This window comes from Burkholderia sp. F1, from assembly GCF_050813845.1.
Classification (GTDB): domain Bacteria; phylum Pseudomonadota; class Gammaproteobacteria; order Burkholderiales; family Burkholderiaceae; genus Burkholderia; species Burkholderia ubonensis.
Map to the genome: position 1 here is coordinate 1,702,687 of NZ_CP172422.1, position 55,729 is coordinate 1,758,415.

The 55,729-nt window shown below is 67.2% G+C and carries 56 protein-coding genes and 1 pseudogene (1 of these 57 cut by a window edge); 45 read left to right on the forward strand and 12 right to left on the reverse strand.

Features of this window, described 5'->3' with window-relative positions; genetic code table 11:
• Positions 1-67: 67 nt before the first annotated feature.
• Positions 68-346, reverse strand: a complete 279-nt coding sequence (locus ACFIMZ_RS26560; RefSeq protein WP_431825246.1) for a hypothetical protein — start codon at positions 344-346, stop codon at positions 68-70.
• 168 nt (positions 347-514) lie between these two features.
• On the opposite strand from ACFIMZ_RS26560, the gene tssJ reads away from it, so the two are divergent.
• The 21 genes and pseudogenes from tssJ (at position 515) to metX (ending at position 31,886) form a co-directional block, all read left to right on the forward strand.
• Entirely contained in the window at positions 515-1,033 is a 519-nt protein-coding gene (tssJ, locus tag ACFIMZ_RS26565) for a type VI secretion system lipoprotein TssJ (protein WP_431825247.1), read from the forward strand.
• Positions 1,030-2,400, forward strand: a complete 1,371-nt coding sequence (gene tssK / locus ACFIMZ_RS26570; RefSeq protein WP_431825248.1) for a type VI secretion system baseplate subunit TssK — start codon at positions 1,030-1,032, stop codon at positions 2,398-2,400. The genes tssJ and tssK overlap by 4 nt, the downstream gene beginning before the upstream one ends.
• 15 nt (positions 2,401-2,415) lie before the next feature.
• Positions 2,416-3,738, forward strand: coding sequence for a DotU family type VI secretion system protein (locus ACFIMZ_RS26575; protein ID WP_431825249.1), 1,323 nt, complete (start codon positions 2,416-2,418; stop codon positions 3,736-3,738).
• 2 nt (positions 3,739-3,740) lie between these two features.
• A complete protein-coding gene (tssM, locus tag ACFIMZ_RS26580) occupies positions 3,741-7,370 on the forward strand; it encodes a type VI secretion system membrane subunit TssM (RefSeq protein ID WP_431825250.1) in 3,630 nt (1,209 codons plus the stop codon).
• Positions 7,367-8,059 (forward strand): type VI secretion system-associated protein TagF, encoded by a 693-nt coding sequence (gene tagF, locus ACFIMZ_RS26585; protein WP_431825370.1) that lies wholly within the window; start codon positions 7,367-7,369, stop codon positions 8,057-8,059. The genes tssM and tagF overlap by 4 nt, the downstream gene beginning before the upstream one ends.
• 18 nt (positions 8,060-8,077) lie before the next feature.
• Positions 8,078-10,108 (forward strand): serine/threonine protein kinase, encoded by a 2,031-nt coding sequence (locus ACFIMZ_RS26590; protein WP_431825251.1) that lies wholly within the window; start codon positions 8,078-8,080, stop codon positions 10,106-10,108.
• Positions 10,109-10,157: 49 nt separating this feature from the next.
• Complete coding sequence (gene tssA, locus ACFIMZ_RS26595) at positions 10,158-11,204, forward strand: type VI secretion system protein TssA (protein ID WP_431825252.1); 1,047 nt, start codon at positions 10,158-10,160, stop codon at positions 11,202-11,204.
• A 55-nt stretch (positions 11,205-11,259) separates the two neighbouring features.
• Positions 11,260-11,841, forward strand: coding sequence for a type VI secretion system contractile sheath small subunit (gene tssB / locus ACFIMZ_RS26600; RefSeq protein WP_431825253.1), 582 nt, complete (start codon positions 11,260-11,262; stop codon positions 11,839-11,841).
• Positions 11,834-13,342 carry a type VI secretion system contractile sheath large subunit gene (gene tssC, locus ACFIMZ_RS26605; protein ID WP_431825254.1) on the forward strand — a complete coding sequence of 503 codons (1,509 nt, stop codon included), beginning with the start codon at positions 11,834-11,836 and terminating at the stop codon, positions 13,340-13,342. The genes tssB and tssC overlap by 8 nt, the downstream gene beginning before the upstream one ends.
• Positions 13,343-13,376: 34 nt before the next feature.
• Positions 13,377-13,868: an Hcp family type VI secretion system effector gene (locus ACFIMZ_RS26610; RefSeq protein ID WP_431825255.1), complete on the forward strand. Its 492-nt coding sequence runs from the start codon at positions 13,377-13,379 to the stop codon at positions 13,866-13,868.
• Between the two features lie 18 nt (positions 13,869-13,886).
• A complete protein-coding gene (gene tssE / locus ACFIMZ_RS26615; RefSeq protein WP_060104730.1) occupies positions 13,887-14,435 on the forward strand; it encodes a type VI secretion system baseplate subunit TssE in 549 nt (182 codons plus the stop codon).
• Between the two features lie 4 nt (positions 14,436-14,439).
• Positions 14,440-16,326: a type VI secretion system baseplate subunit TssF gene (gene tssF, locus ACFIMZ_RS26620; protein ID WP_431825256.1), complete on the forward strand. Its 1,887-nt coding sequence runs from the start codon at positions 14,440-14,442 to the stop codon at positions 16,324-16,326.
• Positions 16,323-17,414 (forward strand): type VI secretion system baseplate subunit TssG, encoded by a 1,092-nt coding sequence (tssG, locus tag ACFIMZ_RS26625; protein WP_431825257.1) that lies wholly within the window; start codon positions 16,323-16,325, stop codon positions 17,412-17,414. Before tssF ends, tssG begins: the two co-directional genes overlap by 4 nt.
• A gap of 21 nt (positions 17,415-17,435) precedes the next feature.
• Complete coding sequence (gene tssH, locus ACFIMZ_RS26630) at positions 17,436-20,096, forward strand: type VI secretion system ATPase TssH (protein ID WP_431825258.1); 2,661 nt, start codon at positions 17,436-17,438, stop codon at positions 20,094-20,096.
• Entirely contained in the window at positions 20,093-22,366 is a 2,274-nt protein-coding gene (tssI, locus tag ACFIMZ_RS26635; protein WP_431825259.1) for a type VI secretion system tip protein TssI/VgrG, read from the forward strand. The genes tssH and tssI overlap by 4 nt, the downstream gene beginning before the upstream one ends.
• 55 nt (positions 22,367-22,421) lie before the next feature.
• Complete coding sequence (locus tag ACFIMZ_RS26640; RefSeq protein ID WP_431825260.1) at positions 22,422-23,045, forward strand: hypothetical protein; 624 nt, start codon at positions 22,422-22,424, stop codon at positions 23,043-23,045.
• Positions 23,046-23,134: 89 nt separating this feature from the next.
• On the forward strand, positions 23,135-24,361 hold the full coding sequence (locus ACFIMZ_RS26645; RefSeq protein ID WP_431825261.1) for a hypothetical protein: 1,227 nt from the start codon (positions 23,135-23,137) through the stop codon (positions 24,359-24,361).
• On the forward strand, positions 24,358-28,851 hold the full coding sequence (locus ACFIMZ_RS26650; protein WP_431825262.1) for an RHS repeat-associated core domain-containing protein: 4,494 nt from the start codon (positions 24,358-24,360) through the stop codon (positions 28,849-28,851). Before ACFIMZ_RS26645 ends, ACFIMZ_RS26650 begins: the two co-directional genes overlap by 4 nt.
• A gap of 294 nt (positions 28,852-29,145) precedes the next feature.
• Positions 29,146-29,559 (forward strand): annotated as a pseudogene (locus ACFIMZ_RS26655) (hypothetical protein); the annotation flags it as partial.
• A 586-nt stretch (positions 29,560-30,145) separates the two neighbouring features.
• Positions 30,146-30,589, forward strand: a complete 444-nt coding sequence (locus ACFIMZ_RS26660; RefSeq protein ID WP_431825263.1) for an N-acetyltransferase family protein — start codon at positions 30,146-30,148, stop codon at positions 30,587-30,589.
• Positions 30,590-30,737: 148 nt separating this feature from the next.
• Positions 30,738-31,886, forward strand: coding sequence for a homoserine O-acetyltransferase MetX (gene metX / locus ACFIMZ_RS26665; protein ID WP_431825264.1), 1,149 nt, complete (start codon positions 30,738-30,740; stop codon positions 31,884-31,886).
• Here the strand turns inward: metX and ACFIMZ_RS26670 are convergent.
• Positions 31,869-33,404 carry a hypothetical protein gene (locus ACFIMZ_RS26670; protein WP_431825265.1) on the reverse strand — a complete coding sequence of 512 codons (1,536 nt, stop codon included), beginning with the start codon at positions 33,402-33,404 and terminating at the stop codon, positions 31,869-31,871. The genes metX and ACFIMZ_RS26670 overlap by 18 nt on opposite strands.
• A gap of 117 nt (positions 33,405-33,521) precedes the next feature.
• Between ACFIMZ_RS26670 and ACFIMZ_RS26675 the strand changes: the two genes are divergently transcribed.
• Entirely contained in the window at positions 33,522-35,504 is a 1,983-nt protein-coding gene (locus ACFIMZ_RS26675) for a methyltransferase domain-containing protein (RefSeq protein WP_431825266.1), read from the forward strand.
• Between the two features lie 28 nt (positions 35,505-35,532).
• Here ACFIMZ_RS26675 and ACFIMZ_RS26680 read toward each other — a convergent pair whose 3' ends face one another.
• The 6 genes from ACFIMZ_RS26680 to ACFIMZ_RS26705 form a co-directional block, all read right to left on the reverse strand.
• Positions 35,533-37,545 carry a RiPP maturation radical SAM C-methyltransferase gene (locus ACFIMZ_RS26680; RefSeq protein ID WP_431825267.1) on the reverse strand — a complete coding sequence of 671 codons (2,013 nt, stop codon included), beginning with the start codon at positions 37,543-37,545 and terminating at the stop codon, positions 35,533-35,535.
• Positions 37,546-37,555: 10 nt separating this feature from the next.
• Positions 37,556-39,607 carry a RiPP maturation radical SAM C-methyltransferase gene (locus tag ACFIMZ_RS26685; RefSeq protein ID WP_431825268.1) on the reverse strand — a complete coding sequence of 684 codons (2,052 nt, stop codon included), beginning with the start codon at positions 39,605-39,607 and terminating at the stop codon, positions 37,556-37,558.
• The gene (locus ACFIMZ_RS26690; protein ID WP_431825269.1) at positions 39,604-41,133 is read right to left on the reverse strand and encodes a radical SAM family RiPP maturation amino acid epimerase; all 1,530 of its coding nucleotides are present in this window, start codon (positions 41,131-41,133) and stop codon (positions 39,604-39,606) included. The genes ACFIMZ_RS26685 and ACFIMZ_RS26690 overlap by 4 nt, the downstream gene beginning before the upstream one ends.
• A 123-nt stretch (positions 41,134-41,256) precedes the next feature.
• The gene (locus ACFIMZ_RS26695) at positions 41,257-41,772 is read right to left on the reverse strand and encodes an NHLP leader peptide family RiPP precursor (RefSeq protein WP_431825270.1); all 516 of its coding nucleotides are present in this window, start codon (positions 41,770-41,772) and stop codon (positions 41,257-41,259) included.
• A 105-nt stretch (positions 41,773-41,877) separates the two neighbouring features.
• Positions 41,878-42,111 carry a flavin reductase family protein gene (locus ACFIMZ_RS26700; RefSeq protein ID WP_431825271.1) on the reverse strand — a complete coding sequence of 78 codons (234 nt, stop codon included), beginning with the start codon at positions 42,109-42,111 and terminating at the stop codon, positions 41,878-41,880.
• A 26-nt stretch (positions 42,112-42,137) separates the two neighbouring features.
• Positions 42,138-42,317, reverse strand: a complete 180-nt coding sequence (locus tag ACFIMZ_RS26705) for a hypothetical protein (protein WP_431825272.1) — start codon at positions 42,315-42,317, stop codon at positions 42,138-42,140.
• 119 nt (positions 42,318-42,436) lie between these two features.
• On the opposite strand from ACFIMZ_RS26705, the gene ACFIMZ_RS26710 reads away from it, so the two are divergent.
• Complete coding sequence (locus ACFIMZ_RS26710; protein WP_431825273.1) at positions 42,437-43,300, forward strand: 4a-hydroxytetrahydrobiopterin dehydratase; 864 nt, start codon at positions 42,437-42,439, stop codon at positions 43,298-43,300.
• A 99-nt stretch (positions 43,301-43,399) separates the two neighbouring features.
• On the opposite strand, the gene ACFIMZ_RS26715 is transcribed toward ACFIMZ_RS26710, so the two are convergent.
• Positions 43,400-43,822 (reverse strand): helix-turn-helix domain-containing protein, encoded by a 423-nt coding sequence (locus ACFIMZ_RS26715; protein ID WP_431825274.1) that lies wholly within the window; start codon positions 43,820-43,822, stop codon positions 43,400-43,402.
• Positions 43,823-44,185: 363 nt separating this feature from the next.
• On the opposite strand from ACFIMZ_RS26715, the gene ACFIMZ_RS26720 reads away from it, so the two are divergent.
• From ACFIMZ_RS26720 to ACFIMZ_RS26825, 22 genes are all read left to right on the forward strand, one after another.
• Positions 44,186-44,356 (forward strand): hypothetical protein, encoded by a 171-nt coding sequence (locus tag ACFIMZ_RS26720; protein WP_431825275.1) that lies wholly within the window; start codon positions 44,186-44,188, stop codon positions 44,354-44,356.
• Positions 44,356-44,478 carry a hypothetical protein gene (locus ACFIMZ_RS26725; protein ID WP_431825276.1) on the forward strand — a complete coding sequence of 41 codons (123 nt, stop codon included), beginning with the start codon at positions 44,356-44,358 and terminating at the stop codon, positions 44,476-44,478. The genes ACFIMZ_RS26720 and ACFIMZ_RS26725 overlap by 1 nt, the downstream gene beginning before the upstream one ends.
• 2 nt (positions 44,479-44,480) lie before the next feature.
• Complete coding sequence (locus ACFIMZ_RS26730; RefSeq protein WP_431825277.1) at positions 44,481-44,702, forward strand: hypothetical protein; 222 nt, start codon at positions 44,481-44,483, stop codon at positions 44,700-44,702.
• A 4-nt stretch (positions 44,703-44,706) separates the two neighbouring features.
• The gene (locus tag ACFIMZ_RS26735) at positions 44,707-44,913 is read left to right on the forward strand and encodes a hypothetical protein (RefSeq protein WP_431825278.1); all 207 of its coding nucleotides are present in this window, start codon (positions 44,707-44,709) and stop codon (positions 44,911-44,913) included.
• 2 nt (positions 44,914-44,915) lie between these two features.
• Entirely contained in the window at positions 44,916-45,155 is a 240-nt protein-coding gene (locus tag ACFIMZ_RS26740; RefSeq protein WP_431825279.1) for a hypothetical protein, read from the forward strand.
• Between the two features lie 296 nt (positions 45,156-45,451).
• Positions 45,452-46,960 (forward strand): replication endonuclease, encoded by a 1,509-nt coding sequence (locus tag ACFIMZ_RS26745; RefSeq protein ID WP_431825280.1) that lies wholly within the window; start codon positions 45,452-45,454, stop codon positions 46,958-46,960.
• Positions 46,920-47,120, forward strand: coding sequence for a hypothetical protein (locus ACFIMZ_RS26750; protein WP_431825281.1), 201 nt, complete (start codon positions 46,920-46,922; stop codon positions 47,118-47,120). Before ACFIMZ_RS26745 ends, ACFIMZ_RS26750 begins: the two co-directional genes overlap by 41 nt.
• A gap of 20 nt (positions 47,121-47,140) precedes the next feature.
• Positions 47,141-47,446, forward strand: a complete 306-nt coding sequence (locus ACFIMZ_RS26755) for a hypothetical protein (RefSeq protein WP_431825282.1) — start codon at positions 47,141-47,143, stop codon at positions 47,444-47,446.
• On the forward strand, positions 47,443-47,964 hold the full coding sequence (locus ACFIMZ_RS26760) for a hypothetical protein (RefSeq protein ID WP_431825283.1): 522 nt from the start codon (positions 47,443-47,445) through the stop codon (positions 47,962-47,964). The genes ACFIMZ_RS26755 and ACFIMZ_RS26760 overlap by 4 nt, the downstream gene beginning before the upstream one ends.
• A complete protein-coding gene (locus ACFIMZ_RS26765) occupies positions 47,964-48,608 on the forward strand; it encodes a helicase HerA domain-containing protein (protein WP_431825284.1) in 645 nt (214 codons plus the stop codon). The genes ACFIMZ_RS26760 and ACFIMZ_RS26765 overlap by 1 nt, the downstream gene beginning before the upstream one ends.
• Before the next feature lie 573 nt (positions 48,609-49,181).
• On the forward strand, positions 49,182-49,976 hold the full coding sequence (locus ACFIMZ_RS26770) for a major capsid protein P2 (RefSeq protein ID WP_431825285.1): 795 nt from the start codon (positions 49,182-49,184) through the stop codon (positions 49,974-49,976).
• Positions 49,977-50,050: 74 nt separating this feature from the next.
• On the forward strand, positions 50,051-50,452 hold the full coding sequence (locus ACFIMZ_RS26775) for a hypothetical protein (protein WP_431825286.1): 402 nt from the start codon (positions 50,051-50,053) through the stop codon (positions 50,450-50,452).
• Positions 50,453-50,455: 3 nt separating this feature from the next.
• Positions 50,456-50,779 carry a hypothetical protein gene (locus tag ACFIMZ_RS26780; RefSeq protein WP_431825287.1) on the forward strand — a complete coding sequence of 108 codons (324 nt, stop codon included), beginning with the start codon at positions 50,456-50,458 and terminating at the stop codon, positions 50,777-50,779.
• Positions 50,776-51,192 carry a hypothetical protein gene (locus ACFIMZ_RS26785; RefSeq protein WP_431825288.1) on the forward strand — a complete coding sequence of 139 codons (417 nt, stop codon included), beginning with the start codon at positions 50,776-50,778 and terminating at the stop codon, positions 51,190-51,192. The genes ACFIMZ_RS26780 and ACFIMZ_RS26785 overlap by 4 nt, the downstream gene beginning before the upstream one ends.
• Entirely contained in the window at positions 51,189-51,791 is a 603-nt protein-coding gene (locus tag ACFIMZ_RS26790) for a hypothetical protein (protein ID WP_431825289.1), read from the forward strand. Before ACFIMZ_RS26785 ends, ACFIMZ_RS26790 begins: the two co-directional genes overlap by 4 nt.
• Positions 51,791-52,558, forward strand: coding sequence for a hypothetical protein (locus tag ACFIMZ_RS26795; protein ID WP_431825290.1), 768 nt, complete (start codon positions 51,791-51,793; stop codon positions 52,556-52,558). The genes ACFIMZ_RS26790 and ACFIMZ_RS26795 overlap by 1 nt, the downstream gene beginning before the upstream one ends.
• Positions 52,555-53,247 (forward strand): glycoside hydrolase family 24 protein, encoded by a 693-nt coding sequence (locus ACFIMZ_RS26800; protein ID WP_431825291.1) that lies wholly within the window; start codon positions 52,555-52,557, stop codon positions 53,245-53,247. Before ACFIMZ_RS26795 ends, ACFIMZ_RS26800 begins: the two co-directional genes overlap by 4 nt.
• Complete coding sequence (locus ACFIMZ_RS26805) at positions 53,244-53,618, forward strand: hypothetical protein (RefSeq protein WP_431825292.1); 375 nt, start codon at positions 53,244-53,246, stop codon at positions 53,616-53,618. The genes ACFIMZ_RS26800 and ACFIMZ_RS26805 overlap by 4 nt, the downstream gene beginning before the upstream one ends.
• Before the next feature lie 3 nt (positions 53,619-53,621).
• Complete coding sequence (locus ACFIMZ_RS26810; RefSeq protein WP_431825293.1) at positions 53,622-53,888, forward strand: hypothetical protein; 267 nt, start codon at positions 53,622-53,624, stop codon at positions 53,886-53,888.
• Positions 53,889-53,912: 24 nt separating this feature from the next.
• On the forward strand, positions 53,913-54,194 hold the full coding sequence (locus tag ACFIMZ_RS26815) for a hypothetical protein (RefSeq protein ID WP_431825294.1): 282 nt from the start codon (positions 53,913-53,915) through the stop codon (positions 54,192-54,194).
• A 30-nt stretch (positions 54,195-54,224) separates the two neighbouring features.
• The gene (locus tag ACFIMZ_RS26820; RefSeq protein ID WP_431825295.1) at positions 54,225-54,425 is read left to right on the forward strand and encodes a hypothetical protein; all 201 of its coding nucleotides are present in this window, start codon (positions 54,225-54,227) and stop codon (positions 54,423-54,425) included.
• Positions 54,425-54,613 (forward strand): hypothetical protein, encoded by a 189-nt coding sequence (locus ACFIMZ_RS26825; RefSeq protein WP_431825296.1) that lies wholly within the window; start codon positions 54,425-54,427, stop codon positions 54,611-54,613. Before ACFIMZ_RS26820 ends, ACFIMZ_RS26825 begins: the two co-directional genes overlap by 1 nt.
• Before the next feature lie 212 nt (positions 54,614-54,825).
• Here the strand turns inward: ACFIMZ_RS26825 and ACFIMZ_RS26830 are convergent, their stop codons facing one another.
• The 3 genes from ACFIMZ_RS26830 to ACFIMZ_RS26840 all read right to left on the reverse strand — a co-directional run.
• Positions 54,826-55,215, reverse strand: coding sequence for a hypothetical protein (locus ACFIMZ_RS26830; protein ID WP_431825297.1), 390 nt, complete (start codon positions 55,213-55,215; stop codon positions 54,826-54,828).
• Positions 55,212-55,445, reverse strand: coding sequence for a hypothetical protein (locus ACFIMZ_RS26835; protein ID WP_431825298.1), 234 nt, complete (start codon positions 55,443-55,445; stop codon positions 55,212-55,214). Before ACFIMZ_RS26835 ends, ACFIMZ_RS26830 begins: the two co-directional genes overlap by 4 nt.
• A gap of 142 nt (positions 55,446-55,587) precedes the next feature.
• On the reverse strand, positions 55,588-55,729 hold the final stretch of the coding sequence (locus tag ACFIMZ_RS26840; RefSeq protein WP_431825299.1) for a hypothetical protein. 158 nt of this gene lie beyond the right edge of the window; only the last 142 of its 300 coding nucleotides appear in the window; the start codon falls outside the window, past its right edge — the gene reads right to left on this strand; its stop codon occupies positions 55,588-55,590.

A 55,729-nucleotide genomic window follows, 5' to 3' on the forward strand; every position in this document is an offset into this window, starting at 1 on the left:
AAACAATAATCCAGGGCAGACGCCTTATTTGATTCGGAATGCGCCTTGTTAATCCGAAAAATCGAACCTATAGTTCGGTGTGCTTTTTGGTTTCGTCAGTTGTTTTGAAGCGCTCATCCCAGTGCGTAAAAGCGGGCCGTTTATTCCGGCGGCGTGAACAGCTTGGCACGTCACCCGAGTCGCATGTCGCCGCCGGCGTCCAGGCCGGCGGACGTTGCGTCGCGTCCGTCTGATGGGTGTCCGCGTACGAGATTCGTGCCGCGTCGGCAAGCAAGGCATCCGGGAATCGGTCGGGAATCGATGCCATTTTATTTTCGATTTCCGGTTCATGATTTTCGGAAAGCAAGGATGATTCGACCCGGCTTTTAAATGAATAAATTGCCGAATGAAATCGCGATGAAAGGAAGGCTGGATTACATAATTACCGAATGAATCATCGTCCCTGATTCAACGATCGGACCGGTTTCCGTCATCGGGAAACCGGTGGAGACTGATTGCGCTGCGAGGATCGAATATGCGACGGCGGTCCGGTGGTTTCATTGTCCTGGGGTGCATGCTGCTGCTCCCGGGATGCGGCGCGACGGAGCGCGCCGCTGCGGTGCCGTATGCGATCACGGTCGACGTCGCGCCCGACGTCAACCCGGACCTCAACCGCAAGCCGTCGCCGATCGTGCTGAAGGTGTTCCAGCTCAAGGCCGCGTCGGGATTCGAGAGCGCGGATTTCTTCTCGCTGCAGGACAAGCCGGAGGGCGTGCTCGGCGCGGACCTGCTCGGCGTCGACCGGATCATCCTGCGGCCGGGCGAGGCGCGCACGCTGCATTACCGCGGCAACGTGGAAGCGGGCGCGCTCGGCGTCGTCGCCGAATACCGCGTGCTCGAAAAGAACCGCTGGCGGCTCACGGTGCCGTTGCCGCACGCGAAGCAGCTCAATGCCTACAAGTTCTGGCAGACCGCGCCGGGCGAGCTGAAGCTGTCGATCGCGGTGCGCAACGGCGGGATCGGGCTCGGCGGCGATGCGCGGGGGCGCCCATGAACGAACCGTCATTGTCGGCGACGCCGGTCGCGGCCCTGCGCCAGCGGGTGGTGTGGACCGAAGGGATGTTCCTGCGGCCGCAGCATTTCCAGCAGCTCGAACGGCATTGGGAACGCTATGTGAGCCTGCGCTGCCTGCCGCTGCTGGGGTTCGGCTGGGGGTTCGACGCGCTGGAGATCGATCGCGAGCTGCTCGCGCTCGGCAAGGTCGCGCTGCGCGCGGCGTCGGGCGTGATGCGCGACGGCACGCCGTTCGGCCTCGCGCATCCGGACGACCTGCCCGAGCCGTTCGACGTGCCCGCCGACGCGAAGGACCAGCTCGTCGTGCTCGCGCTGCCGCACTGGCGCGGCGGTGCGGAGGAGGTGTCGTTCGGCGGCGAAGGCGACGCGGACGTCGCGCGCTACGTCGTGCGCGAATACGAGATCGCCGACGCGAACGCGGTCGCGCTTGGCCCCGCGCTGCTGCAGACGGGCCGCCTCAACGTGCGGCTGATGCTCGAAGCGGAACTGACGGGCGACTGGCACGCGCTCGGCGTCGCGCGGATCGTCGAGCGGCGCACCGATGGCCGGCTGCTGGTCGACGACGGCTACATCCCGCCGCGGCTCGTCGCGCAACGAGACCCGGTGCTGCTGCGGCACACGCGCGAGCTGCACGGGCTACTGACGCAGCGCAGCGAGGCGCTGGCCGCACGGCTGTCGGAACCGGGGCGCGGCGGCGTGTCGGAAGTCGCGGATTTCCTGCTGCTGCAGCTCGTCAACCGCTATCTGGCGCTCACCTGGCACGCGCAGCAGGACGTCGCCGCGCATCCGGAGACGCTGTTCTGCGACTGGCTGAAGCTCGCGTGCGACCTGAGCACGTTCACCGCGGCCGGCCGGCGGCCGCAAGCGCTCGCGATCTACCGGCACGACGACTTGCGCGCGAGCTTCGGAGAACTGATGGCCGAGCTGCGCCGTTCGCTGTCGACGGTGCTCGAGCAGAACGCGATCCAGATCGAGCTGCGCGACGCCGGCAACGGGATGAGGGTCGCGACGCTCGCCGATCCGTCGCTGCGCGACACGGCGGGCTTCGTGCTCGCGGTGCGCGCGGACGTGCCGGCCGACAGCCTGCGCGCGCGCTTTCCGGCGCAGGCGAAGCTCGGGCCCGTCGAGCGCATCCGCGATCTCGTGCAGCTGCAGCTGCCGGGCATCGCGATGCGCCAGCTGCCGGTCGCGCCGCGGCAGATTCCGTATCACGCGGGCCATACCTACTTCGAGATCGACAAGGGCGGCGACCTGTGGAAGCAGCTCGCGCGCTCCGGCGGTCTCGCGCTGCATCTGGCCGGCGAATTCCCGGGACTCTCGATGGAGTTCTGGGCAATACGCGGATAGCGGAGGGAGGTCGCGATGAACTCTTCTACCGATTCGTTCTCCGCCGGCGCAGGCGGCTTCGTGCCGCCGAATCCGGGCGGCATGCACGCGGCTGCCGACGCGGCGGCCGGCCCGGCCGGCGCGTCCGCCATGCAGCCGAGGCCGGGCCGCTGGGCGGCGAGCGGCACGAACCCGCTCGTCGCCGCCGCGAATCCGCTGCTCAACCTCGTGCCGCAGATCCGCTCGACGGTCCACCATCCGAACCCGGCGTGGCTGCGCGAGCATCTCGTGGTCGAGATCCGGCAGTTCGAGGCGCGCGCGCAGGAGGCGGGGGTCGCGTCCGAGGCGATCATCGGCGCGCGCTACTGCCTGTGCACGGCGCTCGACGAGGCCGCGGCGCTGACGCCATGGGGCGGCAGCGTGTGGTCGTCGCACAGCCTGCTCGTGTCGTTCCACAACGAGACCTGGGGCGGCGAGAAGTTCTTCCACCTGCTCGAACGGCTGTCGCAGCAGCCGCGCCAGCATCTCGACCTGCTGGAGCTGCTGTATTTCTGTCTCGCGCTCGGTTTCGAAGGCCGCTATCGCGTGCTCGACAGCGGCCACGCGCAGCTCGACGCGCTGCGCCGCCAGCTCGCGCAGACGATCCGCTCGGTGCGCGGCGAGTTCGATCCGGCGCTGTCGCCGCACTGGCGCGACGTCGTCACGCGCGACGTCACACGGCGCTTCACGGTGCCGCTGTGGGTGTGCGCGGCGCTCGCGCTGCTGCTCGGCTTCGGGGTGTTCGCGGGCCTGCGGATCGCGCTCGCCGGCCATTCGGACCGGCTGTTCGCGTCGATCGACGCGCTGCACGTGCCGAAGCTGCAGCCCGCGCAGCCGGCGCCGCGCGCCCCGAGCGCGCCGCGCATCGCGAAGTTCCTCGAACCGGAGATCGCGGCGGGGCTCGTGTCGGTGCGCGACGACGCGGATCGCAGCGTGATCGTGCTGCGCGGCGACGGGCTGTTCCAGTCGGGCTCGACGTCGGTGATCGACCGCTACCTGCCGGTGCTGACGCGGGTCGCCGATGCGCTGAACAAGGTGCCCGGCAACGTGCGCGTGAGCGGCTATACCGACGACACGCCGGTGCACACCGCGCGCTTCGCGTCGAACTGGGACCTGTCGCGCGAGCGCGCGGAAAGCGTGCGCAGCCTGCTCGCGGCGCGGCTCGACCATCCGGAGCGGCTCGCGGCGGAAGGGCGCGGCACGCTCGACCCGGTCGCGCCGAACGACACGCCGGCCAATCGCGCGCGCAACCGGCGCGTCGAGATCACGCTGCTGCCCGCGCCGGGCGGCGACGCCGCAGCCGCCAGGGAGACGCGCTGACCATGAGCCAGGCCGTCGCACGCTTCGTCCGCCCGTTGCCGTCGCGGGAAATCTGGACCTTCGCGGGGCTCGTCGTGCTCGCGTGCTTCATCTGGCTCGCGGGCCCGCTGCTCGCGTTCGCCGACGTTCGCCCGCTCGAAAGCGGCTGGGTGCGCGCGCTGACGATCGTCGTGCTGTTCGCCGCGTGGGGCGGGCGCCTCGCGTGGCGCGGCTGGCGCGCCGGCCGGCTCAACGCGCAGCTGCTGAACCAGTTGCGCGACGCCGCGCCGCGCACGGCTGGCCCCGACGACGCGGCGAAAGCCCAGCTCGACGAGCTGCGCAGCCGTTTCGACGAGGCCGCGACGCTGCTGAAGAAAGTCCGCTTCGGCCAGGCCGACGGCGCGCGCAAGGGGCTGTCGCACTGGCTCGAACGGATGTCGCGGCAGTATCTGTACCAGTTGCCGTGGTACGTGTTCATCGGCGCGCCGGGCTCGGGCAAGACGACGGCGCTCGTCAATTCGGGGCTCAGCTTCCCGCTCGCCGAGCAGTTCGGCCGCGCGGCGATCCGCGGCGTCGGGGGCACGCGGCACTGCGACTGGTGGTTCACGAACGACGCGGTGCTGATCGACACCGCCGGCCGCTATACGACGCACGAAGGCAATCGCGCGCTCGACGAGGCGGAGTGGAAGGGCTTCGTCGACCTGCTGAAGAAATACCGCGCGCGCCAGCCGCTCAACGGCGCGATGCTGACGATCAGCGTCGCCGACCTGCTCGGCGCGTCCGAAGCGGAGCGCACGCAGCACGCGATGGTGCTGCGCAAGCGGCTGCTCGAATTGCGCGCGCAGCTCGGCATCCGCTTTCCGGTCTATCTGCTCGTCACGAAGGCCGACCTGCTCGCGGGCTTCGCCGAGTATTTCGGCGGGTATGGCCGCGCGGAGTGCGCGCAGGTGTGGGGCTTCACGTTCCCGCTCGCGCAAGCCGACGCAGCCGGCTTCGACCTGCGCGCGGCGTTCGACCGCGAATACCGGCTGCTGCACCGCCGGCTCAACGATGCGCTGCCCGAACTGCTCGCGTCGCAGACCGATGCGCGCCAGCGCGAGATGAGCTATCTGCTGCCGCAGCAGATCGCCGATCTGCAGGACCTGCTCGGCCAGTTCGTCGCCGAAGTATTCTCGGTGTCGAGCTTCGAGCCGATGCCGATGCTGCGCGGCGTCTACCTGACGAGCGGCACGCAGGAGGGCACCGCGTTCGATCGCGTGATGAGCGGCATCAAGCGCTTCCTGAAGATCGAGGGCGTGCCGCCCGTCGCGCAGTCGGGGGCGACGGGGAAAAGCTTCTTCCTGAAATCGCTGCTGCAGGACCACATCTTCCGCGAGGCCGCGCTCGCGGGCAGCAACCTGCGCTGGCACCAGCGGCGGCGCGTGCTGCAGCTCGTCGGCTACGTGGTGCTCGCGTTCCTGTGCGTCGCGATGCTCGCCGCGTGGCTCAAGAGCTATTCGAACAACCGCGCGTATCTGGACCAGATCGCCGCGCGCGTGCCGGCCGTCGATGCGCAGATCGCCGGCGCGACGATCGCGGGCGCCGCGGACGTCGCGCGGCTGCTGCCGGTGCTCGACGCGCTGGGCAGCCTGGCGAACGCGGGCGGCGTCGATCTCGCGCATCCGCCGCTCGCGTATCGCTGGGGGCTGTTCCAGGGCGAGAAGATCGACGAGGCGGTCGACGCGATCTACCGGCGCGCGCTCGACGACGTGCTGCTGCCGATCGCCGCGAGCCGGATGGAAGCGGCGCTGCGCGAGGCGCGGCCGGACGACGTCGAATACGCGTATGCGGCGCTGAAGGCGTACCTGATGCTCTACGACGGCGCGCATTATGACCCCGCGTTCGTCCAGGCCGTCGTCGATCTCGAGATGGAGCGCTCGCTGCCGGCCGATTTCTCGTCGGCGCAGCGCGCGGCGTTGCGCGCGCATCTGGCGGCGCTGTTCGGCAGTCGCGTCGCGGTGTCGCCGTTCCCGATGAACGAGCGGCTCGTCGCCGACGTGCGCGAGCGGCTGCGGCAGGTGCCGTTCTCGCAGCGGCTGTACCGGCAGCTCGCGCGCACGCTGCGGCCGGCCACCGCGTCGTACGACTTCAGCGTCGCGCGCGCGGTCGGGCCCGATGCGTCGATGGTGTTCCGCCGCCAGAGCGGCAAGCCGCTCGCGGACGGCGTGCCGGGGCTCTATACGCGCAACGGCTATCGCAACGTGTTTGCGCCGCGCCTGGCCGGTGCGGTCGATGCGTTCGGCCGCGAGGAGGTGTGGGTGCTGAATCTCGGCGCGTCCGAGATGCCGGGCACGAACGATGCGGCCGCGTGGGCGCGCGACGTCCGGCAGCTTTATCTGAACGACTACCTGAAGATCTGGGACGACTATCTCGGCGACCTCCGGCTGCAGCGCACGTCGACGCTCGCGCAGAGCATCCAGGTCGCGCGCGCGCTGTCCTCGGCGGATTCGCCGCTGACCCGGCTGATGGTCGCGCTCGCGCGCGACACGGCGCTCGGCGATGCGCCCGGCGGCGCGCGCAATCTCGCGTCGCGCGCGCAGGACAAGGTCGACGAGGCGCGCAGCTCGCTCGCGCAGATCTTCGCGGGCCAGCCGGGCGGCGACGCGGACGCGGGGGCCGCCGCGCCCGCGAGCCCGGAACAGGTCGTCGACAGCCATTTCGCGGGCCTGCGCACGTTCGCGCCGGGCAGCGGCGACCAGGCCGCGTCGTTCGACGCGGTGCTGAAGGCGATCGACGCGCTGTACACGTACCTGACCGCGACCGACGACGCGTTGAGGAGCGGCGCGACGCCGCCGCCGTCCGACGCGCCGGCGCGGCTGCGCGCGCAGGCCGGCCGGCTGCCGACGCCGTTCCGCGAAGTGCTCGACGACCTGTCGAACGTCGCGAACGGCAGCGTCGCGACCGTCGAGCAGCGCAGCGTTGCGCAGCGCGCGGGCGCGAACGTCGGCGACTTCTGCCGGCAGGCGATCGACGGCCGCTATCCGTTCGCGCGCGGGTCGTCGCGCGACGTCGCGCCGTCGGACTTCGCGCAGCTGTTCGCGCCGGGCGGCCTGATGGACGACTTCTTCCAGAAGAACCTGCAGCCGATCGTCGACACGACGTCGCATCCGTGGCGCTTCGCGAACCGCAACGCGGACGCGGACCCGGCGGCGGCCGCGATGCTCGCGTCGTTCGAGAAGGCCGCGGTGATCCGCGACGTGTATTTCGGAGGCGGCGCGCGCGCCGCGCAGCTGAGGGCGCAGATCCAGCCGCTCGAAATGGACCCGGCGATCGCCGAGATGGTGCTCGACGTCGACGGCCAGATCGTCCGCTACGCGCACGGGCCGCTCGTGCCGAGCGCGGTGCAGTGGCCGGGCCCGCGCGGCAGCAACCAGGTGCGGCTGCAGGCGACCGGCATGGCGGGCGCGGCGGACGGCATCACGACCGACGGGCCATGGGCGCTGCACCGGCTGTTCGACCGCGCGGCGCTGTCGGCCGGGCGCGGGTCCGAGCAGTTGGTCGCGCGCTTCTCGGTCGACGGGAAACCGATCGTGCTGCTGGTGACCGCGAGCAGCGTCCGCAATCCGTTCAGGCTGGCCCAGATGGAGTCCTTCGCATGCCCTCCGAAGCCATGAGCACGACGCCGGCGCGCACGACCGGAGGCGTTCCGCCGGCCTGGTACGGAAAGATCCCGGGCGCGGGGGACTTCGTGAGCCGCCGGCTGCCGCACACGCTCGCCGGCTGGTGGGAGCGCTGGCTCCAGCAGGGGATGGCCGCGATGCGCCAGCGCGGCACGGACGAGATCGCGCGCCATTACACGGTCGCGCCGGTCTGGAATTTCCTGATCCCGGCGGGGGCCGGCGTGGCATGCGTGCAGCCCGGCTGCGTCGCGCCGAGCTGCGACCGGGTGGGGCGCTACTACCCGCTGCTCGTCACGCTGCCGCTGAGCACGGCCGATTACTGGAGCGGGCTGCCGGACACCGCCGACGCGTTCTACTGGCAGATCGGCAGCGCGCTGCTCGACGCGATCCGGCACGCGCGCACGCCGGTCGATCTCGAGCAGACGCTGGAACAGGTGCGGCTCGCGCCCGACGGCGCAGGGCGGGCCGCGCGCGATGGCGACCCGGACGCGCCGTCGCCGCATGCGTTGCCGGAGCGGCCGGCGACACCCGCGTGGCCGGGGCTGTCCGGGTATTTCGATCCGCATGGCGCGACGAGCTTCTGGTGGACCAATCGCGCCGACGGATCGCCGCTGCGCACGCTCGCGCATACCGGCGCGCCGGACAGCCGGCTGTTCCTGCGGCTGTTCGGCGGCGACGCGTAGCGGCCTCGAGAGGTGGACATGAAGGATGCATTTGCGAGAGACAACGGGCAGGACACGGCGAGCCGCGGCGACGCGGCCGAAGTCACGGTGCGGCCGCTGCCGCTCGGCCATCGGCTCGGCGAGCTGCAGCTCGACGAGGTGCTCGGCATCGGCGGCTTCGGGATCGTCTATCGCGCATTCGACCGCACGCTGCGGCGCGCGGTCGCGATCAAGGAGTACATGCCGTCGATGCTCGCGACGCGCGGCGGCGACTACACGGTGTCGCTGCGCTCGGAGCGCTTCGCGCCGGCGTTCGACGCGGGCCGCGGCGCGTTCCTCAACGAGGCGCGGCTGCTCGCGCAGTTCGATCATCCGGGGCTCGTCAAGGTCCTGCATTTCTGGGAAAGCCACGGCACCGCGTACATGGTGATGCCGTTCTACGAAGGGCGCACGCTCAAGCAGCTGCTCGACGGCGGCGTGCAGATGAGCGAGACGCAACTGCGCGACGTGGTCGCCGCGCTGCTCGGCGCGCTCGACACGCTGCATCGCGCGCAGTGCTTCCATCGCGACGTCGCGCTCGACAACGTGCTGATCCGTCCGGACGGCAACGCGATCCTGCTCGACTTCGGCGCGGCGCGCAAACAGATCGGCGACCTCGTCGACGACGGCGCGATGATGATCAAGCCCGGCTACGCGCCGATCGAGCAGTACACCGACGATCCCGCATTCAGCCAGGGGCCGTGGACCGACCTGTACGCGCTCGGCGCGGTGATGCACGCGATGATCACCGGCGAGCTGCCGCCGGCCGCGGTCGTGCGCAGCATCAAGGACACGTACCGGCCGCTCGCGACGCGCGAGCTGCCGGCGCGCGAGCGGTACAGCCCGGGGTTTCTGGCGGCGGTCGATCACGCGCTGCAGCTGCGGATCGGGGACCGGCCGGAATCGGTGGCCGCGTTCGCGGCGGAGCTGGGGCTGAGCGGGTTCGGTCGGGTGGGGCATGGCGCGGACGGGGCGGGCGCTTTGTCCGGCGACGCACCGGCGGCCGGGGCCGGGAATGCCGCGGCGGCTTCGCTGCATGAGGCGTTCGCGGCGTCGTCGCAGCGTCGGGCGTTCGACGCCGACAACGCCGCGGCGCCTGCGACATCGACGCAACGCCAGGCCGCGCGTGATGAAAACGCCGTATCCGGTCAATCCGCCGCGGCGCCCGCGTCGTCTTCGACGCCCGGCGTGCAGCCGGTCGCCGACACGTCCAACGGGGCCGCGAAGGCAGCCACGGCCGGGACGGCCGCTGCTCCGACCGGCGGCCCGCAGAGAACGGACGCCCGGGCCCCGTCGCGCGCACCGTGGCGCGGCGGTCGCCGCACGGGCGTCCATGTCGGCGGCGCGCTCGCCGTGCTGCTGGCGATCGGCATCGGCGCCGCCTATCTCGCGAAACCGGTGCGCACCGCCGACTCGTCGGCATCGGGCGCAAGCGTGCCGCAGGCCGCCACGCCGGCGCCGACGCCCGAACCGGGCCGTGACACCGGGATCGCCGTCGCGCAGCACGGCACCCCGCCGATCGTCATCCCGCCGTCGAGCCAGCCAGCAGAGCCATCCGTGCACGAGCCGACGCCGGCAGTCGCGACGACGCTCGCCAGCGAACCCGCCGCGCCGCCCCCGCCACAGATCGAGAAGAACACCGCAAGCGCCGCGCCGGCCGCGACCGGCTCGCGTATCGCGCCGGCCGCGAGCCTCGATGCGTCCGAGCGGGTCGTCACCGTGCCGCCGTCGGACGCCGCGGCGCCGCTGGTCGCGCCGGCCCCGTCCGCCGCCGAGAGTGTCGCCGCCCCGGACGAGCCGCGCCCGCCCGACCGGCCGGCAACCGTCGCGGTGCGCTTTCACGTGCGGCCGTGGGGCGACGTCTACGTGAGCGGCGTGCGGCGCGGCGCGAGCCCGCCGCTGCGCTCGGTGTCGCTGGCGCCGGGCACCTACCAGATCGAGATCCGCAACGGCGAGCTGCCGCCGCTGCGGCGCACCGTGACGATCGACCCCGGCAGCAAGCCGATCAGCATCGACTATGCATTCGAATGACGCCAGCGAAGCGGCGCGCGCCGCCGCCGCACCCGCCAACGGAGCCCGCATGCAGACGCCGCGCGCCGACCTGATCGACCGCCTGCTCGCCGGCCTCGCGCCCGACGCGCCGTGCGGCGCGAATCTCGAGTACGAGGCGGAGTTCCTGCAACTGCAGGAGCGCGCGACGCCGCGCCCGGAGCAGCAGTACGGCGACACCGTGATCCCGGCCGAAGCGCCGGACTGGAGCGCGGTCGAGCGGCTCGCGCTCGCGCTGTCGGCGCGCACGAAGGACTTGCGCATCGCCGCGCACCTCGCGCGCAGCTGGACCGAGCTGCACGGCGTCGCCGGCTACGCGGACGGGCTCGCCGTCGTCGCCGGCCTGCTCGAGCGGTGGTGGGACGACGTGCATCCGCGCGTCGATGCGGACGGCGACCCCGACCCGACGCCGCGGATCAACGCGCTGGCCGACGTGGCGGGCGCGCACGACTGCGCGCGCGCGGCCCGCCGCCAGCCGCTGTTCGACGGCGGTCCGAGCGTGCGTGACGCCGAGCGCGTGCTCGACGGCCGCGACGGCGACGCGGAGCGTGCGCCGGGCGGCCGCGAACGGCTGATCGCCGAACTCGCGCACGCGCGCGGCGACGGCTCGCGGCCCATGCAGGCGGGTCTTGCCGCGCTGGACGCGCTCGACGCGATCCGCGCGCGCGTGACGGACAAGCTCGGCGGCGAATGGGCGCCCGACGAGAGCGACTTCGAGAAGGCGCTGCGGCGGATCGCGCTCGACGTGCTGACGGTGTCCGGCCCGCAGCAGGCAAACCCGTCCGACGAACCGGCCGGCGCATCCGGACCCGCAGCGCCGCACGCTGCGGCCACCGCGCCGGCGCTGCCCGACGGCCGCGCATGGCGCGACGCCGAGGTGACGAGCCGCGACGACGTGCGGATCGGCCTCGACAAGATCTGCCGGTACTTCGAGCTGCACGAGCCGAGCCATCCCGCGCCGCTGCTGTTGCGGCGCGCGCAGCGGCTGCTCGCGCTCGACTTCTACGAAATCATCCGGGATCTCGCTCCGGAAAGCCTGCCGAAGCTGGACCTGCTGAGCGGCCAGCGGAGCGAATGACACGATGCCGCGCGGGCGGCGGCGAACGGCGCAACTTGATGCGAAGGAGCAGACGATGACGGACAGAATCAAAGGGGCGGGCAGCGGACAGAAATTCATCGCGCGCAACCGGGCGCCGCGCGTGCAGATCGAGTACGACGTCGAGACGTACGGCGCCGAGCGCAAGGTCCAGCTGCCGTTCGTGATGGGCGTGATCGCGGACCTCGCGGGCAAGCGCGCGGAGCCGCTGCCGGACCTGCCGGAGCGCAAGTTTCTCGAGATCGACGTCGACAACTTCGACGAGCGGATGAAGTCGGTCGCGCCGCGCGTCGCGTTCCAGGTGCCGAACACGTTGACCGGCGACGGGATGCTCAACGTCGACATGACGTTCGAGCGCATCGACGATTTCTCGCCGGCCGCGATCGCGCGCAGCGTCGACGCGCTGCGCCGGCTGCTGGACGCGCGCACCGAGCTGTCGAACCTGCTGTCGTACATGGACGGCAAGCACGGCGCCGAGCAGCTGATCGAGCAGGCGATCAACGATCCCGAGCTGCTGAAGTCGCTGTCGCGCCAGCCGAATGTGGCAACGGCGGTGACGGCAAACGATGCGCCGGCCTTGCCGGACGGCGCGACCCAACCGGAGGTGCGCGATGAATGAACCCGCCCAGACCCGACCCGACGCGCGCCCGGCCGCGCAGCCGGCCGTCGCGCGCGACGAGTTCGCCGCGCTGCTGCAGAAGGAGTTCAAGCCGAAGACCGCCGAGGCGCGCGAATCGGTCGAGCGGGCCGTGCGCACGCTCGCGCAGCAGGCGCTGGAAAACACGGTCGGGATGACGACCGATGCCTACGGCAGCGTCAAGCGGATCATCGCGGAGATCGACCGCAAGCTGTCCGAGCAGATCAACCTGATCCTGCATCACGGCGAGTTCCAGACGCTCGAAGGCGCGTGGCGCGGGCTGCATTACCTCGTCACGAATACCGAGACCGACGAGCTGCTGAAGATCAAGGCGCTGCCCGCATCGCGCAGCGAGCTCGCGCGCACGCTGAAGCGCTACAAGGGCGTCGCGTGGGACCAGAGCCCGCTGTTCCGCAAGGTCTACGAGGAGGAATACGGCCAGTTCGGCGGCGAGCCGTTCGGCTGCCTCGTCGGCGATTTCCATTTCAACCACAGCCCGCCCGACGTCGAGATGCTCGGCGAGCTGTCGAAGATCGCGGCGGCCGCGCATGCGCCGTTCATCGCGGGCGCGTCGCCGGAGCTGATGCAGATGGACTCGTGGCAGGAGCTGTCGAACCCGCGCGACCTGACGAAGATCTTCCAGAACACCGAGTACGCGGCGTGGCGCAGCCTGCGCCAGTCCGACGACTCGCGCTACGTCGGGCTCGCGATGCCGCGCTTTCTCGCGCGGCTGCCGTACGGCGCGCGCACCAACCCGGTCGACGAATTCGACTTCGAGGAGGACACCGCCGCGGCAAGCCACGATCGCTACACATGGGCGAACTCCGCGTACGCGATGGCCGCGAACATCAATCGCTCGTTCAAGCTGTACGGCTGGTGCTCGTCGATCCGCGGCGTCGAGTCGGGCGGCGCGGTCGAGGGGCTGCCGTGCCACACGTTCCCGACCGACGACGGCGGCGTCGACCAGAAATGCCCGACCGAGATCGCGATCAGCGACCGCCGCGAGGCCGAGCTCGCGAAGAACGGCTTCATGCCGTTCGTGCACCGGAAGAACTCGGATTTCGCGGCGTTCATCGGCGCGCAGTCGCTGTACCAGCCGGCCGAATACCACGATCCCGACGCGACCGCGAACGCGCGGCTGTCCGGCCGCCTGCCGTACCTGTTCGCGTGCTGCCGGTTCGCGCATTACCTGAAGTGCATCGTGCGCGACAAGATCGGCTCGTTCCGCGAGCGCGACGACATGGAGCGCTGGCTGAACGACTGGATCATGAACTACGTCGACGGCGATCCGGCGAACTCGTCGCAGGAAACCAAGGCGCGCAAGCCGCTCGCGGCCGCGCAGGTCGTCGTCGACGAGATCGAGGACAACCCCGGCTATTACGCATCGAAGTTTTTCCTGCGGCCGCATTACCAGCTCGAAGGGCTCACCGTGTCGCTGCGGCTCATCTCGAAGCTGCCGTCCGCGAAGGCGGCGGGCGAGTGAGCGGCGACCGGCATTCAACCAGACGGAGGCAGCAATGGGCGTGGCGATGTTTATGAAGGTGGACGGCGTCACCGGCGAATCGGCGGACGCGCAGCACAAGGGCTGGACCGACATCCAGACGTTTTCGTGGGGCGCGAGCCAGCCGGGCGCGATGGCGAGCGGCAGCGGCGGCAACGCGGGCAAGGCGAGCTTCAACGATCTCGTCGTGGCCGCGTACATGGACAAGGGCGCGCCCGCGATCATCAAGAACTGCGCGAGCGGCAAGCACCTGCCGTCGGTCGAGATCTCCGCATGCAAGACCGGCGGCACGCAGGTCGAGTTCATGCGCGTGACGCTGCAGGAGGTGCTCGTCACGTCCGCGCAGGTCGCGGGCGTCGACCCCGGCGATGCCGCCGACCGGCTGCTGATGAACTACGGCTTCCAGGCCGCGAAGGTCAAGAAGCAGTACTGGCAGCAGAACGACAACGGCGGCAAGGGCGCCGAGGTGTCGGTCGGCTGGAACATCAAGGAAAACACCGAGATGTAGCGGCGCGGAGGCCGAACCATGAACGACCTGCGCCCCGGCGACGACCGGGACGGCGGCATGCGCGACCGGCTGCAGCCCGCGCTGCTCGACCGGCTGACCGACACCGACCCGCAGCGCCGCGCGGAGCCGCCCGGCGCGCAGTGGATCGGCGCCGAGCGGCTGCGCGCGGCGGTGCTGCGCGATCTCGCGTGGCTGCTCAACACGCGCAACGCGGAGGACGGCTTCGTCGACTGGTCGGCGTTCGCGCACGCGCAGGCGTCGGTGCTCAACTACGGGATGCGGCCGCTCGTCGGCAAGCCGATGTCGGGCGTCGAGCGGCTCGCGGTCGAGACGTCGATCCGCGACGCGATCGTCCGCTTCGAGCCGCGCATCGCGCCCGCCAGCGTCGAGGTGCGCAGCGTGCCCGATGCGCCCGGCGGCGCGGCCGGCGAGCGGCGGCACAACGTGCTGCTGTTCGAGATCCGGGGCACGCTGTGGTCGGTGCCGCATCCGGTCGAATTCGTGCTGCGCTCGGATCTCGATCTCGAGACCGGCGCGATGTCGCTGCAATCCGCGGCGGGAGCCTGACCCGATGGAGACGCGCCTGCTGGAGTACTACAACCGCGAGCTCGCGTACCTGCGCGAGCTGGGCGCCGAGTTCGCGCAGCAGTTCCCGAAGGTCGCCGCGCGGCTGCGGCTGCCCGAGTCGGGGCCGCCCGATCCGTACGTCGAGCGGCTGCTCGAAGGCTTCAGCTTTCTCACCGCGCGCGTGCAGCTCAAGATGGACGCGGAGTTTCCGCGCTTCACGCACGCGCTGCTCGACGCGGTGTATCCGGGCTACGTCGCGCCGCTGCCGTCGATGGCGATCGTGCAGTTCGCGCCGGTGATGAACGAGGGCAGCCTCGCGCAGGGCTGGCGGCTGCCGGCGGGCACCGCGCTGCGCGCGCGGCCCGCGGCCTCCGAACAGCCGACTGCGTGCGAATTCCGCACCGCGCACGACCTGACGCTGTGGCCGCTCGAACTGGCGGACGCGGCGGTGACGGGCGCGCCGGCCTACCTGCCGCGCGGGATCGTTCCGGCCCGGCGCGACGTGCGCGGCGCGCTGCGGATCCGGCTGCGCGCACGCGGCGGCGCGCATCTCGCGCAATTGCCGCTCGACCGGCTGATGTTGCATCTCGCCGGCCCGGAGCGGGAGGCGCTGCACCTGCTCGAACTGATCGCCGCGCATACGCTCGGCGTCGTCGTTCACGATCCCGGCCAGCCGCCGCGCTGGGCGCACGCGCTCGGCGCGGACGCGGTCGTTCATCAGGGCTTCGACGCCGGGCAGGCGATCCTGCCGGACGACGGCCGCAGCTTCCACGGCTACCGGCTGCTGCGCGAGTATTTCGCGTTTCCCGCGCGGTTCCTGTTCTTCAGCATCGACGGGCTGCGGCCCGCGCTCGCGCGCGCGACCGGCGACGAATGCGAGCTGACGCTGCTGTTCGATCGCCACGACGCGGCGCTCGAGGCCGCCGTCGACGCGCGGCATCTCGCGTTGAACTGCACGCCGGCCGTGAACCTGTTCAAGCGCCGCGGCGACCGCATCCCGGTGGCGCCCGGCGTGCGCGAGCATCACGTCGTCGTCGATCGCAGCCGGCCGCTCGACTACGAGGTCTATGCGGTGGAGCGGCTCGCGAGCGAGCCGCGCGATGAAGGTCAGATGCGCGGGCCGCCGCGCGAATTCCGGCCGTTTCATGCGTCGTTCGCCGGCGACGACGGCAATTTCGGCGCGTATTACACGGTGCGGCGCGAGCCGCGTCTCGTGTCCGCGCAGGCGCGCGCGAACGGCACGCGCACCGGCTACGTCGGCAGCGAGACCTACGTGTCGCTGGTCGACAGCCAGTGCGCGCCATACGACGAGTCGATGCGCTACCTGGCCGTCGACACGCTGTGCACGAACCGCGATCTCGTGCTGCTGCAGCCGCCCGGCGACGCGAACACGTTCACGCTGCGCGTGTCGGCGCCCGTCGAGCGCATCGTCGCGATCCGCGGGCCGTCGCGGCCGCGTCCGCCGATCGCCGACGCGCAGACCGCATGGCGGCTGATCCGCCATCTCGGGCTCGCGCGGCACACGCTGACCGATCTCGACGACGAGGAGGGCGCGCACGTGCTGCGCGAACTGCTCGGCCTGCACGCGGACCCGGCCGACGCCGCGATGCGCCGGCAGATCGACGGCGTGCGGCGGGTCGCGTTCGCGCCGGTATTCCGCCGCCTGCCGGCCGCCGGGCCGCTGATGTTCGGGCGCGGCGTGCAGGTGGACGTGACCGTCGACGACCACGCGTTTTCCGGCGACAGCCCGTTCCTGCTCGGCGCGGTGCTCGAACAGTTCTTCGCGCGGCACGTGTCGATCAATGCGTTCGCCGAATGCGTGCTGACGAGCGCGCAGCGCGGCAGGCTCGCGCACTGGCCGGCGCGCGTCGGCAGGCGGCCCGCGATATGACGCGCGCACCGGACACCCGCGGCGCGTTGGCCGCAACGCATCCCTCCGCCGCCGCCGCTGCGGCGCGCCGCGACGCGTTCTGGGCGCGCCTGCGCGCCGCGCCGCAGGGTTACGACCTGTTCGACGCGCTGCGCTGGCTCGACGCGCTGTCGCCCGCGCATGCGCCGCTCGGCCGCGCCACGCGCCCGCGCGACGAGCCGGTGCGGCTCGGCCAGGCGCCGTCGCTCGCGTTCGCGGCGGCGATGCTGGCCGGCGTGGACGACGGCGGCGCCGTGCCGCGCATCGCAATCCACGGTTTCGGGCTGTTCGGGCCGAACGGGCCGCTGCCGTCGCACCTGACCGAATACGCGCACGAGCGCGCGAGCCAGCACGGCGATCGCGCGTTCGCCGCGTTCGCCGACCTGTTCCATCACCGGCTGATCCTGCTGTTCTATCGCGCGTGGGCCGACGCGCAGCCGACCGCGAGCCTCGACCGGCCCGCGCGTGCGCGCTTCGACGGCTACGTCGCGAGCCTGATCGGGCGTGCCGCCGCGGCCGATGCGTCCGACGCGCCGGCGAATTCGGCCGATGCGCTCGCGCCGCACGCGCGCTATTTCCACGCCGGCCATCTGGTGCGGCATACGCGCAACCCCGAAGGGCTCGTGCAGATCCTGCGCCGCCATTTCGGCGTCGCGGCGCGCATTGTCGAGCACGTGCCGCAATGGGTGGCGCTCGACCGCGCGCAGCGCTGCGCGCTCCACGCGACGCGGCCGACCCAGCAACTCGGCGGCGCGGTGCTCGGCATCGCGGTGCGCGATGCGCAGTCGCGTTTCCGGATCGTGCTGGGCCCGCTGTCGCTCGACGCGTACCGGCGGTTCCTGCCCGGCGGCGCGTATGCGCGGCAGCTCGCGCAGTGGGTGCGCGAATACGCCGGCGTCGAATTCGACTGGGACGTGCAGCTCGAGCTCGCGCACGACGCGGTGCCGGCGCTCGCGCTCGGCGCGCCGCACGGGATCGGCCGTACCGCGTGGCTCGGGCGGCGGCTCGACCCGGGGCCGGCGCGCGACCTGGTCATCCGCCAGGCCGCGCGTCATCGTGAACCTGCCTAAACAAGCCAAGCGGGAGCCGTCATGTCCGATATCGGCCGCGTCACCCTGTTCGGAAAACTGAATCCGTTGCTCTACGAGACGCTGGAGCAGGCGACCGGCTTCTGCCGGCTGCGCGGCAACCCGTACGTCGAGCTCGCGCACTGGCTGAAGCAGATCCTGCAGCGGCCGGACGGCGACCTGCACCGCATCCTGCGCCGCTTCGAGGTCGACGCCGCCGCGCTCGATCGCGCCATCGTCGCCGCGCTCGACCGGCTGCCGCGCGGCGCGGGTTCGGTGTCGGACCTGTCCGCGCACATCGACGACGCCGTCGAGCGCGCATGGGTCTACGCGACGCTGAAATACGACGCGGCGCAGATCCGCGGCGCGACGCTGCTGCTCGCGATCCTGAAGACGCCGCAACTGCGCAGCGTGCTGTACGGGGTCGCGCGCGAGTTCGAGCGCGTCGTGCCGGACGTGCTGGCCGATGAACTCGAATCGATTGTCGAAGGTTCGCCCGAGGCACAGCCGGTCGCACGGGCGGGCCTTGGCGGCGACGCGGCGTTGCGCGCTGCGCCCGCCGGCGACGGCTCGGCGCTCGCGCGCTTTGCCGTCGATCTCACCGCGCGTGCGCGCGCCGGCGAGATCGACCCCGTCGTCGGGCGCGACGCCGAGATCCGCCAGATCGTCGACATCCTGCTGCGGCGCAGGCAGAACAACCCGCTGCTGGTCGGCGAGGCGGGCGTCGGCAAGACCGCCGTCGCCGAGGGCTTCGCGCTGCGCATCGTCGCGGGCGACGTGCCGCCGCCGCTGCGCGACGTCGTGCTGTACCTGCTCGACCTCGGGCTGCTGCAGGCCGGCGCCGGCGTGAAGGGCGAGTTCGAGAGCCGCCTGCGCGGCGTGATCGACGAAGCGATGTCCGGCGAGCGGCCGGTGATCCTGTTCATCGACGAAGTGCATACACTCGTCGGCGCGGGTGGCGCGGCCGGCACCGGCGACGCCGCGAACCTGCTGAAGCCGGCGCTCGCGCGTGGCCATCTGCGCACGATCGGCGCAACGACGTGGTCCGAATACAAGCAGCACATCGAGAAGGACCCGGCGCTGACGCGGCGCTTCCAGCTCGTGCAGGTGAGCGAGCCGGAGGAGGACGCCGCGTTGACGATGCTGCGCGGCCTCGCCGCGAAGCTCGAGGCGCATCACCGCGTGCTCGTCTTCGACGACGCGTTGCAGGCGGCCGTCAACCTGTCGCATCGCTACATTCCGGCCCGCCAGCTTCCCGACAAGGCGATCAGCCTGCTCGACACCGCGTGCGCGCGCGTCGCGGTCAGCCAGCACGCGGTGCCCGCGCCGGTCGAGGACGCGCGCCGGCGCATCGACGGCCTGCGCGTCGAACGCGAGCGGATCGCGCGCGAGTGCGCGCTCGGCGCCGGCGACGCGGCACGGCTCGACGGCATCGACACGGCGCTCGTCGCCGCGCAGGCCGACCTCGACCGGCTCGACGCGCGCTGGCAGGCGGAGCGCGCCGCGCTCGAGACGATCGTCGGCGCGCGCACTGCGCTGCTTGCTGACGAAACGCCGGACGCCTCGGCGCGCGCGGACCTGCAGGCGAAACTCGCCGGCGCACAGGCGGCGCTCGCCGCGCTGCAGGGCGACGCGCCGCTCGTGCTGCCGGCGGTCGACGCGCACGCGGTGGCGGCCGTCGTCGCCGACTGGACCGGGATTCCGCTCGGCCGGATGGTGCGCGACGAGACGCAGGCGGTGCTGAATCTCGCCGATACGCTCGGCGAGCGCGTCGTCGGCCAGCGCCACGCGATCGAGCTGATCGCCGAGCGCATCCAGACCGCCCGCGCGCGGCTCGACGATCCCGCGAAGCCGCACGGCGTGTTCCTGCTGTGCGGCCCGTCCGGCGTCGGCAAGACCGAGACCGCGCTGGCGCTCGCCGACACGCTGTACGGCGGCGAGCACAACGCGGTCACGATCAACATGAGCGAATTCCAGGAAGCGCACACGGTGTCGACCCTGAAGGGCGCGCCGCCCGGCTACGTCGGCTATGGGCAGGGCGGCGTGCTGACCGAGGCGGTGCGGCGGCGGCCGTACAGCGTCGTGCTGCTCGACGAGATCGAGAAGGCGCATCGCGACGTGCACGAGCTGTTCTTCCAGGTGTTCGACAAGGGCTGGATGGAGGACGGCGAAGGGCGCGCGATCGACTTCCGCCACACGGTGATCCTGCTCACGTCGAACGTCGGCTCCGAGCGCGTGATGCAGCTGTGCCGCGATCCGCAGCGGCTGCCCGATGCGCAGGCGCTCGCCGATGCGCTGCGCGCGCCGCTCCTCGACGTGTTCCCGGCCGCGCTGCTCGGCCGGCTGACCGTCGTGCCGTACTACCCGCTGACCGACGCGCTGCTCGCGCGCATCGTCGCGCTGCAGTTGCGGCGCATCGAGCGGCGCATCGATGCGCATCACGGCATCCGGCTGCATTGCGCCGACCCGGCCACCGCGCTGATCGTCGAGCGTTGCCGGACGATCGAATCCGGCGGCCGGATGGTCGACGCGATCCTCACGCACACCGTGCTGCCGCGCATCAGCCAGGCGATCCTGCGCGCGACGCTCGACGGCCGCGCGCTGGCGGCGATCGAGGTGGGCGCGGCCGACGGCCAGTTCGTTTACCGGTTTGTTTACCAGTTTGGCGAGGAGGAGACGACGTGACCCGCGTGTTCACACTCGACAGCCCGAACGGCGACGACCTGAAATTCCACCGGCTCGACGGCGAGGAAGCGCTCGGCCGCCTGTTCGAATACCGGATCGAGGCGCTCGCCGACAGTCACAGCCTGTCGCTGAAGGACCTGCTCGGCAAGCCGGTCACGGTGCGGATCGCGCAGCAGGACGGCACGACGCGCTACCTGAACGGGATCGTCGCGCGCGCGTCGCTCGCCGGCCGGCGCGCGGAGCGCTACTACGGCTACGCGCTGGTCGTGCGCCCGTGGCTGTGGCTCGCGACGCGTCGCTCGGACTGCCGGATCTTCCAGAACAAGACCGTGCCCGAGATCGTGCAGGACGTGCTCGCGCCGTACGGGTTTCCGATCGAAAACCGGCTGACGGAGTCGTACGCGCCGCGCGACTACTGCGTGCAATACAACGAAACCGACGAGGCGTTCGTGTCGCGCCTGATGGAGTTCGAAGGGATCTACTACTACTTCCGGCACGCGGCGCAAGCGCACACGCTGACGCTGTGCGACGCGATGTCGTCGCATGCGGCGCTGCCCGGCTACGCGACGATTCCGTTCGTCGCGCCCGACCGCACCGCGATCGCCGACGAGGAGCACGTCGACAGCTGGCTGCCCGCGCAGGAAGTGAGCATCGGCAAGCACCAGACCAGCGACTACGACTACACGAAGCCGCGCGCGGACCTGTCCGCGCAGCAGGTCGATCCGCGCGGCCACGACCACGACGGCTTCGCGTCGTTCGAATGGCCGGGCGGCTATCGCGACGACGCGCCCGGCGCGCACTACAGCCGCGTGCGTCTCGAGGAGCGGCAGGCGGAGCACGAGCGCGCGAGCGCGAGCACCGACGTGCGCGGGATCGCGCCGGGCTGGCTGTTCACGCTCGCGCATTGCCCGCGCGCCGACCAGAACCGTGAGTACCTGATCGTGCAGTGCCAGTACCGGTTCCAGGAAAACGCGTACGCGACCGGCGGCGGCGCCGACGCGGTCGTGTATGCGTCGCAGGTGCTCGTGCAGCCGTCGAGCCTGCCGTACCGGCCGCCGCGCGCGACGCCGCGGCCGCGCACCAGCGGCCCGCAGACGGCGACTGTCGTCGGGCCGCCGGGCGAGGAGATCTGGACCGACCAGTACGGCCGCGTGAAGCTGCAGTTCCGCTGGGACCGCTACGGGCAGAGCAACCAGGATTCGTCGTGCTGGGTGCGCGTGTCGAGCCCGTGGGCAGGCGGCGGTTTCGGCGGCGTGCAGATCCCGCGCATCGGCGACGAGGTGGTCGTCGATTTCCTGAACGGCGATCCCGACCAACCGATCGTGACCGGGCGCGTGTACAACGGCGAGCGGATGCCGCCGTGGGGGCTGCCCGGGAGCGCGACGCAAAGCGGGTTGCTGTCGAGATCGTCACCGGGCGGGACGAACGAGCATGCGAACGCGTTCCGGTTCGAGGACAAGAAGGGCGCGGAACAGCTGTGGATGCATGCCGAGCGCAATTTCGACGCGGAGACGGAGGCCGATCATTCGCTGTCGGTCGGGCACGATCACACGCATACGGTCGGCAACGACGAGACGATGCAGGTGAAGAACAACCGGCAGAGGAGTGTCGGACGGGACGAGACGGTGAGCATCGGGCAGGACAGGGTTGCGCAGATCGTGAGGAATGAGACGCATGGGGTGGGGGGGAGCCGCAGCGTGTCCGTCGAAGGCGATAGTTCGCATACCGTTGCGAAAGGCAATCACAGCCTAGCGGTGGTGAACGGAAAGCATGACGTGTTCGTCAAGGGAGACAGCACGCATGTCGTCGAAGCCGGGTCGTATGCCGCGCAAGTACAGAAAGGAAACTATTCCGTCGACGTTCACAAGGCCGTATCGATAGGTGCACGCAATTACATCGAGATGGGTGCCGGAAACAGCGGTCTTTGGATCAACAAGGAGAACGTCGGGGTTTCGATTGGCGGAATCGCGAGCGACCTCGGCGTCGCCATTACCGGTCAGGCTGGTGGCGTAAGCATCGCCGGATACGACAAAGGTGTGACCATTGCCGGCTATGCGCAAGGTGTGTCGATCCTTGGTGAGAACGATCTCAATCTTTCAGGAAAAGCGACGGCGAATCTGCAGGCGCCGAAGATCTATATCGATAACGGAAAGGATAGTTGTGAAGTCAACGTCACGGCGACGAAGATCGTCCTCTCGACGAAAGGCGGCTCCGTCACGCTCGATGGATCGGGCGTGACGATCCAGGGGACGATTGCCCACATCAATTGATTTCGACCGGCACTCGCCGGTTGCCCGGTTGCATTCGATGCATGGGAGGCATTCGATGGAAAACGAATCGGATCAGATGACGGGCGACGACGCGTTCGAAGCGGAGACGGTCGACGCGTTGCGCCGGCTGTTCGCCGGCGATGCGACGCCGGACCGCGCTCCAAGCGCCGAACACCGCGAATCGTCGACGTTGATCGGCGAGGTGACGGACACGCATCATCCCGACGCGATGGGCCTGATTCGCGTGAAATGGTCGATGCAGGACGGCAATACGTGTGAGCGCTGGCTCGAATGCGTGGACGGCGTGAAGCCCGGCATCGGCGACCGCGTGCTGCTGCAGTCGCCGGCGAACTGGCCCGAGCATTTGATCACTGGTCTGTTGAAGCGGAAAGGTCGCGGCGAGCCGGTCGAACCGGTTGTCGTACCCGATCTTGCGCTTTCGCTCGAAGCGGACAAGTGCGTACAGGTGTCGGATGCGTCGGGCTGCCCGCTGCTGCAGGTGCGAGCATCGCCGGACGGGCCGGTCGTGACGTTGCTGAACCGGAACGTGAACATCGAAGTCGCCGGCAAGCTTCGGCTGAGCGCGCAGACGCTCGAACTGGAGGGTGGCCGAGGCGGCGTCGACATCCGGACCGAGGCGGACACCGTCGTGCGCAGCCGGTATGTCCGGTTGAACTGACGAGGAAGCCTGCCACCATGCATCGCGAGTTCGCCGCCATCGAATCGTCGATCGAAGCGTTCATCGAGCAGCCCGACGATCCGACGCTGTTGCTCGAAGCGACCGATAACGACGTCGTGCCTCTTCTGAAAATGATGCAATCGCTCGACGAGCGCGTTGGCGATGCGATTTTCCTGATCTTTCCGTTTCCATGCGACGCGGCGGGCGCATACCTTCAGACGTGCATGGAGACGCTTGCCCGGCAGATCGACGAAGAGAACGGGGCGCGCGTCGAGCGTGGCGAAGCGGGGTGGTTGTCATTGCCGCTGACGTGTACCGATCCGAGGCGCGCACCCGCGGAACGGCTGCGCGATGCCGTCATGCATGTTCGCACGCTGGTGCCGGAAGGCGTGAAGGTCGTCTGGGCCTGGTTGCCGTCACCGGTTGGCGACGTCGGCGGCTTCGCGAAGTTGATGCTGCCATGTCTGGCGCTGAACGGCTTTGAAGGCTGGATGGAAGGGCATCGGTTCTGCATCCGCGACGAGCGGAATCATCCATGCCTGATTCCGCTCGCTCGCGAGAAAAAGGCAGAGCATGTGTTGATCCTTCCGGTGGATTTCTCGTCCGAAAAGGCAACCCGCAATCTGGTCGCCACCGCGAACGATGCGGCGCAGCCGATCGAGCAGCGCATGGGGGCCTTGATGCAGATCGCGGCGATCGACCTCGCGCACGGCCGGCTGCCCGACGCACAGCGCAAGTATTACGCGCTCTTTGCGTTTCATGCGGAGCGCAAGGATGCGACAGGTTGTGCCGTGGCATTGCATGGCCTGGGTGATGTGGCGTTGCGCCACGGGGCGCCGCGCGACGCAAAGGACTGGTACGTACGGGCGCTGCCGGCCGCGCTGGATGGTCGCAATCTGCTGGTCGTGCTCAATTCGCTGATGGCGATAGGCAATTGCTGCAACGCGCTCGGCGAACATGCGAAGGCGGCTGTCTATTTCGAGCTGGCGAGCGGTGCCGCCGGCAGGCTGATGCTCGTGCATACGAAGATCGAGGCGATGGAGAAAGGTGGCGTCGCGCTGCTCGCGTGCGGCAAGGCGGCGGAAGCCGCGAAGGGCTGGATCGATGCGAAGGGTCTGTGCGAGCAGTTCGGCTGCGAACGACAACGCATCGGCATCCTCGATCGGCTCGTGTCGCTTTGCGGGAACGCCGGACTGAAAACCGAGGCGAGGGCGTACGAGCTCGAAAAGGATCCGCTTTACGTGGCTCGCCTGCGTGGCACCTCGGCGCCGGTCGCGCATGATTCGATGGCCGGATATGAACGGGTACGGCAATGAGTGAATCGGCAAACCGGTTGACGCGCGCATCCGAGCCGTCCGAGAGCCATGCGACGCAATCGGAATCGAAGGCAGACACCGCGTGCGAGTCGCTGCTCGATACGGTCAAGTCGACCTTCGATCCGTTCAAGCAGACGTTCTCGTCGGACGGCGGCGCGCTCCATCATGTCAGCGAGGCGGTGAATGCGCTTGCATCCCTGCAAAGTGCGCCGTCGCAGTTGCTCAATACCGGCATCGCGCAGATTCCGCTGCTCGACAAGATGCGGGGGATGCCGGCTGCCACGATCGGCGTGCCGCATCTCGGCACGCCTCATGCGCACAGTCATCCGCCGAGCAGCGGTTTTCCGTTGCCGAGTATCGGTGCGACGATCGGCAGCGGTTGTTTGAGCGTGCTGATCGGCGGTACCCCTGCGGCCCGCGTGCTGGACATCGGTATTGCGCCTACCTGTGGCGGGCTGACGCCGTACTTCGATATTCAGACGGGTTCGAGCAATACGTTCATCGGCGGGATGCGTGCCGCGCGCATGGGAATCGACATGACGCGGCATTGCAATCCGATGGGGCATGCGGGGAAGTCCGGCGGAGAAGCGCAGGGTGCTGCGGCGAAGGGCGAGGAAGCCGCGAGCGAGGCGGCCGAGATGTCGAGCCGGGCGCGCTGGATGGGGCGTGCCGGTAAGGCGTGGAAGGTCGGCAATATGGCAGTTGGGCCTGCGTCGGGCATGGCGGGCGCTGCCGCCGACGCGAAGCATGGCGAGGAACTGGCGGCCGTGATGATGGCCGCGCAGACGGCCGCGGATGCCGCGATGATGCTGCTTGGCAATTTGATGGGCAAGGATCCGGGGATCGAGCCGAGCATGGGCGTGCTGATGGGCGGCAACCCGACGGTTCTGATCGGTGGGTTGCCGATGCCGGATGCGCAGATGATGTGGCATGGTGTCAAGCATGGCCTTGGCAAGAAGGTGCGGCCGAAGCTGCCGAAATGGGCGCAGGAGCTGACCTGTGAGTTCTGGGGCGAACCGGTTAGCGCCGTCACCGGTGAGGTAAAGAACGATTTCACGGACTATGAGACTGACGAGGTCGTCCCGTTCAAATGGGGCCGCCACTACTGCAGTGGCTGGCACAAGCGGGACGACGTGCTCGGATACGGATTCCGGCATGCGTGGCAGCATGAACTACAGTTGCTGCGAACGCGCGCCATTTACACCGATCCGCGCGGAACCGAATACACCTTCAACAGACGGGCGGGCGGGACATATGGCGGCTGCTGCCAGGGCTACGAGATCGAACAGCTTGACGGCGAGCGCTTCATCGTCCGGCATGAGATGGCGGGTGACCTGGAGTTTGAGCGGGCGTCGGCAACGGATCGGTCCGCTCGTTGCGTGGGTCATGTCCGTGACGGGGCACGCAGCAGTCTGCACTGGAATGCGCATGGGTGTCTCGCGAAAATCGAGCAAGCCGATGTACGAGGCCATGTTCGACGGATAGCTCAATTTCACCAAGACGAGTCCGGGCGGATCGTCGAAGTCGCGCTGACCGAAGTCGAAGGACAGATCAACCGAATTGCTCGGTACGAATACGATACGGACGGCTGTCTGGTCCGCTACCGCAACGCGCTTGACGCAGTCTCGGCCAGTGAATACGACGCGCAGCGGCGCGTGGCACGACTTACCGATGCGAACGGCTACTCGTTCTTTTATCGCTACGACGGTGAAAGCCGCTGCTTGGAGAGCACCGGGCAGGACGGCATGTGGCACGTCAGGTTCCAGTACCAGCCGGGGCGAACAGTTGTCACTGAAGCGGATGGCGGCAGGTGGACGGTTCTCTATAACGACGTGGGGACGATCACCCGTGTCGTTGATCCATACGGAGGTGCAACGGAATATGTAATCGGCGAGAGCGGGCGCATCACCGAGGAAATCGACTCGGGCGGGCGGGTCTTGCGATGGCTCTACGACGCGCATGAGCGCAACACCGGACGTATGGACCGTTGGGAGCACGTCTGGCCTGCCAAGGACGAAGCGCCGGATTTGCCGGACCCGTTGGCACTCAAGGTGCCCGACACGCCGCTAGGGTTGCAATGGGGTGAGGTCAAATCAGAGGACCTGAGCGGCGCGACGTTGCTGCCCCAGAAATTCGCTAGCGTCGTCGAGACAATCTTTACGCGAGAGGTCCCTGTATCTACGCCGCGGGAACAACGCGATGCGGCCGGTCGGACTATTGTCCGTATCGATGAATATGGCGGGACTGAACGGTTGCGACATGACGCGGCCGGAAATCTGGTGCAGCGTCGTGACCAGGACGGACGTAACTACTTCTACAGTCCCGTGTCATGGAATCTGCGTGAGAGTGAAACCGACCCGCTGGGGAACACTGTCCGATACAGGTATACGGCGAAGCGGGAAATCGCGGCCATCGTCGATGGCAACGGCAACGAAAGCGTCTATACATACGACCTCAAGAACCGCGTTACCGGTGTTCAGCGCCACGGGGTGCTTCGGGAGACGTACGCTTATGACGCTGGCGATCGACTGATCGAGAAACGGGATAGCGCCGGCAACATCCTGTTGCGCTTCGAGGTGGGCGTCGACGGCTTGCGCAGCAAGCGTATTCTTGCAAGCGGCGAGGTGCACAGCTACGAGTATGACCGGCGCGGCCACTTCACCAAGGCATCAACAGACAAGTTCGATGTCACGATGGCGTACGATGCACTCGGCCGGCGTACAGCCGACGAGCGCGATGGCGCCGGCGTTAAGCACGTCTATGCCGGAAGGTGCCTGACCAGCACGACTTACTTCGGGTGCCTCACGGTGCGCCACGAAGCAGTTGGCAATGACGAAGTGCTGATCCACACGCCTACTGGCGGTGTCCATCGGCTCCAGCGCACCCCGGAAGGCCGGATTCTGTTGCGCCTGAGTAACGGCACCAATATGCTCTGCGCGTTCGATGGGTACGGCCGATGTATCGGGCGGCTCGTTTGGCCAGAGGGCGACATAGGAGATGTCCATTGTGTGCAGTACCAGTACAGCGCGACCGGGGAACTGCGGCGCGTGATCGACAGCGCGAGCGGCACCACCGAGTACCAATACGACGCTGCCCATCGGCTGACCGGCGAAACGCGCGATGGGTGGCCCGTGCGGCGCTACGAATATGACCGAGGCGGCAATTTGTTGTCGACGGCTGCATGCAAGTGGATGCGCTACGCTGAAGGCAACCGGCTTGTCAGCTCATCTGCCGGTGTGTTCCGCTACGACCACCGGAATCACCTGGCCGAAGTGATCGACGGGAATAACCGCCGGACGACCTATCATTACAACAGCCTGGACCTGCTGGTGAAGGTGACGTGGAGCGATCGGGGCGAAGCATGGACGGCGGAGTACGACGGGCTGTGCCGGCGCGTTGCCAAAGCGATAGCGGACGCGCGTACTACGTACTACTGGGATGGCGATCGGCTGGCAGCTGAGGTCAGGTCGGACGGACGGTTGCGAATCTATGTGTACGTGAACGAGTCGGCGTTCTTGCCGTTCATGTTCGCTGATTACCCTTGCGTCGGTGCCTTGCCAGAGACAGGGCGTGAGCATTTTGTGTTTTGCAATCAGGTTGGATTACCCGAGTGGATCGAAAATAGCGATCGCGAGGTAGTGTGGCGCGCAACGGACATCGATCCTTACGGAGCGATACAGGTTGCAGCCGGCAATGCTGTCGAGTATGACCTGCGCTGGCCGGGGCACTGGTTGGATCGGGAAACAGGGCTGCATTGCAACCGGTTTAGGTCATACAGTCCCATACTCGGTCGATATCTTCAAACGGACCCAAAGGGCCAGTCGGGCGGGGTGAATATTTATGCATATCCTGATAATCCGCTCGTGTTGATTGATGTATTGGGACTGTTTCCTGCTCGAAAAAATAATCCAAATAAAAAAAGGGATCAAAACTCGGGGGCTCATGCCCATGGAAATAATAGGTCCAATCAATCCAAGGATGGAGAGGCGGATCGGGAGTCGCCTAGCGAGGACATCGCTGCCCCCCCTAAGCCGCCAAAGTTTACGTTAGACGACGTTGATTGGGACCATGTTCTGGAAGGAAAATTCCACGACTGGGGTTTTACGGGAGGGCATCATGCGGATTCCGTACAAACAAAGCATAGAATAAGAATAACCAGGCGGTCGCAGTCATATGGTTTGAACGCCCCATATAAGGCGGACTTTTTTAGAAATGGGGAGGAGATATGGAATGGGAAGGATATGTTTCCGGACAGCTGGAGTGTTGATGATGTAAAGAATCGCGTTTTGGATGCGCTAAATAGAAGCATTGTGGAAGGGGCGGCGCCTAAAAACCACCGGGGCGATCCCGCCAACATTAGAACATTTACGGCGACTGTTAGCTGTGACGGTGTTGAGTTCGAGATAAGTGGAATTATCGATAATAACAAAGGCGCAAAATATAAAATTACACAAGTGAAGCCAACAAGCGATCACGAGAGGTTGACTTGAAATCCGGTGCGGTATCAGCCGAGCACCTCGGCGAGTTCGGGCGTCTATGGTTTCCTTGGCCCATGCGACGAAGCGTCGCCAGTGGTATTTGAATTGTTTCCAGACGATCTCGATCAGCTCTCGCGCGTCTGCGGCCTGTCGAGCATCGTGATGAAGCCGAATCCGCGACGGGGTCGCACATATGCAGAACTGGCAACCGACGATTCCCGTGGAGCGCAGGTTCATGGACGCGCACACGGACTGGATGCGATTCTCGAAGGACAAGGCTGCGCAGCTGCTGGTCTGGAAGAGCGACGAGACCGATGCACGCGGGCTTCGGAGCGCGGAGCGAGCGGCGGGTTCCGGTGCCTGTTCGTGATGTTGAGCGAGACGATCGAAGGCGGCAATCCGACACGGCTTGAGGCATGGCGTGCGGCTGCACTGAAGGTGGCCGAACGCGAGCAGAAGTTCGACCGGTAAGTCGTCGTGCACCTGATCGCCGGCGCCACGTATCTGAAATGGCGCGACCGCGAGCGGGTGGGCGAACGCGAACAAGCGCTGGAAGCCGGGTTCAATGCGCTCGACGCCGGGCTGATGATCGACGAATCGATGCGCATGAACTGCAACCTGCGGCTCGTCGTCGAATGGATGATGTCGCCGGTGGGGGCGTTCGATCGGCGGCGCGGCGAGCTGAGCGAGAAGGTTGCAGCGCTGCGCTGCGCGCGCTGAGCGTGAATGCCGTAGTTTGGGCCATTACCCCGGATCTCATCTGCCGTCACGGCCGAAAGAGTTTGGCGACCTCGCGGTCAGCCGTGTTTTCGCTCGAAGCCAACCCGTCAGTCACGACGGCCTGATCGGCCTCGGGACGGTTCTGGCTCATCTTCCGCTTGCCATCGAGGCGCGCACAACAGCCTTAAAGATACGGCCGAGCGGTGCCGATATCATCAGCGCGGCAGCCTCAGATCGGGGAGTATCATAGTCAGCCGGTTTCCATTCAATTGTCGTGCAAGACACGGGGTAGCTGTGTTTGGCCGTTGTGCGTTGAAAATGATCATGTTGGGTGCGTTGTTTTCATTGACGGGCTGCAACACGGTGGCCGGAGTCGGCAAGGACATCTCGGATTCGGCGCGAGCCGTTCAACGCGCGCTGTAATGCGTCAATGCACGCCTGAATATTTTTCAGAAGCGCGCCTTTCAAGAATAAGAAATTGAACAGCGACGCCGTTCGCCTTCGTCACTCGCAGGATCGACCGCGCGCGACAGACCGTCGCGTTCGTAGGCCCCGGCGCCCCCTACCACCGCGAGGTAACCGCTTCATGAGCATCACCATACGCGACGCCGTGACCGAGGACGTCCCGGCCTTGCGCGAACTGTTCCTGCGATCGCGCCGCGAAACCTTCGTCTGGCAGCCGGGCGATGCGTTCCAGCTCGCCGACTTCGACACGCAGACGGAAGGCGAGCGGCTGCTGGTCGCCGAGGACGACGGCGGCCGACTGGCCGGCTTCGTATCGGTCTGGGAGCCGGACCATTTCATTCATCACCTGTACGTGGACCAGTCGCGCCACCGGCGCGGCATCGGCCGGGCACTGCTGCGCGCGCTGCCGGGTTGGCCGGCAACCCGCTACCGGCTCAAGTGCCTGCGTGCCAACGCGCCGGCGCTGGCGTTCTATCGCGCGAGCCGCTTCGCCGAGATCGGCGTCGGCGCCGCGGAGGACGGAGAGTACCTGCTGCTGGAGTCGAACGGCGACGACGGGCAATGACTGTCCATCGGTGAGAGCCGGCACCGCCGGCATACGACGCGCTGCGTGTGATCGAGCAGTTGCACGCGGCGCCCGGGGATGTCACGCTCAATCCGCTCAAGCGGAGCATGAGGTGGCATCCGCACTTTTTCGCGAGGTTGACCTGCCTATGAACGAGAAAGAAACGGAACCGGGCCTGGACCAACGCCGCTTCACGGTCTCGTTCGACGAGCCGATGCGCATGGTGACCGGCGGCATGCTTGCTCGCCTGGATCTGGCTGTGGAAACGTATGGCAGGCTGAACGACGCTCGCGATAACGCGATCATGATTTGCCATGGACTGACGGGAAGCCAGAACGCGGCCGGAGCCCCGCTGCCCGGCGGGCCGCCGCAGCCATGGTGGCAACTGGCGATCGGCCCGGGCCGGATGTTCGATACGGATCGCCACTTCGTCGTCTGTGCGAACGTGCCGGGCGGATGCGCCGGATCGACGGGGCCGGCCGCCACGGATCCGCATACCGGCCAGCCTTTCGGCATGCGCTTTCCGCGCGTCACCATGGCGGACATGGCCGATGCATGGGCCCGATTGCAGGACCGCCTGGACATTCCCCGCTTTCGCGCGGTCGCCGGCGGCTGCATGGGCGGCTTCCAGGTACTGGAATTCGCGCGACGTCATCCGACGCGCTTGTCGTGCGCGATCGCCATCAGCGCGACGCCGTTCACGTCTGCGTACACCATCGCGTTGTGGGAACTGATGCGGCAGGCGATCTACGCCGATCCCGGCTGGCAGGGCGGCGATTATTACGGGCAGGCGCCGGGGCCGCTGGCCGGCATGGGGCTGGGTGCGATGATCGGCTCCGTGCTGTGGCTCGACCGGGACACGCTGGCGGAAAAGTTCGGCCGGCGCCGGGCGGATTCACCGGCGGCCGATGGCGGTGTGCCGCCGCCCGCGATTCCGGCGCCCGAATTCGCCGTCGAAGCCTTTCTTGCACGCGTGCGCGCGAACGCGAGCCTGCGCTTCGATCCCAATTCACTGATCTGCCTGACCAAGGCGATGGACCTGTTCGATCTGGCGGACGGATATCCCGACCTGTCGTCCGGCGTGTCGGCCATCGACAAGCCGGTGCTGCTGGTGTCCTACGAATCGGACTGGCGCTACCCGCGTGCCGAGATCGCGCGGCTCGCGGATGCGATCGCGAGCAACGGCGCCGCCGTCTCCCATCATCATCTGACCAGCCCGTTCGGGCACGGGGCTTACCAATTCGACGTCAGCGCGCTGGCGCCGGTCGTGGCCGGTTTTCTACAGGCCATGCCGTGAATCGCGCTCGGCGACGAGATGGCTGCAGCTCATGTGCACGTGCCCGGTCAGTTCCGATCCGATGAGCCGCTGCGCGGCGAGGCGCAGTCCCGAGACGCCGATCGCCTCGGTGAAGCGGTCCAGGGTGGCCAGATACTGGCAGGAAAATCCGTGCAGCGCCTCCATCACGGCCGTCATGCTGCGCCCCGACAGGGCCGCCGCCGCGTCGACCGTGAGCGCATGCGGCTCGAGCGCGATCATCCCGTGACGCACGAGATAGGGACGCCAGCGCCGAAAGAAACGAACGAGATCGTCCTGCGCGGCGGATGCATCGACGAGGCGGCCGTCGGGCCGCGCGAAGATTCCGTCATCGGCATTCGCACCCGGAAGGCCGGCGCGCGCGTCGTGCCGTTCCGCGTGCGCCGCCCCCGACGGCGACGCGTCAACCACTTCGCGGTCGTGGATGACTGACTTGTTGACATGGAGCGCATCGGCGAAATCGATTCCCTCGACGGCGAGACGCGCGGCAATGGCGTCCGGGTACGAGATGTCCCCGCGGATCAATACGTGCTTCGCTCCGCAGGTTGCCAGCGTGTGCTTCGCCGCCTGCTCCGCCACGGGATTGTTTTCGACGCCGACCAGCAGCAGATTTTCCGCGGCGTCCGCCGAAGCGGGGTCGCTCGCAATGGCGCGAAGCAAGCTCACCAGCAACGTCGCTTCGCCGCAGCCCACGTCGACGACGACCCGTGGCCGGTTGTCCCCCCGGCTGCGATGAAAGAGCGGCACGGCCATTGCCGACAGGACAGGCGCGCAGTTGCGCTGGAACACTTCGGTCGAGAAGCGAATGTCGGCGGCGCGGTCCACGTGACTTTCCGTCGCGTCGCCGCTGCGCGCCAGCGCGACGCCCGGATCGCCGAACAGGAGCGAGTCCATGCGGGTCAACATCGGCAGGTAGGACAGCGGATAGCGGAACTGCCCGGAAAAAGCGGCCGCCATGCGGCCTTCCGTCGTCAACTGCGGGGCCGCCGCCGGTCCGTCGACCCAGCCGAGCCATCGCAGCGCCGCCTGCGCATGCCGGCCCGCGGCGCCGACGGGCCAAACGTCCGCCGGCAACGGGAAGGATTCAGGCCGAAACGGCGGCAAGCACCCGCTATCGGCGAGCGCCAGAAGCGTCGGCGCCGCCACGAACGCGAGCAATTCGGTCGCGATGCGGTCGGGGAGATCGCTGGTCGCTTTCCAGGCTCGCGGCAGGGGGGCCGTCGCGCGCTGCGCGTGGCCCGGCTCGCCCGTCAGCAGCGCGTGATACAGGTCCAGCAGGGCGGGCACGTGACGATAGTCGTCCAGCCGCCGCAACCAGCCGCGATTCGCCGCGCCTCCCGGTGTCAGCCGGCCCTGCTGCGCGAGCGCACGCCGGGCGACGCCGACGAAACCGGGATTGCGCGATGACGCGGGCGGGACGCCCGTATCCGCGCGCCCGACTACTGCGTCGTGACGAATCAGGCTGTCGATCGCGGGAGCGATGGCCAGTCCTTCCGCCATATGGCAAATCTGCCGCCAGACCCGCGCCTGGCGGGCTGGCAGTTCGGACGCCGATGACGGCGCGCTATGATCACGCGAAGGAGCTGTACGCATCGTTCACTGAGTGGACACGGTTGAATGGACTGCGGTGAGCTTGCCGACGACACGAACGGGGCAATCATGAGCGTCTCCACAACTTCCCTCCCGCCGGGCGGTGAAACCCTGTCGCAACACGTTCGCGACGCCTGGACGTCGGGGCGGCGAGAGGACGCCCGAATGCTTGCCGACCGGCTGGCCGAGACCGCGGCCGAGCGCGGCGATGCAGCGGGATTGCACCTGGCCGCGGCTGTCGCGCTGGCGTGCGGTCTGCCGGAACTGGCGCTTGCCCGGCTCGATGCCGCGTTGCCGCTGGTTCAGGCGGCGGGATCGGCGCCGTTGTGGAACGATCGAGGCCGCGCGTTGCTCGCGTTGGGGCGGGCGGCGAGCGCGGCAAACGACTTTCGTCGCGCGCTCGCCGTCGATCCCGGCCTCGTGGCGGCGCGCTTCAACCTTGGCGCGGCCCTCGCGGCGCAAGGCGACCTGGATGCCGCCATCGCGCAGGCACGCTGCTGCATCGCCGATGCGCCGGATTTTGCGCCGGCCTATCCGTTGCTCGCGAGCTGGCTCGCGGATCGCGGCGAACACGCCGCGGCGCTCCCGCTGTTGTTCGACGCGGTGCGACGCTGGCCGGCCGATCCCTCTGTCCGTTCGCGACTGGTCGATCTGCTGAAGTCTCATCCGGACGCCATCGCGCATTCGGCCGATGACGAAGCGCCGCTCGTCGCGCTGTTGCGTGATGCGGACGTCGACGCACAGCAACTGACGGCGGCGGGATGGCTGAGACTGGCGCGCGACCCCGGCCTGGCACGCCTGATCGGCGCGGATGGGCACGCCGAGGATCCGGCGACACTGGCGGCGCTGCTGAATGCGCGTCCCCTTGCGCTGGAACTGATTTCGCAGGGCTTGCCGCCCAATCGAACGATCGAGCGCATGCTGTCCCGGGTGCGGCGATGGCTGCTGCTGTCGCACGAGAGCGATCGCTATGCGGCGTTGTGCCGGGCGTTGGCGGCTCAATGCCGGCTGAATGGCGGCGCGTGGCCGGTGTCTGCCGACGAAGCGGCGCACTGCAGGCTGGATGCGGCCCGATCGATCCGCGACGCGTATCCGGACGTCGAACCGGCGCACACGGCGCAGGGCGTCGAATCGGGCGACGTTGCCGCACGTCTGCGTGCGCAGTACGAAGCGCATGCGTACCCGGTCTGGCAGCGCATCACGCGCAGGCCGCCGCAAGGCTTTGCCGGATTCTGCGGACCGTTCCGCGACGCGTCGTCTCCGGCGCCCCGCGGGCGGCCCCGGATCCTCGTGGCGGGGTGCGGCACGGGACGCCACGCGGCGCAACTGGCATCGGCGATGCCCGACGCCGACATCGTTGCCATCGACGTCAGCACCGCCAGTTTGCGGTATGCGGAAGCACGGGCGAGGGCGCTGGGGATCTCGACGATTTCGTTCGCATGCGTGGACTTGCACGATGCGGCGTCGCTGGGCGGGGCCTTCGACCACATCGAATGCGGCGGCGTGCTGCATCATCTGGCCGATCCCGAGGCCGGCTGGCGCGCGCTGATGCCGGCGCTGGCGCCCGGCGGCACGATGCGGATCGGGTTGTACAGCGCGCTGGCCCGCCGCGGCGTGGCGGCGGCGCGCCGGCGCATCGCGGACCTGGTCGTCCCGCCATGCGATGACGATGCGTTGCGGGCGGCGCGCGCCCGGCTGCTTGCCCTTCCTCATGACGATGCCCTCGCATCGGTCTGGCGCTACACCGATTTTTATAGCCTGGCCGGCTTTCGGGATCTGATGGTCAACGAACATGAAGATCCGTTCGACATTCCCCGCATCGCCCGCGCATTGACGGCGCTGGGGCTGGCATTCCTCGGCTTCGATCAGCTCGATCCCGACACCCATGCGCGCAAGCGCGCGTTGCTCGCCGCGGACGACGATGCCGATCTCGCCGGATGGGCCGCGTTCGAAGAGATTTATCCCGATACCTTTCGCGCGATGTACCAGTTCTGGTGTCGGCCGGCATGATGCAACGCGTTCTCGTGGAGTGCCGCCGTCATTCCGCCAGCAGCAGCCCCGACGATTCGGGACCGGCCGTGATGTAGCCGCCGGGAAAGCGTTGGCGGGCCGGCAAGGCCGGTACGTCGCCCATGACCGGCAACGACAGGTATTTTTCGCCGAGGGCGAGCAGCCACCGGTTGCCGATCAGCGCGTCCCATTCTCCCGGCGCGAGCCGGCCTCGGTCGATCTGCGCCGCCGTCGCTCCGCCGTCGCACAGCGCCAGTATCCCGGCTGCCGCCGCCGATACCTCGCTCACGCGCTGGCGCGCGCACGGACGCGTATCGAGCACCGTGGCGCTGCCGTCGGCGCGCGGGGTGATGCAAAGCAGCGGCTTGGCGGCGGCGGCGTGAAGCTGCCGCCAGGCGGTCACGGCCTGATGACACAGGGCAAGGCCGCTGCCGGGCTCGATCGGCGGGCTCGCGCCGGGAATCGAGTCACCGGTCGTCTGCAGGCGCGCCTTGCCGAGGGTGTCGAAGTTGTAGCAAAGCTGGGCGAGTTGCTGCTCCGCCAACGGGTAGACGTAGCGGTAGGGCCACGCGGGCGCAATGTTCAGCTCGTAAAGCTCGGGCGTTTTCTGGTACGGGCTGAATCGCTCGACGCGGATCCGTACCATCGCCTGCGGCGGCTGCAGGTGGACGAGTGCCGGGATCAACTCGGCCATGTCTCGGTAATCGTCGTCGTTTTCCTGGGGAATATCGAACAGGATGTTCCAGGACACGAACAAGCCGTCTTCCCGCGCCCATTTGAGCAGGCGCGTGTTGATCAGCGCCGTCGTTCCCTTTGCCATCTGCTTCAGCAGATTGTCGTTCAGGCTCTCGATGCCGGGCTGGATCCAGGCGACGCCGGCATCGCGCATCAGCGCGACCTGGTCGCGACGAAGGTTGGCTTTGGTTTCGTAGAAGATCTGCCAGTCGCCGGCGTGGTCTGCGCGCAAACGAGGCAGCACGGTCTTGAAATAATCGAGATCGATGATGTTGTCGACCACCATGAAACGGTTGATGCCGTGCCGGTCCGCGAGCGTCGCGAATTCTCCGATTGCACGTTCCGGCGACTTGGCGCGAAACGCCATCGAACTCCCGTTCAGGCCGCAGAAAGTGCAGTGCCGCACGGCGCCCCACCAGCAGCCTCGCGCCGTCTCGATCGGGAGGCCGGGGCGGATCAGGTCGCGCAACGGCGAATGCGACAAGCGGCGGAAATAGTCGCGGTAATCGGGAATCGGGCTGCCGTCCAGCCGCTCGACGCGCGCCCGCCCGATGCCGGCGGGCGGGGCGACGCCCGCCGGCCCCCCGCGTCCCAGGACACCGGCCGGAAGCAGGGCCGGCGGGGTCTTGGCGCCGTATCGCAGCGCATTGGCGATCAGGTCCGGCAACAGTTCATCGGCTTCGCCGGACACCACGTAGTCGACAAAGGGGAAATTGCGCCACGTCGCGAGCCCCATCTGGTCTTCGCAGTTCGCGCCGCCGATCAGGGTGACGATGTCGGGATCCGCGTGCTTCAGGTGCCGCAGCAGCGCAAGGGCGGCGCAGTGCTGCTGGAACATCGAGCTGACGCCGACGATCTTCGGGCGCCGCGCCACGATTTCGCGCACGGTGCGGGCGATGAACACCTCGGCCAGCCGGCGCACGGGCCACAGTTGCGCTGCGATTTCGCGCGCGGCGGCTTCGGCGACGGACGGCTTCAGTATCTCGCCAAGCGTGCGCATGTAGCCGTCGTGATCGGTCTCGGCGCCGGGAAATGCGGCGCCGGCGAAGGTCCATTCCCCGGCCATTTCTCGCGACAGCCGGGAAATCGCGTCATAAACGGGCAAGCCGATCTGCTCGGCGAACGTGATGTTCGCGTAGTGCACGCTTGCCGAAAAGCCGTGATCGACGAGCACCTGCTTCAACAGCCCGAGCGCGATGGACGGACGTTCGATTGCGCCATAGGGCAGATAGACGAACAGGACGTCGCACGGGCCGTCGTCGGCGTGGTCGTGCTGGCTCGGTCCGGGGTCGGCGTCCCTCCGCATCGGCATGACCTCATTCCTCCACGGCCGTTTCGGGGGGCGCGGCGACCTTGCCCGTGGTGTAGTCCGGACGCCAGACGAAGCCGCCCGGAAATTCCGAGCCGTCGGGCAGGCTGGGGAGATCACCTTTCAACGTCAGCGACAGGATCCGTCCATCCAGTTCGATGGCGTAGGCCCGTTCGAGCAAAAAGGCGAGGGCGTCGGCGATCTGTTCGTCACTGCCGGCGAAGCGCCCGTCCGAGCGCAGCTTTTCCGGCAGCGTGGCGGTGTTGCGCGCGCCGTCGCACAGCCTGAGGATGGCGGCGGCAGCGCCATCGAGCCGGACCTGCCGCTCGACCGCCAGCGGTCTCGTGTCCAGCAGGCGAAGCCCGGCGCCGTCGGGTTCCTCGCACAGCACCGCCGGCATGCCTGACCAGAACGCCCTGGACCACGCGACCAGCGCCTTGCGCAACGCATCGGCTCCGGGGCGCTCGAGCGTCAGCCCGACCGACAGGTTGCGGCCCAGGTCCGCGACGCCGCGCTCCTCGAAGAAATAGCTTTGATCCATCAGGTCCGCAGGCGACAGCGGATAGACATACTGCAGCAGCCGGGCCGGAACGAGCTCCAGCCCGTAGTCCGCCGCTTTGCCGTGATACGGGCTGTAGCGGTCGAAACGAATGTGGATCATGCCGCCGGGCGGCTGCATGTGACAGATCTTCGGCACCATGTCGGCCATGACCTGGTAGTCGGCGTCGTCTTCGCCCGGAAATCCGAACAGCATGGACCACGACAGCCGCAGGCCGAATTCGCGCGCCCATTTGAGCAGCTGCACGTTCATCCAGGCTTGCGCGCCCTTGTCCATCAACGCCAGGACCCGGGAATGCAGGCTTTCGATGCCCGGCTGGATCCACGTGACGCCGGCGGCCGCCAGCGCCGCGACATGGTCGCGCCGCAGGTTCGATTTCGTTTCGTAGAACAGGCGGAAGCCGCGACCTTGCAGTTGCGGGAGCAACGTGTCGAAGTGGCGCATGTCGAGGATGTTGTCGACGACCTCGAACTTGCGAATGCCATAGGACGCCGACAGCTCGTCGAATTGCCCGAGCACGCGTTCCGCGCTGCGGCTGCGATAGGCCATGCCGCCGCCGTTCAATCCGCAAAACGTGCAGTGCTTCTTTTGCCCCCACCAGCAGCCGCGCGAGGTTTCGACCGGCAGGCCGGGATCGATCACGGCGGCCAGCGCGCTGTCGCGCAGGGTGTCGAAATAGTCGCCGAAGGCGGGTGTCGCCAGATGTTCGATCGACGGCGACGAGTGCCGCGGCATGCCGTCGTTCGAGCCGGGATCGACAGGGTAGCCCGCCGTTCGGTGGCGCGGCGTCAGGATCGCATCGGGCAGGCCGAACGGAACCGCGCCGGGTTTCGCCCGCAGGATCCTGCCGACGACATGGGCGATGATGCTGTCCGCCTCGCCGGAAACGACATAGTCCACCCAGCCAAAATTGCGATGGGTGGTTCGGCCCATCACGGTTTCGCAATTGGCGCCGCCCATCATGGTGACCGTGCCGGGCGATATTTGCTTGATTCGCCGCAGCAGCGCAAGCGACGCAAGGTGTTGCTGAAAGGTGGACGAACACCCGACGATGCGCGGTTGCATCTCGAGGATCCGGTTCGCGGTATCGGTGACGAACCGGTTGGCCGCATCACGCATGCCGTGCAGCATGCGGCGCAAGCCGTCGAGGCCCAGGCGCTCGCGGCTTTCCGGGAGCATGATCAGCCGCTCCAGCAATTGCGCCAGATAGGCGTCGTCATCGGGCTGGTAGTCGGGGAACGCCGCTTGCCGGAACGTCCATTCGCCGACCACATCCTCGGATCGCGTGATGTCGATGAACTGATACGCCTGAATGCCGATGCGCTCGGCAAAACGCACGTTCGCGTAGTCCGAGCGAACCGAGAATCCCGCGTCCGTCAGGATGCGATGCAACAGGCCGATCGAGATCGACGGCCGCTCGACCCCGGCATACGGCATGTTGACCAATACCATGTCGACGCCGGAAGGCGGCGCGCCGGCCGCGGATTGTGGCTCGGTCATGCCGAGTCCATGGCCTTGACGGCGCCGACGACGCGTTGCACGACCGGTTCGGCCTCCGCAGGTTCGGTATCCAGTGCGCCGAGGCGCATCAGCTCGTTGAGGATGTTGAACGTGTCCTCCAACGGGGTGCCGGTTTCGTCCTCGATGCGGGTCGCGACGTCGGCCGCAGTGTGGACCCCGTCTCGCAGCAGGCGATCGAGCGCAGCGAACGCGGGGAAGTTGACGAGGGTGCGCTTGACCCAGATGGACGCGATGTCGTAGCCCTCCGGGGTCACGGTCGTGGCGACGAGGCAGGGGTTGAGGGCGACCGTGGTGTCGGGCGTGACGACATGCCCGGCGCCGTTGATCAACCGGATCAGGAGCTTGCGCAACTGCTCCGCGTTGTCGAAATGTCCTTGGGCCAGCACGCGATAGCCGTTCGGCCAGCGATCCGATGCATGGCACGGCGTCACCATCCGGACCGAGCGGTCGACCATGTTGAAGAGGAAGCCGCTCACGCAAGCAATGGTCTGCGGCTGTTCGTCGCTCGTCTTGACATGGCCGCGCGGCGACTTGACGCGAGCGCGGCCTGCATTGGCCTTGGGCACGCCGGACTCGCGATTGAGCGGCAGCAGCTCCACGTTGATCAATTCTTCCGGGGTGAAGCGACTGTGGACGTCGTCCAGCATTTTCAGCGTGAGGATCGAGAATCGCTGAATCTCGCCGGCGCAATCCCTGACCATGTCGAGGATCTCGCGCGTCATTGCCTCGTTGCGCAACGGAATGGCGGTGGTGGTCTGCGGATACCGGCCGAAAGCGCGCCGGAAATCGGCAATGAAATGGATGTAATCGGGATTGTCCAGCGGATCGGACGCCCAATAGCAGAATCCGTTGAAGACAGAATCGCCAATGACGTCGCGACACACGTCCAGCGTGTCGCGCCACAAGGCCGCATGCTCGGGCGTGTAGCCAAAATGAGCGCTCAGCTTCTCCGCGCCCACGCCACAGAACCAGCATCCGACCGAACATCCTTTCTGCAATTCGAAGGCCACGGTTGCGTGCACGAGCCCCGCCGACTTGGCCGGCCCGAGTTCCAGCGTGCAGCGATGCATCTGCTGCAGCCGCCACAGGCCGAACCGGCCGGAAACGCCTGCCTTGACGTCGCGCATCCAGTCGCGAAACGCCAGCTTTTCGGCAATGAAGGAGCGATAGCGCCGCACCGAGCGGGAGTCTTCGGGGGCGGGCAGGCCGTTTGCCCGATCTTGCTTGCGTTGACGCGCTTCCTGTTCGTGCCACAGGATCCGAATGTTCTGCGGATCGATGTCGATGCCGTAGGCGTCGCATGCTGCTTGCGGATGCTCGTAGAGTCTGGCGCGGAACACGTTGTCCATCGACCACCGTTCCAGCAGGCGCTTGGTCCGGGCGACGTCCCTGACGTATTCGGAATCGGCGCAGCCGGGAACGGTAAACAGCGGGACAACGTCCTCGCCAAAGCCGCGCGCGATTTCCCAGGCCCGCTCTTCACGCTCTTTGCGCATGTCGGCCATGCCGTCTCCTCGTCCGTTCAACGCCGGCGCCGGCGTCGGTTCGTCCTGTCAATGGGCCGCATCGGCTCACGCGATCCCCAAACGCCGGCGTTCCGGGGATCGCTCACCGCGTGTCGAACGAGATCAGGTCAGCACGGCGGCGCCGACCGCGACGACCACGCCCTCGGTCGCGCCAGCCACGTTCTGGACGCCGGCCGCATTGGCTTCGCCCACCGCGTTGGCGGTGGTGTACAGATTGACGGCTTCCCAGCCTGCAGCCATGGCGGTGGCCGCCGTCGCATCGGTGTGAGGCTGCAACGTGGTATGGGCCGGCGGGACCGGCAATACGAAGTGGCGCGTGTCCGCGGTGTCCTGCAGCAGCGTGACGCCCACGCCCTTGGGCAGCGGGGTAATCGCCTTGAGGAGCTTCGCTCCGGCAACGGGGTCCGCTTCGAGGCGGTCCTGGGCCGGCAGCACGACGTACTTGTTTTGCGAGCTGTTTTCCAATGCCGAGACCTGGACCGAGTCGGGCAGGGTGAGGCCGGCGGCCGCCAGCGCGGCTTTGGGGTTTTGCAGGACGCTCGCCTTGTAGGCAGGATCGCGCCAGGCATGCGCAATCACGTTGGCCGCCACAACGCGCCATTTATCGCTGTTTGACATGGGTATCCTCGCTTCAGTGAGAACGGGAGTGTTCGCGCACGCTCGATGAAGCTTATGAAATGAAGATTGTCAGTTCAAGCTGATTTTCATTGGTTTTTTTGCATCTTATTTAATTGAATTATTCGATGAATTGGTTGATATCGGATGCGCGCGGCAATCGATATCCGCGAGCGTGCCATGCTCGAACACCGGTGCGACGCGGCACACGAGGTTCGATTGCGCATCGGCGAGGTAGGGCAGGCCGTCCGCGGTGAGCCGCCAGTCGCCGACTGCGAATTTGACGGAGGCGGTCAGCCGCCGCATCACCTGAAGGAAAGTGCCGATGAGTGCGTTATTCACGCACGATGCCTTGGATCGAAGCGCGCTCAGCGCGCGCCGGGTTTCTCGGCGTGCAACGCCGCCGCCCGCGTGGCGATTCGCAGGAAAGGGGCGATCAAAAGCAACGTGGTGACGGCGAATCCCGCAAACGCGACGCGAAAGCCAAAGCGTTCCGCGAGCACCCCGCCGATGAAGCTACTCGGAAAGATGAGCTGGCGTGGCCACACATATAGCCTCTGTGCCCGACGTCTCTCGAAAAAGATTGAAGTAACCGAATTCTGACTCTAATATAGAGTAAATTTCCAGAATTAAATGCAAAATCAACTGATCTGTGCGGGAGATTTTGGTGCAGCCACAGGAGCCGCTAGCCTTTATAAGTTACCGACGTGCTGACAGCTCGGCAGCTTCTCGTTGGCTCGCTCAGAGTGTCGCTCGCACCTTCGGTGCGCAACGCGTATTCATCGATACCGAATCGATTAGAACGTCAGACGATTGGGTGGAGCGAATAAACGAGGCACTTTCTTCGGCAACGCTTCTTGTGCCGGTGATGGGCGCCGCCTGGTTTTCGGTTGCTGATAAATATAATCGACGCCGTATCGATAACGAGGATGATTGGGTGCGAAGAGAGATACGATACGCGCTCGACTCGAAGCTGGCTATCATGCCCGTCCTTCTATCGGGTACGCGGATGCCCGAGCCATTAGCGTTCCCCGAGTCGATAGCCAAATTGTCACGCTTCCGCGCTGCTGAACTCCGGGACGACCATTGGGAGTCTGATCTGAGGTTGTTGTTGGCGAGAATGGAGGAGTTAGGATTCCGCCGGGTATCAACCAATCCTGCGCGTTATCCCAGCCCAAGGGTGTCGCTACGCGATCTCACCGAGGGTGAACTTCGCGTGGCTTTGAATAGCTTGCCAGAATGGAAATGCGTCTCATCCGATTTTCCCGGTATGCATGGCGTACAAAGCTATGAGCTATATCGTGCATTTGAGTTTGCGTCGTTCGAGGACGCAATGGCTTTTATGAACGCCGCCGTTCCGGAAATTTCACGACGTCAACATCATCCCCGCTGGGAGAACGTCTGGCGAACAGTCTCGGTCTGGCTCAGCACGTGGGACATCGGGCACAAACCGTCTGAGCTCGACGTCGCACTTGCCGATTATCTTGACAATCTAGCGGCACGGTATCCTCAGCCGCGACGTCGGCAGTGAGTCGGGGGCGCGGCTGGGCTTAGCCACCCAAAATGAAGGGTGTTCACACTGTAGTACGCGTGTAGCCAGTTGGTCGGCAACGATCCACGGGAGTAACGGTCATTCAACAGGGGCGAGTCTGAAATACGTTGGATGAAAGTTGACATAACGTGAAGACTGAGCATTTTCATCGTGGATTGGCGCTGATCGCGCGGGCGAGGGAGCGGCGACTAGCCCGACCATAGCCACGGCTATCGCTGCCGTGATCGTCGCTCCCGTCGCTTTTCCCCAGGCGTTCTCCCACATGCGGCGCATGCGTGCGTCGGTCGCGCTCTCGGCCTTGCAGGCAGAGACAACCTCAAGCGGATCGAGGCCGAGCAACTCGGCAGCACGGTAGGCGGTGGCCTCGTCGAACACGGAAAGTCCGTTCCGGTAGCGACTGACCGCAGCGCGCGTCACGCCCAGAGCCTGAGCGGCGGCATAGTCGGACGGCAGGTCAAGGCGCTTCTTCAGCGCGTCCAGATACTGGATTGTTGTTTTCATACACCCTCCCTATTGACTTCACCCAAGCTGAACCATAGGCGAACGTCAATCAGTCTGCAACGTTACATCGACATTGACAGTTACACAGCATGTAACTATTCTTCCGATCACTCGCCCCAAAAGCGCCACCGTTTCACCCATTCCCGACGGCGCGGGACGGCCATCCCGCAAGGCGTGGGGCGAGTTTTCTTCAGAGGGATAGGGATCATCGGGGGATGCGGCAATGCGCAAAAAATCGTTACAACTTTGTGGGGTTCGAACAACGGCGCTCGGGGGCTTCACGGTCGAGGGTCCGTACTTCCGCCGCAGCTCGCGCATCGCTCGCGCGCTCGACGCGTTCTTCTACTGGCTGGGGGCGTGACCATGGTGGCGAACCACTATCGGGATTGCGAACCGGTGATCGACCCGTTCAAGGTCGTCGATGATTTCGGGCGGGTGCTTACGCTCGTCCCGGACATGGACTACGTCGGGGAGTGGTCGAGCAGGCTGCCGATGGCGGCGCTCGCGTTCGTGCGCTCGGGCGAGGTGCACTGATGAGCCGCACCGCATCCGACCTGATCGAACTGCGCCGCGACGATCCGTTGTCGCCCGAACTGCGCCGCCTCGCGCTCAACCTGATTGCGCCGGGCGTCGCGCCCGCGCGAGGCGGGTGCTGACCATGATCGAAGACGGCGACATCGGCTACGCGGGCGAGTATCACGCCTCGTTCGTCGCGCGCCGGCAACCGGGCGTGGCGAACATCCGCGCCACGCCGGCCGGCGACGCCGCGCTAGCGCGCATCCGAGACCTGCTTTCAAAACACCGGCCTCAGGCGGATCGGCGCGCGCCGGCCCGGTCGGGTTCTATTGCGACGGCGCGCGCCATCTTTTTTCAGGAGTAGGGCAATGTCGAAGGCATGGGATACCGCCGTCATCAAGGCGGATGCGAATCACCCGGACGCGGGCCGCGCGGGCGTCGTGCAGAACGTAGAGCGCAACCCGGACGGCACCGACAAGGTGCTGTCCATCCGCCTGGACGAGACGGCGGACGGCAAGCCGGTCAAGGTCGTCAACGCGACGCCGGATCAGGTCAACATCCACAACGTGAACTGACCATGGGCGGCGCTTTCATCGGTTCGCGATTCCGCACGGGCGACCGCGTGCGGATCGACGCGCGCGGCGAGTTCTACGCGTATTGCGACGGCTGGCGCGGCAAGGTTGCGCACGTCGGCCCGAAAGACGCGAACGCGTGTCACTGCTCGATTCCGGGCGGTCACGCGCTGGTCGAGATCGCGAACGGTGAGGCGCCGCTTCATCTGATCGTCCCGGCCGACGAACTGGCATTCGACCTCTGATGGCCTACTGCCGCCTGTCGTCCGATGATGAGTGGAGCGCCGCGCGCGTCGCGGGGCTCCCGCCGCGCTGGCGCGCGCGCATCCTCGACCAGTACGACGAGCAGCGCGCGACGAGCGCGCCGGACGCGCGGCGGAATGCCAACCTGTTCCTGCTTTCCCTCACCGAACAACTCGACGCCGTGCGCCTGCCGCTCGGCGCGAACGACGGCGTGATCTGCGACCGAGCGACCGAGCTCGCGCTCGCGTGCGCGAGCGTCGCCGAGCTCTACCACGAGCCGCGCGCGGCGCGCGAGGCGATGACGCGCATCGTCGAGGCGCACCAGTGCGACGCGCCGGAGGTCGAGCGCATCGACCCGCGTACCGGCGAAATCAAGGGCACGCGCGACGTGCCGGCCATCAAGCGCATGACGGATCCGCTGTGGTGGCGCAGGGCGCTGCGCCGCATGCACGCGCGGCACGTCGAAGCCGCGGCGATCGCGCTCGGCTACGTCAACGCGGCGCGCGACATGTACGTGTCGGACGAGTCGCTCGACCGCCGCACGCAGCAGCGCAAGCGCAACGCCGCGATGCTCGAGCAGACCATCGCGCGCAACGAAGAGGGCGACGAGTTCACGCTCGCCGAACTCGCCGCGCGCGGCGTCGCGAACAAGGCGATTCGCCGTGGCGAATTGATGACGCGCATCAACGGTTTCGAGCAGATCGCGCGCGACATGGGGCACATCGGCCTGTTCCTCACCATCACCTGCCCGTCGCGCATGCACAAATGGAAGAAGGGGCGGAAGTGGCACAACCGCGTGAAGGCGCGGCCGAATCCGCTGTACGACGGCACGACGCCGGGCGAGGCTCAGAAATACCTGTCGGCCATGTGGGCGCGGCTGCGCGCGGCGCTCGCGCGTGCTGGCGTGCAGTGGTACGGCTTCCGCATCGCCGAGCCGAACCACGACGGCACGCCGCACTGGCACGTGCTGGTGTTCTTCGCGCCAGGCTGGCGCGGCGGCGTGCGGCGCGCCGCGCTGCCGCGCGTGTGCGCGATCGTGCGCCGCTACGCGCTGAAGGACTCGCCGGACGAGAAGGGAGCCAAATTCCATCGCGCGGACTTCAAGCCGATCGACTGGAACAAGGGCAGCGCGGCGGGCTACGTCGCGAAGTACGTTTCGAAAAACATCGACGGCTATGCCGTGGGGGATGACCTGTATGGCAATCCGGCGCTTGAATCGTCGGCCCGCGTTGAGGCGTGGGCGTCCACATGGCGAATACGTCAATTTCAGCAGGTGGGTGGACCGCCGGTCACGGTATGGCGGGAGCTACGCCGCGTGGATGAGATTCCGGGGGATGCACCGGCTCTACTGCATGACGCGCACCGCGCGTGCAACAAGGGAGAAAGTCAGGATGGCACGGTTCGCGGCGCGTCGTGGGCTGACTTCATCAAGGCAAACGGGGGCATCGGGATCGCGCGCGATGCTCGACCTATCCAGTTGGCTAAGGATTTTGACGGGCGCGAGGGCCGTTACGGCGAGCCGATCGGCGAGGTAGTGCGCGGCGTGCGCGCGTGCGGCTGGATCACGTACCGCGACGGCATCGTACCGGGCCGTCGCAAGCTGGTTGAGGTGCTGGTGAAAAGCGTGCGTCACGCATGGGAGATCGTCTCCCGTCGAGTGCGCGAGGGTGTTCACGCGGGCATCGCCCGCGCTTGGACTTGTGTCAATAACTGTACGCGCGGCGATGCTGCCGGCGACGGCGAGTTGGCCGATTGGATTTCGGACTATGAAAAATCAGAACGATACGGCGGGTTCGCCCCCTGCTGAGTGGGGAAAACCGGTCGATGTGGCGCGTATCGCGGTGGCGCGGCGGGAAGCGCGCGCGCTGCGCACGCTATTCGACCAGCTGACGCCTGTCGAGCGGATGCTCGCGGCGCGGCAGATCGACGCCGTGCGGCGGCTGGTGGAAGCGGTCGAGGCGCTGTAACGAATCAACACGGGGGAACCATGCGAGTGAAACCGAAAAAGCAGGTGATCGGCACGGCGAAGTGCCATTGCTGCGAACGAGACATCCCGGTCAAGCGGAGCGAAACCGGCACGCTGGACTTTTCGTGCCAGTGGTGCGACCTGCCGATGTACGCGAAGGCCGGGACGGAGGCGCACAAGCGACTGATGGAGCGCGTCACGCTGTTCGAGGCCGGCCCGGTGAAAGACACCGCGCCGAGCGAGCCGCAGGCCGTGCCGGTGACGCAGGAAACGCCCGCGCGCCACGCTGCCCGGTCCGTGTTCGACCTGATGGCGGGGCGTAAATGATCGACGGCGAAAAGACGCAGGACGCGGTGGGCGGCGGCTTCGCCGCGCTCGACGGCATGGCGGCCGGCGTCGACGCGGAAGCGGCGGCAGCGCTGAATCCAGGCGCGGCGGTTCCGCCTGGACAGCCGGCACCCGGGCCAGACTATGCGCGCGGCGCGGCCGGGATGGTCGATCTGATCTCGTCGATGCTGGACGGCTACGCGCCGGGCGCGGGATGGTCGGAGCAGCAGCGCGCGCTGATGGCGGCCAGCATCGCGCCCGTGCTCGAAAAGTACGGCTGGGATATCGAAGGCAGCATGCCGTGTGAGCTGATGGCGCTCGCAGTGTGCGGGCCGGCGCTGTATCAGTCCGCGAAGGTGGTCGCGCTCAAGATTCAGGCCGACCGGCTGGCGCTGGCGCGCGCCGCGCGCGGCCTCGACGATCCGAACACGGTACGCGGCGGCGAGCCGCCGCCGACGAACGCCGCCGATGCGCTGCGACAGGCGACCGGCCAGACACCCGTGTTCCCGGACCTCTGATGGCGACGAAGCGGACGAAGGCGGCGGCACCGGACTACGGAGTCGGCGCAAAGGCGCACATCGAAGCGGTGCTCGGCGCGAGCGGCAGCGGCAAATCGAGCTACGTCAAGGGGCTGATGGAGCGCGCGAAGCCGAAGAGGCTGATCGTGTTCGATCCGGATGCGGAGTGGGGCGCGTTCGGAACGGTGGTTCATCGCGTGAGCGACGTGCTGGAAGGGTTCAAGGCGTCGCACCCGGCGTCGCCGTGCCGCGCGGTGTTCGTGCCGTCGCCGGACCCGGCCACGGCCGTGAAGCAGTTCGACGCGATCTGCCGCATCGCGTTCGCCGCCGAGCGGCTGACGTTCATCGTGGACGAGCTGAAGAGTGTCACGACGCCAAGCCGATCGCCGGTTGGGTGGGGCATGATGACAGGGCGCGGCCGCAAGCGCGGCATCGTCATGTATGGGCTGTCGCAGCGGCCGGCGTCGATCGACAAGGACTTCCTCGGCAACTGCAACTTCGTGCGAACCGGGAGGCTCACATACGACGACGATATCGCGAAGGTGGCGCGCGCGCTGCGCGTACCAGCCGATGAGGTCGCGGCGCTGCCGGACCTAGCATGGATTCGGCGCGACATGGCGACCGGCGAGACGACAAGGGGATAGCGATGGAACTATGGGTGAGACTCAGCGACCTTGCGGCATACGAGGAGCACTTCGGGCAGTTCAATTTTTACATGGGCTGTACGGCGGGGCCGGCGACGAATGGCGGGCGTTTGTCCGTCATAACAGGGGGCCATGCGCGCTTTCTGGCGGATCTGTACAGGCATGACAGCCGCGCGGCGACGACGGTTCTACAGCCAATACGAACATGGGAACCGTTACGCGACTAATAGACCGCGACCTATAGACCGCGCCTCGGCGCGGTTTTTTTATGCCCGTTTTCCAGTACCTAAATCGAAAACTTTTTTCGAGATTTTCGGGCCGGCGAACTGCGCCCTATAGGTCGCGACCTATAGGGCGCGGATTCGTCGATTCCGGATCCTCGAACGCAGCATGGAGGCTCACAGACGGGCCGCATGGGGCGGCTCACTTCGGAGAGTCGAACCATGAAGGATTTGCTCAAGGCGTACGCGCTGTTCCTCGCCATGAACGCGGTGACGAAGATCGTCGTCCGCCCGGTCGCCACGTCGCTGAACGTGCCGCTGCTCACCACGATCGTTTCGTAAGGGGCCGCGCATGCTTCTCGTCAAAAACGTCCCCTTCACGAACGTCGTGGCAACCGGCACGGCGACCGTGAACCTGCCTGTCGGCATGTCGTACAACAAGATCATCCTCGCCCTGGGCGGCACCACGTTCACGAAGGCGATGATCACCGGCATTCGCGTGAAGCTGAACGGCAAGATCATCGTCAACGCGGTCGGCTCGCGCCTCGACCTGATCAACCAGTATCGCGGCCTGACCGCGTCGGCTGGCTTCCTCACCATCGACTTCACGGAACCGCGTGCCAAGACGATGACGGAGCAGTACATCGGCAACATCAACACGGCCAAGGGCGTGTCGTCGCTGACGGTCGAGGTGGACATTTCCGGCGCGACCGCGCCGACGCTCGACAGCTATTCGGAACTCGGGCCGCCGTTGCCGCTCGGCGTGCTCGCGAAGCACATCCCGTTCACGGCGTCCTTCGCGGCGTCGGGCAAGTTCCCGATGAAGCTGATCGACATCACGAACCGCGGCGCGCTGATCAAGCGCGTGCACTTCGCGCACGGCGGAAACCTGACCAACCTCGAGGTGAAGAAGAACGGCATCGTCATCTGGGACAACGTCCTGACGGCGGTGAACACGTTCTGGCAGGGCGAATACCAGAAGACCGCACAGACGAACCTGTACAGCTACGACCCGTGTTCGGATAACAATTACTCGAACGCGGTCAAGACCGCCGACGCGACCGCGCTGGAATTCAACCCGACCTTCAGCGCCGCCGACACGGTGACGGCTGTGGTCGAGGTGCTGGACGTCCTGAGCAACATGTAAGGCCGGGGGCGGGCGCGCGGGCCGCTTGATTGCGAAGTCCCGCGCGCTTTTTTCGACACTTACAGGGGAATTCAATGGACGGTTTCGACGCGTCGGCGTTCGGCGTCGGCAACAACACGTACGGTTTCACGACCGGCGATATCAGCACGGCGGTAGGGCCGCAATCCGATGGCACGGTGATCGTGCCGGGGACCGGTCAGGCGATCACGGGCGCGGATCAGGCGGGCTATGGCGCCAGCTACTCGCCGCAGGTGTTCGGGCTGCTGTCGCAGGGCCTCAACGCGTTCACGGGCATCTACACCAATGGTCAAAACCTCGACTACCGACGCTATGAGGCCACGCAGGCAGGGCTTGTCGCGCAGGGGCAGGCCGCCTCGACGGCTGCAGCGGCCCAGGTCAACGGCATCCAGAGCAACCGGACGCTGCTGATTCTGGGGATTTTTGCGGTCATCGCGCTCGCGATCCACAAGGGCTGACGCATGTTTCCGCAAGCTGCATCGAACCTCGCCTACACGAACCCGTACAGCGCGGCGGCGATGGCGGCCGGACAGGCCATGTCGTCGCTGCTGGGCGGGCCGAACGCGCCGCAGGCATCGTCGAACGCGCCGTTCAACCCGTTCACGGTCGACAACTCGGGATGGTCCGTCAACTTCGGCAGCGGCAGCGCCAGCGCGACCGCGAACCCGGTCTCGACGCTCGCGCAAGGGCTCGCGAACGGCGCGAGCGCGGCGACGGGCGCGTTCGGCGACCCGCTGGTGCTGCTGGCGGTCATCGGCCTCGCGATCGTGGTGCTGCGCAAATGATCACGCTGCGCGCCGAGACGATAACGGACGCGCACCGCGCGGAGGTGGCGGAGGCGTTCGACGCGACGCCGCGGCTACGCGCGAAGACCGACACCAGCGCGGGCATGGTGGACGCGGCGGATTGCATCGCCGGCGGCACGTTCTTCCGCGTGCTGGATGACGGCGAGCCGGTCGCGTTCTACGTGTTGAGGCTGCGTGTGCGCGGCCTGCGCAGGGAGGCGGAAATCGTCCTCGCGCACGGCCGCGCCGGATTCGATCTGGTCGAGCACGTGCTCCCGCTGATCGAGCGGCAATGCGCGATGGTGGGCTGCGCCGCCACGCGCGTCGAAACGCGGCGGCCGGGGCTGGTCAAGAAATTGGAAAACAGCGGATACGCGCGCGCCTCGGTGGTGCTGCGAAAGGAACTGAAATGATCAAGCGACCCGAACAGGTGCGGATGATCGCGTGCGGCCTGCCGGACAAGCCGCTGAACCGATCGAGCGACAACAGTTCGTCGAGCTCGACGACGAACAACTACGCCGACCGGCGCAACGCCGTCCAGGGCGGGGCGGCGATCAGCGGCGACAACAACACGATGTTCACGTCGATCACTGCGACCGATCAGGGCGCGGTGCAGGCCGGCATCAATGCGGCGCTCGGCGGGGTCGGCATCGCCGGCGCGGTCGCAACGAACGCCGTGAACGCGAACGGCGCGCTCGCGCTCGGCGCGATCGGCGCGAACGGGCAGGTCGCGGCCGGCGCAACGGAGAACATGGCGGACGTGGCGCGCAGCACGATTGCCGCGTCGAGCCATTTTGCCGACCTCGGGCTTGCGATGCTGCAGACGAACACGGCGCTCGCGAATTCGCTAGAGGGCGGGGTGAATCAGGCGACGCAGGCCGTCACGGGCATCGCGTCGCAGCTCGCGCAAACCCAGGTCGCCGCGGCGAACGACAATCGCTACCTGATCGCGGCAGGGATGGCGGTCGTCGCCATTGTCGGCGTGATGGCATTTTCGAAGGGGAAAGCCTGATGCAGGTTTTCGATATCACGCTGCCGACGAACGGCGCCGGCTTCGTCGTGCATGCGGCGGGCCGCTACATCAAGTACACCGTTGGCAACGCGGGCGGAAACGACACGTCCGTCGTCGTCACGCCGGGGATGGCGGGCGGATCCAAGATCACGCTGCTGCCGGGGCAGGCGTACCGCGTCGCGGACGACGCGCCGGTGCCGGATTCGTGGACGCTGGCGAACAACCTCGGGCAGGCGGTCATCACGGGAAAGGTGGTGGTCGGCAATGGCCGGATCGACGATAACCAGCTGCAGGGAACGGTGCAAGTCGTCGACGGCGGCAAGGCGCGCACGCTCGCGAACATGGCGTTCGCCGGGCAGGCGGGCATTGCTGCAGCGACGGGCGTGTATGGGCGGGTGGGGATTTACAACCCGGTCGGAAGCGGGACGCGCCTTGTCGTGAAGCAGATTCTCGCAACGGCGAACAACCCTGCAATGTCCACCGGCCTGCTGCTTGTGAATGCGCAGCTGGGGACCGACAACGGCACGCAGTATTCGAAGCTGGCGGGCGGGGCGCAATCGGTAGCGCATCTGCAGAGCGACACCAATGCGGTCGTGGGGCCGGCAAAGGTGCTGCTCGCGATCGGTTCGCCCGCGTCCACCGGAGTTCCGTATCAGTTCACCGAGCCGATCATCGTCACGCCAGGCTGGGCGCTGGTTGCATGGTCGTATGTCGCGAACGAAGGGTACGGGATCAACTTCGAGTGGCTTGAGGAACCGAACGTATGAACGCGCCGGGGCCGCTCTACCTCATCGCGGCGGGCACGCTCGCGGCGGCGGCCTACGTGTTGTGGTCGAACAATCAGGGGGTCACGTATGACCCGGGCGCGGCCGGCGACGGCGGCGTAACGGACGCCGGCGGCAGTGGCGGCGGCTTTCTAATGGACATGGTGAACAGCGTGAATTCGAGTGTGCAGAATGCGTTTTCCGATCCGGCATCGGCGGTCGGCAATTCGAACGTGCAAGCCTTCTTGCGCATGATCCGCGTAGGCGAGGGAACGGCCGGGCCGAACGGCTATACCACGCTGTTTGGCGGCGGCCAGTTCTCGAGTTTCTCGGCGCATCCGAACGTGCGCAATCCGTTCTTCAATCCGCGAACGCAGAAGATGGACATCAGCACGGCGGCCGGCGCGTATCAGATCAACTATCCGACGTGGACGGACATCCAGGCCGCATTGAGCCTGCCCGACTTCTCGCCGGCCTCGCAGGATATCGGGGCGTGCTGGCTGATCCAGCGCGACGGCGCGCTGGCGGACGTGGTGAATGGCGCGGTCGATGCGGCAATCTCGAAGTGCGCCGGAACGTGGGCGAGCCTCGCGGGGTCGTCGTCGGGGCAGCGCCAGCTGACGCTCGCGCAGGACGAAACGAATTTCGCCTCGTTCGGCGGGGTGCAAACGGACGCGGGGAGTGGCGCATGAAACTCGACAAGACGGGACTCCTGATGGTCGCCGGCGCGGCGCTGGTACTGCTCGCGGTGGTGCGCAAATCGACGGCGGCGGCCGGCGCGCCGGCGAGCGGCGGCCAGGGCGGCATTGGCAGCGGCGCGTCGTCGTTCTGGTCGAACGTCGTGAACAACCTCGGCGGAAGCCCGGCGGCGACGACCAGTGCGACGGCCGGCGGGCAGCTGCTGCCGGGTGACGTGCGCATGTTCGCGAACGGCACGTACGAGGCGGGCAACATGTATGTGGACCCGGGGCAGGTCACGTACAACGCCCAGACGGGGCAGGTACAGGAATCGCCGTTCTCGGGCATGTACAACGTGCTCGCCCCCAATATTTACGGGTTCTGACGCATGAAAACCGATCATTTGATTGCGCTGTTCGCCGTGCTCTGGGCGTGGGACGGCTACAACCGGTCGCACGCCGGAACGAGTGCGATCGACGCGGCCGTGGCGAGCGAGCAGGGTGCCTTCGCCGGCATGCAAGGCACCAACTTCACGAACAGTCTCTGGGATCCGTACAGCGGCCAGCCCGCCTATATGTTCGGCCAGATCGACGCGCCGGGCGGCGCTGGCGTGATGGGTACGCCGTCGTTCAGCGGCGCTTTCGGGCACATGTAAGCGATGAGTCCGAAAACCGCTCTGATGCTCACCGGCGTGCTGGCGCTGGTCGGCGTCGGTGTCTACCTCGATCGGAAGTACGTGAATGCCGGCGGGGCGTCCGGCATCGCGTCGAACGTCGCCGCCGTGATCTGGGACAACGCGGCCGGCGTCGCGGCGAATACCGGCACGTCGATCGCGACGGACATGGCGGCATTCGCGGACGATCGGCTGCGGCAGCAGCAAGCGCTTGCGCCGCAGGTCCAGTCAGGCGTCGTCATGCCTTTTCCAACCTCGGCGTGGGATGTGGTCCCGGCCGGACTGTAGTAGTGCAAACCAACCTCGGAGAATCACACCATGAACGCATTTCTCGCACGTTTGCAGGAACCCTCGACCCACGCGGCGCTCGCCGGACTGACGGGCGTTGCATCGCAGATCGCCGTCGCGTTCGGCGTCGATCCGCACGTCGTCGCGACGGTCGGCGCGGCTGCAGCATCGCTGTTCGGACTGCTCGGCGTGTTCCTGTCGGAAGGTAGCGCGCCGGCGCAGGGCCAGTAATGGACTTCGGGCCGCTCTGGCAAATAGGCGCTGCGCTCCTGGGGGCGGGGGCTGTCTATGGCGCGACCAGGCTGGCGGACCTGAAGGCCATTCATCAGGCGCAGCGCGACGCAGCGGAGCGCGTCAAATCAATCGAGGATCGTTTCAACCGACACATTGAGCAGGGGCTGACCCATGGCAACTCGTAAGCGTAAGACGGCGCACAAGCGCCACCACAAGACCCCGGCGCGGAGCAAGCGCACGGGCCGATTCATCAAGCGATAACGGAAAGGATCATGCCGAAAATCGAGTGGAAGTCGGCCGCGATCGGCGCGGCGCTGCTGTACGGCTTCATGTGGTACAAGGCCAAGCAAACGGCCACGCCCGCAAGCTGAAAAAAACCCGGCCGGCGCCGGGTTTTTCATTTGATGCAGCCGACCTCGATGAATTCGTGGTCGGACATGCTGTAATTCGACGGCCACACGTGCGCGGGGCTGTTTTTGACGAGCATCGCGCCGTAGGATGGCGTGCCTTCGAGCACAACGCCGTACCCATAGCCGGGGCCGTGTTGATCAATGCCGGCGCCATAGGCGAACACCGCGAGCACGGGTTGGCCGCTGAAAGTAACGCGTCGACGCGGCGTGTAATAGCCAACGCCATCGACAACGCGTCCGGGCTTCTTGGCTGAGAACGACGATACAAAGTCGCCGGCATCGGTATAGCCGCTGCAGCTCAGGATGGAGGGTGAAAGGTCTTCGGCGTGAGCCGACAGGCAGGCGGCGGCCAGGGCGAGCGCGGCGATAGTTTTCATAGGTAAAGGCCAAAGCGTCGGAGAAGATGCGCGCGACGGTTGACGGCGTGCGCGACGGTCGATTCGAAGGTGCCGGCAAGTTTAGCAGCGCGCACCTTGCCGGCCACGTCCCAAAGCCTGACGTAGCGCGCGAAGCTATGTTCCGTCGCCATGTACGCGGGCGCGAGCGCGGCGACCCAAGAAACGATCTCGTCTTGGGTGACGATGACTTCCCCGAACAGGTCGAGCATAGGTGGCTGGCGATGGGCTGGCTACAGCCGGTATGACGGCAGGAATTCGGGAAAAAGTAGGGTCATGCTGCGTCGTGGAAACGATCACAGTTGGCCGCGCGACGCGATCTCAACTTGACATAACGTGAATTATCGCATTTTTTCAGCGGTGATCTGGCCCCGTTTTCTGGCGACGCTTCGGGCAATCAAGACAGCCTTCCTCGCGACACCAGCCAGCCCGGCAACAACGTAGCAAGCCCAGAATTTCATCCTTCGGAACGCCTGCCACGAGCAGGCGTTTTTTA

Excerpts from the sequence above, each read along its gene's own strand:
- ACFIMZ_RS26720 (WP_431825275.1), top strand. The coding sequence starts at position 44,186 with ATGGTGGCGAACCACTATCGGGATTGCGAACCGGTGATCGACCCGTTC.
- ACFIMZ_RS26715 (WP_431825274.1), bottom strand. The coding sequence starts at position 43,822 with ATGAAAACAACAATCCAGTATCTGGACGCGCTGAAGAAGCGCCTTGAC.
- ACFIMZ_RS26690 (WP_431825269.1), bottom strand. The coding sequence starts at position 41,133 with ATGGCCGACATGCGCAAAGAGCGTGAAGAGCGGGCCTGGGAAATCGCG.
- ACFIMZ_RS26820 (WP_431825295.1), top strand. The coding sequence starts at position 54,225 with ATGAACGCATTTCTCGCACGTTTGCAGGAACCCTCGACCCACGCGGCG.
- tssB (WP_431825253.1), top strand. The coding sequence starts at position 11,260 with ATGACGGACAGAATCAAAGGGGCGGGCAGCGGACAGAAATTCATCGCG.
- tssH (WP_431825258.1), top strand. The coding sequence starts at position 17,436 with ATGTCCGATATCGGCCGCGTCACCCTGTTCGGAAAACTGAATCCGTTG.
- ACFIMZ_RS26650 (WP_431825262.1), top strand. The coding sequence starts at position 24,358 with ATGAGTGAATCGGCAAACCGGTTGACGCGCGCATCCGAGCCGTCCGAG.
- tssC (WP_431825254.1), top strand. The coding sequence starts at position 11,834 with ATGAATGAACCCGCCCAGACCCGACCCGACGCGCGCCCGGCCGCGCAG.
- tssK (WP_431825248.1), top strand. The coding sequence starts at position 1,030 with ATGAACGAACCGTCATTGTCGGCGACGCCGGTCGCGGCCCTGCGCCAG.
- ACFIMZ_RS26750 (WP_431825281.1), top strand. The coding sequence starts at position 46,920 with ATGAAAAATCAGAACGATACGGCGGGTTCGCCCCCTGCTGAGTGGGGA.
- tagF (WP_431825370.1), top strand. The coding sequence starts at position 7,367 with ATGAGCACGACGCCGGCGCGCACGACCGGAGGCGTTCCGCCGGCCTGG.
- ACFIMZ_RS26790 (WP_431825289.1), top strand. The coding sequence starts at position 51,189 with ATGATCAAGCGACCCGAACAGGTGCGGATGATCGCGTGCGGCCTGCCG.
- ACFIMZ_RS26795 (WP_431825290.1), top strand. The coding sequence starts at position 51,791 with ATGCAGGTTTTCGATATCACGCTGCCGACGAACGGCGCCGGCTTCGTC.
- tssM (WP_431825250.1), top strand. The coding sequence starts at position 3,741 with ATGAGCCAGGCCGTCGCACGCTTCGTCCGCCCGTTGCCGTCGCGGGAA.
- tssJ (WP_431825247.1), top strand. The coding sequence starts at position 515 with ATGCGACGGCGGTCCGGTGGTTTCATTGTCCTGGGGTGCATGCTGCTG.
- tssE (WP_060104730.1), top strand. The coding sequence starts at position 13,887 with ATGAACGACCTGCGCCCCGGCGACGACCGGGACGGCGGCATGCGCGAC.
- ACFIMZ_RS26740 (WP_431825279.1), top strand. The coding sequence starts at position 44,916 with ATGGGCGGCGCTTTCATCGGTTCGCGATTCCGCACGGGCGACCGCGTG.
- ACFIMZ_RS26805 (WP_431825292.1), top strand. The coding sequence starts at position 53,244 with ATGAAACTCGACAAGACGGGACTCCTGATGGTCGCCGGCGCGGCGCTG.
- ACFIMZ_RS26660 (WP_431825263.1), top strand. The coding sequence starts at position 30,146 with ATGAGCATCACCATACGCGACGCCGTGACCGAGGACGTCCCGGCCTTG.
- ACFIMZ_RS26640 (WP_431825260.1), top strand. The coding sequence starts at position 22,422 with ATGGAAAACGAATCGGATCAGATGACGGGCGACGACGCGTTCGAAGCG.
- ACFIMZ_RS26745 (WP_431825280.1), top strand. The coding sequence starts at position 45,452 with ATGACGCGCATCGTCGAGGCGCACCAGTGCGACGCGCCGGAGGTCGAG.
- tssG (WP_431825257.1), top strand. The coding sequence starts at position 16,323 with ATGACGCGCGCACCGGACACCCGCGGCGCGTTGGCCGCAACGCATCCC.
- ACFIMZ_RS26730 (WP_431825277.1), top strand. The coding sequence starts at position 44,481 with ATGATCGAAGACGGCGACATCGGCTACGCGGGCGAGTATCACGCCTCG.
- ACFIMZ_RS26670 (WP_431825265.1), bottom strand. The coding sequence starts at position 33,404 with ATGGCGGAAGGACTGGCCATCGCTCCCGCGATCGACAGCCTGATTCGT.
- ACFIMZ_RS26735 (WP_431825278.1), top strand. The coding sequence starts at position 44,707 with ATGTCGAAGGCATGGGATACCGCCGTCATCAAGGCGGATGCGAATCAC.
- ACFIMZ_RS26725 (WP_431825276.1), top strand. The coding sequence starts at position 44,356 with ATGAGCCGCACCGCATCCGACCTGATCGAACTGCGCCGCGACGATCCG.
- ACFIMZ_RS26590 (WP_431825251.1), top strand. The coding sequence starts at position 8,078 with ATGAAGGATGCATTTGCGAGAGACAACGGGCAGGACACGGCGAGCCGC.
- metX (WP_431825264.1), top strand. The coding sequence starts at position 30,738 with ATGAACGAGAAAGAAACGGAACCGGGCCTGGACCAACGCCGCTTCACG.
- ACFIMZ_RS26685 (WP_431825268.1), bottom strand. The coding sequence starts at position 39,607 with ATGACCGAGCCACAATCCGCGGCCGGCGCGCCGCCTTCCGGCGTCGAC.
- ACFIMZ_RS26825 (WP_431825296.1), top strand. The coding sequence starts at position 54,425 with ATGGACTTCGGGCCGCTCTGGCAAATAGGCGCTGCGCTCCTGGGGGCG.
- ACFIMZ_RS26695 (WP_431825270.1), bottom strand. The coding sequence starts at position 41,772 with ATGTCAAACAGCGATAAATGGCGCGTTGTGGCGGCCAACGTGATTGCG.
- ACFIMZ_RS26755 (WP_431825282.1), top strand. The coding sequence starts at position 47,141 with ATGCGAGTGAAACCGAAAAAGCAGGTGATCGGCACGGCGAAGTGCCAT.
- tssF (WP_431825256.1), top strand. The coding sequence starts at position 14,440 with ATGGAGACGCGCCTGCTGGAGTACTACAACCGCGAGCTCGCGTACCTG.
- ACFIMZ_RS26610 (WP_431825255.1), top strand. The coding sequence starts at position 13,377 with ATGGGCGTGGCGATGTTTATGAAGGTGGACGGCGTCACCGGCGAATCG.
- ACFIMZ_RS26835 (WP_431825298.1), bottom strand. The coding sequence starts at position 55,445 with ATGCTCGACCTGTTCGGGGAAGTCATCGTCACCCAAGACGAGATCGTT.
- ACFIMZ_RS26760 (WP_431825283.1), top strand. The coding sequence starts at position 47,443 with ATGATCGACGGCGAAAAGACGCAGGACGCGGTGGGCGGCGGCTTCGCC.
- ACFIMZ_RS26815 (WP_431825294.1), top strand. The coding sequence starts at position 53,913 with ATGCTCACCGGCGTGCTGGCGCTGGTCGGCGTCGGTGTCTACCTCGAT.
- ACFIMZ_RS26800 (WP_431825291.1), top strand. The coding sequence starts at position 52,555 with ATGAACGCGCCGGGGCCGCTCTACCTCATCGCGGCGGGCACGCTCGCG.
- ACFIMZ_RS26675 (WP_431825266.1), top strand. The coding sequence starts at position 33,522 with ATGGACTGCGGTGAGCTTGCCGACGACACGAACGGGGCAATCATGAGC.
- tssA (WP_431825252.1), top strand. The coding sequence starts at position 10,158 with ATGCAGACGCCGCGCGCCGACCTGATCGACCGCCTGCTCGCCGGCCTC.
- ACFIMZ_RS26830 (WP_431825297.1), bottom strand. The coding sequence starts at position 55,215 with ATGAAAACTATCGCCGCGCTCGCCCTGGCCGCCGCCTGCCTGTCGGCT.
- ACFIMZ_RS26765 (WP_431825284.1), top strand. The coding sequence starts at position 47,964 with ATGGCGACGAAGCGGACGAAGGCGGCGGCACCGGACTACGGAGTCGGC.
- ACFIMZ_RS26785 (WP_431825288.1), top strand. The coding sequence starts at position 50,776 with ATGATCACGCTGCGCGCCGAGACGATAACGGACGCGCACCGCGCGGAG.
- ACFIMZ_RS26775 (WP_431825286.1), top strand. The coding sequence starts at position 50,051 with ATGGACGGTTTCGACGCGTCGGCGTTCGGCGTCGGCAACAACACGTAC.
- ACFIMZ_RS26575 (WP_431825249.1), top strand. The coding sequence starts at position 2,416 with ATGAACTCTTCTACCGATTCGTTCTCCGCCGGCGCAGGCGGCTTCGTG.
- ACFIMZ_RS26810 (WP_431825293.1), top strand. The coding sequence starts at position 53,622 with ATGAAAACCGATCATTTGATTGCGCTGTTCGCCGTGCTCTGGGCGTGG.
- ACFIMZ_RS26680 (WP_431825267.1), bottom strand. The coding sequence starts at position 37,545 with ATGCGGAGGGACGCCGACCCCGGACCGAGCCAGCACGACCACGCCGAC.
- ACFIMZ_RS26770 (WP_431825285.1), top strand. The coding sequence starts at position 49,182 with ATGCTTCTCGTCAAAAACGTCCCCTTCACGAACGTCGTGGCAACCGGC.
- ACFIMZ_RS26780 (WP_431825287.1), top strand. The coding sequence starts at position 50,456 with ATGTTTCCGCAAGCTGCATCGAACCTCGCCTACACGAACCCGTACAGC.